37 protein-coding genes are annotated in these 42,542 nt (G+C 62.7%); 19 read left to right on the top strand and 18 right to left on the bottom strand.

The window, feature by feature from the left end; all coding sequences use genetic code 11:
- The first annotated feature begins 7 nt into the window (after positions 1-7).
- Positions 8-133, top strand: coding sequence for a hypothetical protein (locus tag ACG74X_RS19885; RefSeq protein WP_411237071.1), 126 nt, complete (start codon positions 8-10; stop codon positions 131-133).
- 72 nt (positions 134-205) lie between these two features.
- On the opposite strand, the gene ACG74X_RS19880 is transcribed toward ACG74X_RS19885, so the two are convergent.
- From ACG74X_RS19880 to ACG74X_RS19860, 5 genes are all read right to left on the bottom strand, one after another.
- Positions 206-1,633: a mannose-1-phosphate guanylyltransferase/mannose-6-phosphate isomerase gene (locus tag ACG74X_RS19880; protein WP_411237069.1), complete on the bottom strand. Its 1,428-nt coding sequence runs from the start codon at positions 1,631-1,633 to the stop codon at positions 206-208.
- A 17-nt stretch (positions 1,634-1,650) separates the two neighbouring features.
- Positions 1,651-2,481: a hypothetical protein gene (locus tag ACG74X_RS19875; protein WP_411237068.1), complete on the bottom strand. Its 831-nt coding sequence runs from the start codon at positions 2,479-2,481 to the stop codon at positions 1,651-1,653.
- Positions 2,478-4,925 (bottom strand): glycosyltransferase, encoded by a 2,448-nt coding sequence (locus tag ACG74X_RS19870; RefSeq protein ID WP_411237067.1) that lies wholly within the window; start codon positions 4,923-4,925, stop codon positions 2,478-2,480. The genes ACG74X_RS19875 and ACG74X_RS19870 overlap by 4 nt, the downstream gene beginning before the upstream one ends.
- Positions 4,909-6,000 (bottom strand): GDP-mannose 4,6-dehydratase, encoded by a 1,092-nt coding sequence (gmd, locus tag ACG74X_RS19865; RefSeq protein WP_411237066.1) that lies wholly within the window; start codon positions 5,998-6,000, stop codon positions 4,909-4,911. Before gmd ends, ACG74X_RS19870 begins: the two co-directional genes overlap by 17 nt.
- Before the next feature lie 387 nt (positions 6,001-6,387).
- Positions 6,388-7,197 carry a hypothetical protein gene (locus ACG74X_RS19860; protein ID WP_411237065.1) on the bottom strand — a complete coding sequence of 270 codons (810 nt, stop codon included), beginning with the start codon at positions 7,195-7,197 and terminating at the stop codon, positions 6,388-6,390.
- A gap of 213 nt (positions 7,198-7,410) precedes the next feature.
- On the opposite strand from ACG74X_RS19860, the gene ACG74X_RS19855 reads away from it, so the two are divergent.
- The 4 genes from ACG74X_RS19855 to kdsA all read left to right on the top strand — a co-directional run bounded on the left by ACG74X_RS19855 (position 7,411) and on the right by kdsA (position 10,939).
- Entirely contained in the window at positions 7,411-8,277 is an 867-nt protein-coding gene (locus ACG74X_RS19855; protein WP_411237064.1) for a glycosyltransferase family 2 protein, read from the top strand.
- 114 nt (positions 8,278-8,391) lie between these two features.
- Positions 8,392-9,342: an SIS domain-containing protein gene (locus ACG74X_RS19850; protein ID WP_411237070.1), complete on the top strand. Its 951-nt coding sequence runs from the start codon at positions 8,392-8,394 to the stop codon at positions 9,340-9,342.
- A complete protein-coding gene (locus tag ACG74X_RS19845; protein ID WP_411237063.1) occupies positions 9,339-10,124 on the top strand; it encodes a 3-deoxy-manno-octulosonate cytidylyltransferase in 786 nt (261 codons plus the stop codon). Before ACG74X_RS19850 ends, ACG74X_RS19845 begins: the two co-directional genes overlap by 4 nt.
- Positions 10,121-10,939: a 3-deoxy-8-phosphooctulonate synthase gene (gene kdsA, locus ACG74X_RS19840; RefSeq protein ID WP_411237062.1), complete on the top strand. Its 819-nt coding sequence runs from the start codon at positions 10,121-10,123 to the stop codon at positions 10,937-10,939. The genes ACG74X_RS19845 and kdsA overlap by 4 nt, the downstream gene beginning before the upstream one ends.
- 42 nt (positions 10,940-10,981) lie before the next feature.
- Here the strand turns inward: kdsA and katG are convergent, their stop codons facing one another.
- Positions 10,982-13,159 (bottom strand): catalase/peroxidase HPI, encoded by a 2,178-nt coding sequence (gene katG / locus ACG74X_RS19835; protein WP_411237061.1) that lies wholly within the window; start codon positions 13,157-13,159, stop codon positions 10,982-10,984.
- Between the two features lie 105 nt (positions 13,160-13,264).
- On the opposite strand from katG, the gene ACG74X_RS19830 reads away from it, so the two are divergent.
- Positions 13,265-14,197, top strand: a complete 933-nt coding sequence (locus tag ACG74X_RS19830) for a hydrogen peroxide-inducible genes activator (RefSeq protein WP_411237060.1) — start codon at positions 13,265-13,267, stop codon at positions 14,195-14,197.
- Between the two features lie 84 nt (positions 14,198-14,281).
- Here the strand turns inward: ACG74X_RS19830 and ACG74X_RS19825 are convergent, their stop codons facing one another.
- The 3 genes from ACG74X_RS19825 to ACG74X_RS19815 form a co-directional block, all read right to left on the bottom strand.
- Positions 14,282-14,890, bottom strand: coding sequence for a nucleoside triphosphate hydrolase (locus ACG74X_RS19825; RefSeq protein WP_411237059.1), 609 nt, complete (start codon positions 14,888-14,890; stop codon positions 14,282-14,284).
- 107 nt (positions 14,891-14,997) lie between these two features.
- On the bottom strand, positions 14,998-15,894 hold the full coding sequence (locus ACG74X_RS19820; protein WP_411237058.1) for a SecDF P1 head subdomain-containing protein: 897 nt from the start codon (positions 15,892-15,894) through the stop codon (positions 14,998-15,000).
- Positions 15,895-16,431: 537 nt separating this feature from the next.
- Positions 16,432-16,884: a hypothetical protein gene (locus ACG74X_RS19815; RefSeq protein WP_411237057.1), complete on the bottom strand. Its 453-nt coding sequence runs from the start codon at positions 16,882-16,884 to the stop codon at positions 16,432-16,434.
- Positions 16,885-17,145: 261 nt separating this feature from the next.
- On the opposite strand from ACG74X_RS19815, the gene ACG74X_RS19810 reads away from it, so the two are divergent.
- On the top strand, positions 17,146-17,334 hold the full coding sequence (locus tag ACG74X_RS19810; protein ID WP_411237056.1) for a PLDc N-terminal domain-containing protein: 189 nt from the start codon (positions 17,146-17,148) through the stop codon (positions 17,332-17,334).
- 157 nt (positions 17,335-17,491) lie between these two features.
- Here ACG74X_RS19810 and ACG74X_RS19805 read toward each other — a convergent pair whose 3' ends face one another.
- The gene (locus ACG74X_RS19805) at positions 17,492-19,423 is read right to left on the bottom strand and encodes a fasciclin domain-containing protein (protein WP_411237055.1); all 1,932 of its coding nucleotides are present in this window, start codon (positions 19,421-19,423) and stop codon (positions 17,492-17,494) included.
- A 164-nt stretch (positions 19,424-19,587) separates the two neighbouring features.
- On the bottom strand, positions 19,588-19,725 hold the full coding sequence (locus ACG74X_RS19800) for a hypothetical protein (protein ID WP_411237054.1): 138 nt from the start codon (positions 19,723-19,725) through the stop codon (positions 19,588-19,590).
- Between ACG74X_RS19800 and ACG74X_RS19795 the strand changes: the two genes are divergently transcribed.
- The 3 genes from ACG74X_RS19795 (at position 19,724) to ACG74X_RS19785 (ending at position 24,142) form a co-directional block, all read left to right on the top strand.
- Positions 19,724-20,689: a hypothetical protein gene (locus ACG74X_RS19795; RefSeq protein WP_411237053.1), complete on the top strand. Its 966-nt coding sequence runs from the start codon at positions 19,724-19,726 to the stop codon at positions 20,687-20,689. The two genes, ACG74X_RS19800 and ACG74X_RS19795, sit on opposite strands and share 2 nt — an antisense overlap.
- Positions 20,690-20,873: 184 nt before the next feature.
- Positions 20,874-21,851 (top strand): hypothetical protein, encoded by a 978-nt coding sequence (locus ACG74X_RS19790; protein WP_411237052.1) that lies wholly within the window; start codon positions 20,874-20,876, stop codon positions 21,849-21,851.
- A complete protein-coding gene (locus tag ACG74X_RS19785) occupies positions 21,851-24,142 on the top strand; it encodes a glycosyltransferase family 4 protein (RefSeq protein WP_411237051.1) in 2,292 nt (763 codons plus the stop codon). Before ACG74X_RS19790 ends, ACG74X_RS19785 begins: the two co-directional genes overlap by 1 nt.
- Positions 24,143-24,168: 26 nt before the next feature.
- Here ACG74X_RS19785 and ACG74X_RS19780 read toward each other — a convergent pair whose 3' ends face one another.
- Entirely contained in the window at positions 24,169-24,927 is a 759-nt protein-coding gene (locus ACG74X_RS19780) for a glycosyltransferase family 25 protein (RefSeq protein WP_411237050.1), read from the bottom strand.
- Between the two features lie 176 nt (positions 24,928-25,103).
- Between ACG74X_RS19780 and ACG74X_RS19775 the strand changes: the two genes are divergently transcribed.
- Positions 25,104-25,994, top strand: a complete 891-nt coding sequence (locus ACG74X_RS19775; RefSeq protein WP_411237049.1) for a glycosyltransferase — start codon at positions 25,104-25,106, stop codon at positions 25,992-25,994.
- Between the two features lie 50 nt (positions 25,995-26,044).
- Here ACG74X_RS19775 and ACG74X_RS19770 read toward each other — a convergent pair whose 3' ends face one another.
- Entirely contained in the window at positions 26,045-26,698 is a 654-nt protein-coding gene (locus tag ACG74X_RS19770) for an ABC transporter ATP-binding protein (RefSeq protein WP_411237048.1), read from the bottom strand.
- Positions 26,695-27,915, bottom strand: coding sequence for a capsule biosynthesis protein (locus tag ACG74X_RS19765; RefSeq protein ID WP_411237047.1), 1,221 nt, complete (start codon positions 27,913-27,915; stop codon positions 26,695-26,697). Before ACG74X_RS19765 ends, ACG74X_RS19770 begins: the two co-directional genes overlap by 4 nt.
- Positions 27,916-27,959: 44 nt before the next feature.
- Here ACG74X_RS19765 and ACG74X_RS19760 point away from each other — a divergent pair, with 44 nt between their 5' ends.
- A complete protein-coding gene (locus ACG74X_RS19760) occupies positions 27,960-28,763 on the top strand; it encodes an ABC transporter permease (RefSeq protein ID WP_411237046.1) in 804 nt (267 codons plus the stop codon).
- A gap of 80 nt (positions 28,764-28,843) precedes the next feature.
- Here the strand turns inward: ACG74X_RS19760 and ACG74X_RS19755 are convergent, their stop codons facing one another.
- The 3 genes from ACG74X_RS19755 to ACG74X_RS19745 form a co-directional block, all read right to left on the bottom strand.
- Positions 28,844-31,183: a glycosyltransferase gene (locus ACG74X_RS19755; RefSeq protein WP_411237045.1), complete on the bottom strand. Its 2,340-nt coding sequence runs from the start codon at positions 31,181-31,183 to the stop codon at positions 28,844-28,846.
- A 187-nt stretch (positions 31,184-31,370) separates the two neighbouring features.
- Complete coding sequence (locus ACG74X_RS19750) at positions 31,371-32,399, bottom strand: ParB/RepB/Spo0J family partition protein (protein WP_411237044.1); 1,029 nt, start codon at positions 32,397-32,399, stop codon at positions 31,371-31,373.
- Between the two features lie 146 nt (positions 32,400-32,545).
- Positions 32,546-33,928, bottom strand: a complete 1,383-nt coding sequence (locus ACG74X_RS19745) for an AAA family ATPase (protein ID WP_411237043.1) — start codon at positions 33,926-33,928, stop codon at positions 32,546-32,548.
- Between the two features lie 457 nt (positions 33,929-34,385).
- Between ACG74X_RS19745 and ACG74X_RS19740 the strand changes: the two genes are divergently transcribed.
- The 6 genes from ACG74X_RS19740 (at position 34,386) to ACG74X_RS19715 (ending at position 39,690) form a co-directional block, all read left to right on the top strand.
- The gene (locus ACG74X_RS19740) at positions 34,386-35,384 is read left to right on the top strand and encodes a replication initiator protein A (protein ID WP_411237042.1); all 999 of its coding nucleotides are present in this window, start codon (positions 34,386-34,388) and stop codon (positions 35,382-35,384) included.
- Positions 35,384-35,947 carry a dTDP-4-dehydrorhamnose 3,5-epimerase gene (gene rfbC, locus ACG74X_RS19735; RefSeq protein WP_411237041.1) on the top strand — a complete coding sequence of 188 codons (564 nt, stop codon included), beginning with the start codon at positions 35,384-35,386 and terminating at the stop codon, positions 35,945-35,947. The genes ACG74X_RS19740 and rfbC overlap by 1 nt, the downstream gene beginning before the upstream one ends.
- Complete coding sequence (gene rfbB, locus ACG74X_RS19730) at positions 35,944-36,984, top strand: dTDP-glucose 4,6-dehydratase (RefSeq protein ID WP_411237040.1); 1,041 nt, start codon at positions 35,944-35,946, stop codon at positions 36,982-36,984. Before rfbC ends, rfbB begins: the two co-directional genes overlap by 4 nt.
- 181 nt (positions 36,985-37,165) lie before the next feature.
- On the top strand, positions 37,166-38,014 hold the full coding sequence (gene rfbD, locus ACG74X_RS19725) for a dTDP-4-dehydrorhamnose reductase (RefSeq protein ID WP_411237039.1): 849 nt from the start codon (positions 37,166-37,168) through the stop codon (positions 38,012-38,014).
- Entirely contained in the window at positions 38,001-38,897 is an 897-nt protein-coding gene (gene rfbA / locus ACG74X_RS19720) for a glucose-1-phosphate thymidylyltransferase RfbA (RefSeq protein WP_411237038.1), read from the top strand. Before rfbD ends, rfbA begins: the two co-directional genes overlap by 14 nt.
- Before the next feature lie 199 nt (positions 38,898-39,096).
- The gene (locus tag ACG74X_RS19715; RefSeq protein WP_411237037.1) at positions 39,097-39,690 is read left to right on the top strand and encodes a hypothetical protein; all 594 of its coding nucleotides are present in this window, start codon (positions 39,097-39,099) and stop codon (positions 39,688-39,690) included.
- A 116-nt stretch (positions 39,691-39,806) separates the two neighbouring features.
- On the opposite strand, the gene ACG74X_RS19710 is transcribed toward ACG74X_RS19715, so the two are convergent.
- Positions 39,807-40,886: a DUF2793 domain-containing protein gene (locus ACG74X_RS19710; RefSeq protein ID WP_411237036.1), complete on the bottom strand. Its 1,080-nt coding sequence runs from the start codon at positions 40,884-40,886 to the stop codon at positions 39,807-39,809.
- Positions 40,887-41,158: 272 nt separating this feature from the next.
- Between ACG74X_RS19710 and ACG74X_RS19705 the strand changes: the two genes are divergently transcribed.
- Complete coding sequence (locus tag ACG74X_RS19705) at positions 41,159-42,535, top strand: phosphomannomutase (protein WP_411237035.1); 1,377 nt, start codon at positions 41,159-41,161, stop codon at positions 42,533-42,535.
- Positions 42,536-42,542: the final 7 nt, after the last annotated feature.

Raw genomic sequence — 42,542 nt, 5'->3', positions numbered from 1 at the left:
TGGGTCGGTGATCCACCTGCGGCCCTCGGGCAACGCGCCGGAGTTCCGCTGTTACGCCGAGGCAGAGACTGTTTCACGCGCCGAGGCGTTGATGCGCGAGACATTACAAGCCGTGGCCCAGAGGCTGCGGTGATCGCCATTGGGGGCCAGCCCCCAAACCCCCGAGGTATTTTTGGCCCAAAGAAGCCAAGGGCCGTTCCGGGCCTCAGCTGCGCGAATAGATGTCTTCGTAGCGGATGATGTCGTCTTCGCCCAGATACGACCCGGTCTGTACCTCGATCAGAACCATCGGCACCTTGCCGGGGTTCTCCATCCGGTGCACCGCACCCAGCGGGATGTAGACAGACTGGTTCTCCGACACGAGCCGCACCTCGTCATCCACCGTGACTTTCGCGGTGCCGGCCACGACGATCCAATGTTCCGAGCGATGCACATGGCTTTGCAGCGACAGCGCCGCTCCGGGGTGGACATGGATGCGTTTGACCTGAAAGCGGTCCTTGAGGATCAGCGTCTCGAACCAGCCCCAGGGGCGGTAATCGACGGGCAGTTGCACCGCCTGTTTCGCATCGCGCGCCTTGAGCATATCGACCGCGCGGCGCACGCTCTGGCTGTCGGTCATATCCGCCACCAGCACCGCATCGCGCATCGCCACCGCGACCACGTTTTTCAAACCGATGCCCACCAGTTCGATCTCATCCGACTCCGAGCGCAGCAACGTGTTTTCACAGCCAATCGCGGTCGACAGACCGGCCAGAGCATTGCCATCGCCGTCCTGCGGGCTTTCCTGCCAGACGGCCTCCCAGCTTCCCAGATCGGACCAGCCGCCGCAGAACCGCACCACGCTGACATTGTCGGCCTGTTCCATCACCGCATAGTCGATGCTCTCGGACCGGACCTGCGACCAAAGGCCAGGATCAATGCGCAGAAAGCCCAGATCAGGCTCTGCCGCATCCATCGCTGCGCGTGTGTCTTTCAGGATATCCGGGGCATGGGCGTCAAAGGCCGCAATCAATGTATCGGCGCGGGTCAAAAACAGCCCCGCATTCCACAGGTAGCGGTCATCGGCAAAAAGCGTTTCCGCCCTGGCCAGATCCGGCTTTTCGATGAACCGCTCCAGCGCGTTGACGCCCGGATGCGTTTCCTGTCCGGCCTCCAGCCAGCCATAGCCGGTTTCCGCGCGGGTCGGCTGAATGCCGAAGGTCACGATCTGGCCTTGATTGGCGGCGGGGGCACCGGTCATCACCGCATCGCGAAACGCGTCCGGATCGGGGATCGCATGATCGGCGGGCACCAGAAGCATCAGCGCTTGCGCGTCGGTCTGCGCCAGATGCAACGCGGCCGCAGCGGCGGCAGGCGCGGTGTTGCGCCCTTCGGGTTCGATCAAAATGCCCGCGGGGCGGATGCCGCAATGGTCCAACTGCTCGGCCACGATAAAGCGGAACCCGTCGCCGGTGACGGCAAGCGGGGCGGCATAGCCATCGCCCGTCACCCGTTTTGCGGCTTCCTGAAACAGGCTCTCTTCGCCCAGGAACTGCGCGAACTGCTTTGGGTAGCTTTTGCGCGACAAGGGCCAGAGCCGGGTGCCGGACCCGCCGCATAAAAGCACCGGTGTGATGAGGGGAAGATCGGTCATAAACGCACTCTTATGGGTCAGACCGCCCGCAGCTTGCGCCCCCGGGCAGCGTATTCAGAAGAACCGAGGATCATCCGCTCGACCGCTGCAACCGATGGGGTGGTCTGCAATGCAAGCATATTCGCCTCAGACGCGTCCCGACCCAAAAGGCGGCGGAACACCTCGTTTACCTCCTGCCGGGTCAGTCTCAGTTTGTCCAGATAGTCAAACAACCGGGCGTCGTAATGGCGAAATTGCGTCACATCGCGGGGGGCGTGGACCCCGGCACCGGGCCGGGGCTGGACGCGCCGATGCGCCACCTCTTCGCCGTCAACCTGCGCAATGGTGGCGCGCAGGCGCTCCGGATCGGGCTGTGTCGGCGTGAAAGTGGTCAGCGCATAGCTCAGCGCGGTGACCGGATCGCGGATAAGATCCTCATAGGGAATGACCGTCTGGGTCCGCGCAAAGCCAGAGGCCACCCATTTGTCCTGAAAGGCCCTGTAGGCGGTGAATTGGGCGCTGGCGAAACCGGCAAAACTGTCAGGATCGTCAATGCCGCCTTCGCGCAGGTAAAGCTCAAAATTCGACACCACCGACGGCGCAAAGGCGCGGGTCTGGATCAGGTAGCGGTGCTGCGGGGTTTGCGGCAGCGTGCCATCAAAGTCGTGGTTCTTGGAATAGCGAATGTCGCCCGCCCGTTTGCAGGGGGCCCGGCCACAGCACTCGGCTTGCCCGTAAAAGCTGCAATAGGTGAATTCCGCGCCGAAATAGAGCCGCAGCAGCCGCGCCAGAAGATGATGCCCGGACCGGGGCCAACTGACCCCGATCACGTAAGAGGGGCGTTTGCGAAAGGGCAGGATATGTTTCATGCGGCCTGTTGCTTGTGCTGGCGCAGCACCGTTTCGATGCGGGTTGCATAGCGTTTGCCAATGGTTTCGGCCGATAGCCCCCGCATCACATGGGTTTGTGCCGTCTTGGCCTTGCGATGGCGCAGCGGGGCATCGGCCTGCATCTGGCGCAACAGGGTGACAGCGGCATGATGATCGGGGGTGCCCCACAGCCCGCCCTCGGGGGTGAACATATACGCATCCGGCTTTGGAGCGGTCAGCGTGGCGGGCACCAGCCAGGCGGTTGTGTCATCGCAATAGGCCAGATTGCCGGAATAGCCTGTGGCCAGCACCGGCACCCCCAGTGCCATTGCTTCGACCATGCCAAACCCCCAGCCTTCGGCGCGGTGCAACGACAGATAGGCATCCGCCCCCGCCATTATCTCAAGCAGCGCCGGGCGATCCATGGTTTCGTCAAGGATTTTGAACCGCGGGTCGCCTTTGGTCAGGGCCTCGATCTGGGCCCAGATCCGGTGCTGAGCCGGGTCTTGCACGCGGCTGCGGTTCTGGGTCTTGATCAGCAGCTGCGCCTCTCCCTGCACAAACGCCTCGCGGAACGCATGGATCAGTGCCAGAGGGTTCTTGCGCTGCACAAACGAAAAGCTGTCAAAGCTTGCCATACATAAAAACGCATCCGCCTGAAACCCGCTGCGCGCAACAAACGCGGCGCGGGCCCCGAGCGGATCGGTGTGTGGCACCACGTCATTGGGCAGCCCCATCACCCGGATCGGCCCGTCAAACCGATCCGCATAAATCGCCTTGCCATGTTCCGAGGCGGCCCAGACCTCGTCGATCATCTGCAGCGCCAGGGCATGACACGAGGCAGGGCGGGTCAGTTCCCAGAACATGTAGGCGGCCATGTAGGACCGGTCGGTGATATCCGGCGCATAGGCGGTCAGCAGCGGGATGCTTTCGGCATTCAGATGCAGAAGCGTAAACCGGGCCGGGCGCGCATCGGCAAAAGCCACATGCGGCACCTCTGTGTCCGGTGCCGGATTGTCGAGATCGAAATTCACCACCTGCAGCTCCAGCCCGGTGGTGTCCAACGCCGCAATCGAGGCCCGCATCGCCTGGCCCAGACCGCTGGTTTTGGTCACCGGGCCAATGATCTGCACATCCACCGGGCGCACGCCATGATAGGCCGGGGCAGGCAGGCCCGCCGCATGCAGGCGGTGGCCCTCGGCGGTGCGGCTGGTGAAATGGCGGGTCTGCATATCGTATCCCCGTCCCCGCAGGCAGGCGGCATAGTCTTTTGCAGAAATCCGCCGGTCCTGGTGATCGAGCTGTTTCACATAGGCCCCAAGCGGGGTCTGACGGTCTGCATCCTGTTGCAACAGCAGTTCCAGACTGGCCCGGGGCAGATATCTGAGCGTGTCGGGCCGCTCTGCGGCCCGCACCATCGCGGCCAGTGTGATATGCCGCCGATCATCTGGGTCGCTGCAGGAAAGCCGTGCCAGGGCCGGTGTCTCTTCTGTCCAGCGCAGCAGATAGCGCGACATGGCAAAGCGTCCGCCCTCGGGTTGCTCGGCAAGACGGGCGACATAGGTGTCGGGCACCAGACAATCCTCTGCGCTGATCGCTCGCGCCTGATGCACCGCCCACCAATACAGCACACTGTCCACCCAATCGGGATTGTTCAGATCCATCGCCTGCCGCAAATGCGGCACGCCGTGCAGCGCGGCCCATGTCGCGCGGCTCAGATGGGTGCGCTGGCCGGGAACAACCACAGGCGCATTCAGCCATTGGATCGCCCGTTTCGACAAGGGCGGTTTCAGACCGGTCCGCATCGGCGCATAGCTTGTCAGCATCCAGTGCAGAAAATGCGCCGCCTCTTCGGGGGCGGTCTCCCAGGGGAGCTGATCCTCCAGCCGGTAGCGCGGGCGCAGATAGGCCATATAGGCACAAAGCGGGTCGGGCAAAACGTCACCCGTCTCTGGATGCTGGTTTGCAAACAGCAGCGCCTGCCGTGATGTCAAAGCGGCCGGACCGGCCGGGGCCGGGACAGGCTTGGCCCGCAACGCAGCCACCCCCGGAGCAAGCGCATCCTGCTGAAGCGGCGGAGTTCGGGGGGCCGGGACAGGCCGCGCGACACCGGTGGGCCCGGTCACCCGGACATGCCCGATTTCAACCGGGCGGGGCCCGTCCATCCGGCAAACCCGCAGATGGCTGGCCCCTGCCGGCACGGCAAAGACAAATCCGCAGCGCCCGTCGGCAATCCCTGCCAGTTGCAGATCCGCCCGGAACTGGCTGGCCAGCGTGTCGGCGACACGCCCCCGTTGATCATAAAGCGCCACAGGCACCGGTCCGGCACCGGGTTTGGGCATGGCCCATCCCGCCAGCACACCGCCCTGAAGACCATCAAGATAGTCGCGCGTGCCGCGCAGGCGCCGAACCCCGCGCCGCAGGCGGTCAGGCCACCGCATCATAATCCGCGCGTGCCATCATTCCGGCCAGGCCGCGTACATCCACTTTCGGACGCCAGCCCAGCTGCGTGCGCGCCCGTGCCGCGTCTCCCACCAGCAGGTCAACTTCGGCAGGGCGGAAAAACGCCGGGTTCACCTCGACCACGGTGCGCCCCGAGCGGCGGTCGGTGGCCACCTCATCAACCCCGTCGCCTTGCCATTCAAGCCCCATATCCAGCGCCTCTGCGGCGAAATTCACAAAATCCCGGATCGGTGTGGTCACCCCTGTTGCCAGCACGTAATCGCCGGGCGTGTCCTGTTGCAGCATCCGCCACATGCCTTCGACGTAATCCCCGGCAAAGCCCCAGTCGCGCCGCGCACTCAGATTGCCCAGCTGAATGGGCGCATTGCCGCCCCGCGCAATCCGCGCCAGCCCACGGGTGATCTTGCGGGTGACAAACTCTTCGCCCCGCAATGGGCTTTCATGGTTGAACAGGATGCCGCAGGACGCATGCATCCCGAAGCTCTCGCGGTAATTGACGGTGATGTAATGCCCATAGGCCTTGGCCACCCCGTAAGGCGAGCGCGGGTAGAACCGCGTGTCCTCGGTCTGCGGCACCGCTTGCACCAGCCCGAACATCTCCGAGGTCGACGCCTGATAGAACCGCGTCTCGGGCGCCAGGCTGCGCAGCGTATCAAGAAGCCGCGCCACCCCCATGCCATTCACGTCACCGGCATAGATCGGCTGCTCCCAGGAGGCACCGACAAAGCTTTGGGCGGCAAGATTGTAAAACTCATCCACCCGCACATCGCGCAGCAGGCGGAAAATGTTGTTCATCTCGCTCAGGTCAAGATCGTGCAATATCACCCGATCCGCGATGCCAAGCGTCTCTAACCTTGCCTGTTCAGCCTGGGCATTGCGCCGGATGCCGCCATGCACCTCATAGCCCTTGTCCAAAAGCAACTGCGCCAGATAGGCCCCATCCTGCCCGGTGATCCCGGTGATAAAGGCGCGTTTGCGCGCCGGGGGCGGAACCGGGGCAACAGGCAGATTGGACAACACGGTTGCAGGGTCAGTTGCAGGAGCTGTGGGAATCATAAAAAGGCCTCACGCATAGGGTGCATTTGCCCTGTTATCCCCAGCAGGGAGTAAAAAATGTGTTAAGGTTAATGCGTGGGTAAGGAGAATTCCGGGTGTGTAAACCGAGAACTTGGTTTGTATGTCCAAATAGGACATCCATTTCAAAGGGTCGGGAAACCCGCAATGCAATGGCATCTGAGCTGCTGGGATGACGCGATCCCGGAACCGCCAAAGACCAAACAGCCAATGACCGTGCGAGTCGATCCCGACATCATCGACGCCTTCAAATTTCAGGGGCAAATTTCAGGGGCAAATCTCAGGGGCAAAAGACCACCTGGCTCGCAGGCATGCCGTGTTGCGATCCTATGTTGATGCACAAAAGAAACAGCAGCCGGCCCACAAAGCCTAACTTGGGAAGGGCGACTTGGGGCGGTCTGATTTCTCTACGGATACCACCTGCCATTGCAGCGTATCCTCTGTGAGCGCGACAGCCTCCACCGTGATGACCTGCCCCTTGTAGGTCACAACCGTCTGATCACCGGCTTCAAAGGTCCGAAGCGGGGTGCGGGTAAAGTTCAGACGCTGTTCGAATAGGGCCGCGTTCCGGCGCAGATCATCGCGTTGTAAGGCAGCGTCCTCGCAAAACACTGGCCGGTGCGGGGCATAGACATTAACGTCTTTCATGGCATAGGCGGTGAACACATCGAACGCGCCACCAAACCGGCGCGACTGAAGGGTTGCCTGTTTCCACGTGTCCAGACCTTTTTCAGTGACATAGAGGATGGCCACGGCTCCTGACATGGAATGCAGCTTTAGCCAATCCGCGTCATGGACCGATGCCAGCGATAGCCCCTGAATAGCGCGGTGGCGCGCAAGCGCCAGATTGTCATAACTCCAGGGCAGGCAGCCAAACGGCGAGACCGACAAATACACGATATCCGCATTCTCGGGCAGCGGCGGCAAGACTGCCGCGCCGGAAGCCAACTCAAGATCGTCTTCGAGGACCAGGCTGGGCCAGGCCGAGACGGCGTTCATAGCCTTGCGATGCGCAAGCGCACAGGCCAGTTGATGTGGCAGACCCTCTGTGCCTTCCGAAAATCGCACCTGTGTCAGGCCAATCGCCTTGCACAGAGCCTCAGAAGACGTTCGGCGCTGTTGCAAATGTGGCGGATTGATAATGATCGTTTCTGCAACTGCGTTTTTCAAATCGATCATATCAAGACCATTCATCTGGCGTTTGGTCATATTTGCAAGACGGGCAAGGGACTGTCTAGATCGTGGCCTCAGATCTATCCATAAAAACAGGCGCTTTACCTGACTTGCAGCAACACAGTCGGATGGCCCATGCGCATATGCCCGCCGCCTGCGCTTGCCCTGACACGGGCTTGCCCCTATTGAGGCCCCGCTGTTCACAAGTGCCTTTTTTAGATGACCCTGATTACCCTGACCTCTATTCCGCCGCGCTTTGGGCTGATCGGCCCAACGCTGGAAGCGCTTGTCGCCCAGGCGGGGGTGGACGCGGTCGAACTTTATCTGCCGTATCACTATCACCGGTTTCCCGATTGGGATGGCACGCTGCCGGATGTGCCCGCTGGTGTGAGCGTGCAGCGGGTTGAGCAAGATTACGGCCCCGCCACCAAGGTCTTGCCCGCAGTGCGGCGCTACCGGACCCAGAACCTGCGGTTGCTGTTTTGCGATGATGACCGGGATTACCGTCCCGGCTGGGCGCAGGGGCTTTTGGACGAGGCCACGCGCTATCCGGATCGCGCGGTGGCGCTGGCGGGTTGGGATATCGCGGGGCTGGCCAAACGGGCCGCCCATAACGCCCCCCGCCACGAACGCCGCTCGCGCATCTGGGATCTGACCTATCGCACCGAACGGTTGAAACAGATTCTCTCTGGTCAGGCCAAGGCCAGGCTGGCCCAGAAACCCCCCCGCCGGATCATTGCACAATCGGGATTTGCCGATGTGTTCGAAGGCTATGGCGGCGTTGTGGTGCGGCCGGACTTTTTTGATGAACAGGTGTTCGATATCCCGGCACAGGCGTTTCATGTCGATGATGTGTGGCTGTCCGGCGCGCTGGCCCGGCAGGGCATCGGCATCTGGCTTGCCGCCGATCAGCCCGAGCCAAAGACCACCGACGCCGACCGCGCCGCAGCGTTGTATCGTCACCGCGTGGCCGAAAAGGGCCGCTCCGAACTGGACGCTGCCGCCATCGCGCTGCTGCGCGACCGCTGGGGGCTGTGGGGCGGTGCCCAGGCGGTGATCCCGAACGGAGAGGCACGACAGGTGTGATCCGGGCGGACGCGGTTTCCAAACCGCGTGAAAGCGCCTTCGAAGGCGCTTGGCCCCGGTTGGACACCGGGCGCGCCACCCGCTATCACCGCGCAAACAACGCGGCAGGCCTGCATGACCGACACCCCCTCTGATATCGCCCGCACGGTGCTGACCACCGAAGCGACCGCCCTGGCGCAACTGGCCCAGACCCTGCCCGCCGATTTCGACGCGGTGGTCACGCGGCTTCTGACGCTGCCGGGCCGGGTGATTGTGTCGGGCATGGGCAAATCGGGTCATGTCGCCAACAAGATCGCCGCCACGCTGGCCTCGACCGGCACGCCGGCCCAGGCGGTGCATCCCGGAGAGGCAAGCCATGGCGATCTGGGCATGATCACCCGCAACGACGCGGTGATCCTGATCTCCAACTCCGGCGAGACGCGCGAACTGGCCGACATGATCGCCTATTGCACCCGGTTCGACATCCCGCTGATCGCGATCACCAAAAAACCGCACAGCACATTGGCCCGCGCCGCCGATCACCTGTTGCAACTGCCCGACGCACCCGAGGCCTGCGCCCTGCGTCTTGCGCCGACCACCTCGACCACGCTGACCATGGCGCTTGGCGATGCGCTGGCGGTGGCGCTGATGCAGCATCGCGGCTTTGACCGCGACAGCTTCAACGCCTTCCACCCCGGCGGCACTCTGGGCGCGCAGCTGTTGCGCGTCTCGGCGGTGATGCACCGCGACGATGCCTTGCCGATTGTGGCCCCCGATACACCCATGGGCGAGACGCTGGTGGTGATGAGCCAGAAAGGCTTTGGCGTCGCCGCTGTGGTGTCAGAGGGCACCCTGACAGGTGTCATCACCGATGGCGATTTGCGCCGCAACCTCGACGGGCTGACCGGGCGGACCGCCGCCGAGGTCGCCACCGCCAATCCCCGCTCCATCGCCCCCGACGCCCTGCTGAGCGAAGCGCTGGCCGAGATGAACGCCCACAAGATCGGCGCCCTGATGGTGACCGATCAGGGGCAGCTGGTGGGCCTGATCCATATCCATGACCTTTTACGCGCAGGTGTCGCATGAGTGCCGTTGTCTTTATCCCCGCCCGCTATGCCTCGACCCGCTATCCGGGCAAACCGCTGGTGGACCTGACCGGCGCGACGGGCCAGAAAAAGACCCTGATCCAGCGTGCGTGGGAGGCCGCCAAAGGCGTTTCCGGCATTGATAGGGTCTATATTCTGACCGACGATGCCCGGATTGCCGACGCATCGCGCGGCTTTGGCGCAGATGTGCTGATGACCAGCTCTGACGCCCGCAACGGGTCAGAGCGCTGTGCCGAAGGTCTTGCGCAGCTGGACAGTGACCCAGACGTGATCGTGAACCTGCAAGGCGACGCGCCGCTCACGCCGCACTGGTTTGTCGAAGCGCTGGTCGCGGCGATGACACCGGGCGTTCAGATGGCGACACCGGTGCTCAAATGCGACCGTGAAACGCTCACCAATTTCGTCACCGACCGCCGCGAAGGCCGGGTCGGCGGCACCACGGCCGTGATGCGCGCCGACAACACCGCGCTTTATTTCTCCAAGGAAGTGCTGCCCTATGTGGGCGATCTGCAAACCCCTCCGCAAGTCTGGCACCATGTCGGCGTCTACGCCTACACGCCTGCCGCCCTGCGCGCCTATGCCGGTTGGGACGAAGGCCCGCTGGAACGTGCCGAGGGTCTCGAACAACTGCGCTTTCTGGAAAACGGCACCCCGATCACCTGTGTCCCGGTCGAGGGCCGGGGGCGGGTGTTCTGGGAGCTTAACAACCCCGTCGATGTGGCCCGCATCGAAGAGGTTCTGCAACGGGAAAACATTACATGAAAACCGTCACCATCGGCGACATATCAGTCTCGAACACCGCCCCATTTGCCCTGATCGCCGGACCTTGCCAACTGGAATCCCTCGATCACGCCCGCATGATGGCCGAAAAGATCGCCACCGCCGCCGAGGCCACCGACACGCCGTGGATCTTCAAATCCAGCTATGACAAGGCCAACCGCTCGTCACTCTCCGGCAAGCGCGGTTTGGGTATGGAGGAGGGGCTGACGATCCTGTCCAAGATCGGCGCGGAATACGGCGTGCCGGTGTTGACGGACGTGCACGGCCCCGACCAATGCGCGCCCGTCGCGCAAGCCGTCGACGTGCTGCAAATCCCCGCGTTTCTGTCGCGCCAGACCGATCTTCTGCTGGCCGCCGGCGAAACCGGCGCGGCGCTCAACGTCAAGAAGGGCCAGTTCCTTGCCCCCTGGGAGATGGAAAACGTTGCCGCCAAGATCGCCAGCACCGGCAACACCCGCATCCTGCTGTGCGAACGCGGGGCCAGCTTTGGCTATAACATGCTGGTCTCGGACATGCGCTCCCTGCCGATCATGGCGCAGACCGGCTATCCGGTGGTGTTCGATGCCACCCATTCGGTGCAATTGCCGGGCGGGCAGGGCACGTCCTCGGGCGGACAGCGCGAATTTGTGCCCCCTCTGGCGCGGGCTGCCGTCGCTGTGGGCTGTGCGGCGGTGTTTATCGAAACCCATCAGGCCCCCGACACCGCCCCCTGCGATGGCCCCAACATGGTCCCGGTGGATCAGCTTGAAAGCCTGCTCACGGTGATGCGGCGGATTGATGGGGTGGTAAAGGCGTAGAAACGTCTCTGGGCCACCGAAAGCGACCCAGAGACAGAGCGTTTACGCGACCAGATCAAACCGGTCGGCATTCATGACCTTGCTCCAGGCGGCCACGAAATCACGGGCAAACTTTTCCGTGTTGTCGTCCTGGGCATAGACCTCGGCATAGGCGCGCAGGATGGAGTTGGAGCCAAACACCAGATCAGCGCTGGTTGCGGTCCATTTCACCTCGCCCGTCGCACGATCGCGGATTTCAAACACCCCGTCATCAACCGGGTGCCAGCTGTTGGCCATATCGGTCAGGTTGACGAAGAAGTCATTGGTCAACTGGCCCTCGCGGTCGGTGAACACACCGTGCCCGGTGCCGCCATAATTGGTGCCCAGCACCCGCATACCGCCCAGCAGAACCGTCATTTCCGCCGCTGTCAGACCCAAAAGCTGCGCCTTGTCCAGCATCAGTTCTTCCATCGACACCGCGTACTGCTCTTTCTGGAAGTTGCGGAAGCCATCGACAAGCGGCTCCAGCACGTCAAAGCTGGCGTGATCCGTCATCTCGTCGGTGGCATCGCCACGTCCCGGTGCAAACGGCACCTCGACGCTGTGACCCGCCGCTTTCAGAGACTGTTCCAGCCCAACATTGCCCGCCAGCACGATCACATCCGCAACAGAAGCCCCGGTTTCGGCGGCAATCGGCTCAAGGATACCCAGCACCTTGGCCAGACGCTCTGGCTCGTTTGCCACCCAGTCCTTTTGCGGGGCCAGACGGATGCGCGCGCCATTGGCACCGCCGCGCTTGTCAGAGCCGCGGAAGGTACGGGCACTGTCCCAGGCGGTGGCGATCATCTCGGCCGCCGTCAGGCCGCTATCGGCGATCTTGGCTTTGACCGCATCCACATCATAGGACGTGTTGCCTGCCGGGATCGGATCTTGCCAGATCAGATCCTCGGCGGGAACGTCCGGCCCGTAGTAATTGACCTTTGGGCCCATGTCGCGATGCGTCAGCTTGAACCAGGCGCGGGCGAATGTGTCGGCGAAATACGCAGGGTCCGCGCGGAATTTCTGGCAGATCTCGTTGTAGATCGGGTCAACCTTCATCGCCATGTCGGCATCTGTCATCATCGGCATGTCGCGCTTGGACGGATCAGAGGCGTTCACCGGCTTCTTGTCTTCCGGCATGTCGACAGGTTCCCACTGGTTCGCGCCGGCGGGGGATTTGGTCAGCTTCCATTCGTAATCGAACAGATAGTCGAAATAGCCCATGTCCCACTGGGTGGGGTACTGTGTCCACGCGCCCTCAAGGCCAGAGGTAAAGGCATTGGCCGCTTTGCCCTCCATGCCGGGGTTGTCCCAGCCAAAGCCCTGGGAATGGACCGGGCAGCCTTCGGGCGCATCGCCGATCTGGTCATGCGCGCCACCACCATGGGCCTTGCCCACCGTGTGCCCGCCACAGGTCAGGGCCGCGGTTTCCTCATCATTCATCGCCATCCGCGCAAAGGTCTCGCGCACATGCAGGGCTGTGCGGGCCGGGTCGGGCACACCGTTCACACCTTCGGGGTTCACATAGATCAGACCCATGTGAACAGCCGCCAGCGGGTTATACATCGTGCCCGGCTCGTCCAGATCGCCATAGCGGTTCTCGGATGGGGCAAGCCATTCGTCTTCTGCGCCCCAGTTCACATCCGTCTCGGGGCCCCAGATGTCTTCGCGGCCAAAGCCAAAGCCAAAGGTCTTAAAGCCCATGGATTCATACGCCATGTTGCCCGCAAGAATGATCAGATCCGCCCATGACAAAGCGTTGCCGTATTTCTTTTTCACCGGCCACAGCAGGCGGCGCGCCTTGTCGAGGCTGGCGTTGTCCGGCCAGGAATTGAGCGGTGCAAAGCGGATGTTGCCGGACCCGGCACCGCCGCGTCCGTCACCCATCCGGTACGACCCGGCCGAGTGCCAGGCCAGACGGATCATCAACCCGCCATAATGCCCCCAATCCGCAGGCCACCAGTCCTGACCATCGGTCATCAACGCTTTGACGTCGGCCTTGACCGCGTCGTAATCCAGAGCCTTGACCGCCTCGCGATGGGAATAATCCTCGTCCATCGGATTGGTGCGCGCCCCGTGCTGGTGCAGGATGTCCAGATTAAGCGCCTTGGGCCACCACTTTGTAACGCTGTTGCCGGTGCCGGTATTGCCACCATGCATGACCGGGCAGGCACCCGTTTTATCAAGATTATTGCCGTCCATGATCATCTCCCCTCAGAGTCTGTCATTCTATGTCTGGAATCGTTCTAAACGCTCAGACTGATAAACTCCAATTGGATGTTCTTACCAATCTGATAAGCTAAGCAAATGATAGGACTCACCCTCAAACAGCTTCGCTATTTCGACGCGCTGGCCCGGCACCAGCATTTTGGCCGCGCCGCCGAGGCCTGTGCCATTTCGCAACCGGCGCTGTCGCTGCAGATCAAAGAGCTTGAGACGTTGTTCGGCGCGATGCTGGTCGATCGCAGTGCGCGCAAGATGCGCCTGACCTCGCTTGGGGAAGACGTGGTGCGTAAGGCCCGCGAGGTGCTGGTCGGCGTGCAAGAGCTGGAAGACCTGATGCGCGCGGCCCAGGGCCCGCTGGCGGGGCGCTTTCGGCTTGGTGTCATCCCGACCGTGGCCCCCTATCTGCTGCCCCAGACCATCACCGCGCTGACCGCGCGGTTTCCCGAGGTCAATCTTGAGCTGCGTGAAACAGTGACCAGATCGCTGGTCGCGGATCTGCTGGATTCGCGGCTGGATGCCGCCATCGTGGCGCTGCCGATCTCTGAACCGGCCTTGCAGGAATTTGCCCTGTTTGAGGAAGATTTCATTCTGGTGCGCCCCGCGCAGGATGCCGATAAACCTGTGCCAGACCCCGAGGCGCTCAGGACGATGCGGCTTTTGCTGCTGGAAGAGGGGCATTGTTTCCGCGATCAGGCGCTGTCGTTTTGCGATATGTCCTCGGCTGGGTCGCTGGCCCAGTCCGCGACCCAGCCACGCCAGCTGATGGAAGGCAGTTCGCTGTCCACATTGGTGCAGATGGTGGGGGCCGGGATGGGCGTGACCCTGATCCCGGAAATGGCGCTGCCGCTGGAAACCCGCGCGGCCAATGTCTCGACCGCCCGCTTTCCGAATCCGCGCCCGACACGCACCATTGGCATGGTCTGGCGCAAGACCAATCCGCTGGCCGATCAGTTGATGCAGGTGGGGGCCATTATGCGCGGCGTCGGGATGCGCAGGGTCGGGCAGGGGCCGTGACCACCGGGGCGACTCTCCATATCACCCCGATATCGCCGCCTCTGACATTGTTGGCCCGATCTTTCGACCAAATATCCCGCCCGGTCAGGCCGTATGTGTCACCACCAGATCCGCAGGCAGGGCATGGGCCGCAACAAAGGCGGCATTGGGCAGGTCATTGCTCTGTGCCCGCGCCAGCGCCTCGGCTTCGGAAAACCCGTAAGAGACCCAGCGCTGCACCAGCCTGTCCCGCAGCACGTCCTGGGGAACGGACAGCTGAATGCTGAAATCCCATAGGTCTGACAGATCCCGCCAATGCGGCGCATCCAGCAACAGATAGTTGCCCTCGACCACAACGGTCTCAACCTCTGGCCCCACAACAGCGGCACCGCCCAGCACAAGATCACGGCTGCGATCGAACACCGGAATGACAATCTCGTCCTCGGTCCTCAGGCGCCGGATCAGATGCACAAAGCCCGCCGCATCAAACGTCTGGGGTGCCCCTTTGCGCGCCCGCAATCCCCGCTGTTCCAGCACCCGGTTATCAAGATGAAACCCGTCCATCGGCACCACGGCACAGGTGTCCTGCATCCCCGCCAAAGCCTCTGCCAATGTCGATTTCCCACTCGCCGGCCCCCCACACAACGCCACCAACCGACGCCGCCCGGAAAACGGAACATGCTGGATCTGAGAGAAAAGAGCGTCAGGGGTCATACATCCTCGGATAATGCGTTTTATGTTGAAATGGCAATGTTTGACCCTGTTGGCGGCAAATATCTAATTCAGATGCCCGAGATTGCTCTCGAAACTGAGCTGCTGGGCTAGTTAGGCAGATTCAACGGCGGGCTAATTTCCCTGAATTGGACCACTTCTAGTTCTACTGCAAAAGAGCCGGTATTAAGAATAGCTGCTAATCTATCAGCGTCGCTTTTATTGAACCTTCCTGCAATAAGCCCTTCGTCTGCAGGGATACGAACTTCGTTTCTAATCGTTGCAACGACTTCTTCGTCCAAGACAACTGCGGCTATTCCTCCAAGGTTGTTTTGCGTGTGGGAGGTTAGTTTTTGAGCTCCGTCTGCGCTTAAACGAAAGCTGATCGCTGGGTGACCATTCAAGTCAAAAGTGCTTTCAAAACCTATAAAATCGACGTTTTCTATTATGTTACTTTGCTCCACTATGAAGTAAGAATTTTGTTCACTTCTTGCCGGCAACAAGTCGTTCCCACGCCCTGCATCAGTTCCACGGTTTTCCGTACGTCCAATTACTGATCTTAAACTAATTTTCCCCTGAGTTTCAAAAAGACCGATCAATTCATTAGCCGGAGCTGTATTGAAACCAAGAAAGCGAATAACGCCGTCCCCCACGTCCAAAACATCAATCCGGCCATCTTGCAGTCCGAAAGCGGCTAGGCGCGATGCAAGCTCTAGAGAGGCTGTGTTTACCAAATGTGAAGAAATAGCCTCCGAACTCTCTTCGTCGAATGCTACAACGACACGATTACCCGAAACTTTGGCTTGCACAATCGCTTCAGGAACCTCTGAGAAGTTTGGAACGTCGGAAAGTGCATTGGAAACAGCCTCCAATGCTTGCTCTGCGCCAGATACTTCCGAAATCAAGACATGCAACTCACCATTAAGCCTCGGTTCGCGCGAGATAAACCCGACACTGCTCCGTTCTTTCACAAGTGCGCTACGTATAGTCGGCCACAGAATATCCATGTGGTCTGTTTTTGCACTAGCTATGTTTGGGCTCATGACGAAGTATACACCTCCCTCATTCGTGTCGGCACCGTCAGCGGATACCATCGATGACCAGATACAGCACAGGAAGACCCAGGCCGTTCGGAAAACTGCTTTTTTTACACTAGCCATTCTTAGTCCCTTCACGGGCGATAAATGCCCACGTTACATTTGTTGGTCTATGATTGGCTGACCGCTGCTTGATATTCAATATCGATTACGGCCGACGCCCGTTTCTATGTTTCAGCCATTTGGACAAAAACCCCTTATTGGAACCTACGTGTCAAAAACGGTGGATTCTGACCACCCTGCTCTCCTGAAATCGATAGCTTAGCCGTGTCGCAAACCCTGAGCGAAACCCCAGAGGTTTTGACATGTTTCTCCACATCTGGCTTGCCTCCGGAGGCATCGAAGTGCCCTTCCATGCAACGCGCCTTTCATGACGCGTAAGGAAGGGTAAGAATAGCTGCGGCGACGGCCATGCTGTCCTTGTGATCGCGAAACCAGGGGGTGGCTTCAGCCCTTTGGCAAGCCGGCCGACATCAGCGCGGCATTATGGGCGTCGCAATCCAGAATGGCGTAAAGGCTCGACATCACTCTCCAGTCAAGATGCCCGTGGCGACGGATGATCCAGTACACCGGATAGGGGGTGCGCGACAGCGGGCCTGTTTCTGACAGCAGGCGCGCCACATGGGTCGATCCGATGGTGTCGGAATCCAGAAACCGCGCCTCGATCACCGACCGGGCCAGATCGACCACAGCCCGGCTGTCATAATAGCGGCGCACCTCGTCAAAGACGCCACGCAGCTCGTCGGGTGTTTCCAGCAAACGGCGGCCGGATTTGGTCTCGATCAGATGCGGCAGGCCGTAACATGCGCGAAACGCGTCAAAAGACCCGGACAGCACCGCACGGCCGGTTTTGAACAACACCTCATCAACAATTTCTTCTGCGGCACAATCCTGAGACATGGCAGGGTCTCTACATCACCTCAAAAGACCAAATTATGGAGTTTTCGCGGCGAACGGCCCGGACGTTGCGTCAAGGGCCGGCTCTTTGGCCGCCCCAACCCTCGATACCCGCCCCAATATTGGCCCCGATACTGGCCCCGGTATTGGCCCAAACAGTCGCGCCGGTGCCAAAGCCTGCAGACACCGTCGGGAACAATACAGCGCGGTCAACGGTTATCCCGTCAGACAGACAGTGAAACAGACATGAAAGGCGGCACTCGAATGGAATATGGGCTTCTTGGAATTCTTGTCCTGATCGCGGATATCTACGCGTTGGTCAAAACCTGGCAAAGCGGTGTTTCGACCGGCGCAAAGCTGCTCTGGACCCTGCTGATCCTGCTGCTGCCGGTGCTGGGCTTTATCATCTGGCTTATCGCAGGCCCCAAGGGTGGCGGTCGCGTCAGCGCCTGACGCAGACCCGATACCGGATCTTCAAAAACATCAGGCCGGGGATCATCCCCGGCCTGTCGCTTTGGCCAAACCCCGGCCTGTCAGGGCGTGACGCCCAGGGTTTCGAAAGGCAAGGCGCGCAGTTTCACGCGCCCTGCCCTGTGATAGCGGTGCCCGATCACGCCACCGCAAACGGATCGTCAATGACGCCCACAAGCGGGAAGGTGAATGAGGTGTCGCCTGTCGGGTCGTTGGCATCGGCCGCCGCATCGGCGATCAGTGCCTGCGCCTGGGCCAGACCTCCCGGACGATCTTCATCATCATAGGCCGCCATCACCTCTTCGGCATCCTCGACATCGTTCAGACCGTTGATCAGCGCGAAGGACACGCCGATATCGCCCTTGTCCTCGATCGTGCGCACATCCTCGGGCGATCCGGTATCCGCCCGCGCGCCTTCGATCAGCGCCAGCATGAATTCAGGCCGCGACACCGTGCCCGCATCAAGAGTGCCGACCCAGAAATCACGCCCGGCCTGATCGGGCTCACGTTCGAGGAAGTTCTGATAGGCCATATCGACAAACTCCCCGGACGACAGATCCGCCGGCATCTTTTCCTGCGTTTCGGGCTGGTCAAAGAACTCTGCCGCAATCTCCGACAGGCTCATGCCGTTATTGAGCGATGTGCCCCAGAACAAAAGCCCGCCCGCATCCGGGGCCCGGTCGAAATAGGCCACGTAAAGCTCGGTCAGCACCTGCAGCTGATCGGCCTCTAGCTGTGTCGCGCCTTCCAGCACCGACAGATCCAGCGTGCCATCGTCCAGCTGCACAAACTCGATCCCGTTCAGCCTGTCCGTGCCTTCGGCAACATCGGTCTTGTCGGTGGCGGCAACACCCTGGGTCGAGAACTGGAATTCGAAATCGTCCAGATCGCCGTCGATAATGGCAGTGTCCTGACCGTCGCCGCCGACAATCACGTCGCTGCCGTCTTCGCCGGTGATGGTATCATCCCCGCCTGCCGCATCGACATAATCGTCATTGTCCCCCAGAACAAAGCTCTCGTCGGTGTCATCGCCGATCACAAAGGCCACCGGGTCTTCATCGCCATTGGACGGCAACAGATCCTGCGGGATCAACACACCGTCGATCACATGCACAAAACCGTTCGATGCCGCGATATCGGTGGTCACGATATTGGCGTTGGGCAGGTCGGGTTCATTGTCGACAAGCGCGGTCCCGTCAACACCCAGCTCTGCCTCCGAAAGCGTGGTGATACTGGTCGAGCCCAGCACCGCATCCGCATCCAGCGCACCAGGCGCCACATGATAAAGCAGGATATCCGAGAGCAACGGCACCGGATCATTGCCACCGCTCAAAAGCGTCACCGCCTGCACGATATAGTCGAACGCACCGGCTTCGTCGCTGCCCTGAAAGCCCAGCTCCTGGGCTGCTGCAACAAAGGCCGCATCAGTGGGTGCAAAGGCTGTCAGGCTGCTGTCGGGATCGTTCAGCGCCTCGGTCAGCCCCGCCGCCGTCAGCGCGTTCAAAAGCAGATCGAAATCGGTGGCATCATCGTCAAACGTGCCCCCGCTGGCGGCGACAATCTCGGCGATCGTGTCCCGGTCGTTGTCCGGAATGTCGATCGGCAGCAGCACCCGGTCGATGCCCTGAATGATGCCATTGTCGGCCATGATATCCGGGGACACGATTTTCGGATCAAGCAGATCCGGCTCGCCATCCACCAGCACACCCCCCGATGGCGCAATCTCGGCCCCGTCCAGCAATGTGCCTATCGCTTCTGAACCGGTGATCGTCGGTTCGGTCCGCCCGCCCGGTGCCACGTGATACTGCAAAATATCCGTAAGCAGCGGGATCGGATCACCATCGCCCAATTCGGACAGCGCGCCTGAGATAAAGTCAAAGACCGCATCCTCATCGCTCTGGTCACCCTCAAAGCCCAGATCCACCGCCAGCGCGGTGAACGCGGCATTGGTCGGGGCAAAGACGGTGATGTCCTCAGAGGTGCGGATCGTTTCGGTCAGCTCGGCGGTCTCCAGGGCCTTCGCAAGGAGACTGTACTCCTCTGTTCCGGCTGCAATGTCGACGATATTCATAAGCGCTCTCCTGTTGCTATGATAAAGGATACGCTTTGTGTATGGTCCCGGATGCGCGCCTCAAGCGGTTCTGTCGCTTACGTGATCAATGCGTCAGCGTTCGCGCAAAATCAGGGCCTTTTCAGCGGCTTTCCGCAATCACGCACCGGGCAAACCGGCGATAATCATCCAATGCGGCCCTCCCATGCCGCCCCGCATCCCGCAGGTCGCACACGGATCGCACATGGCCCCGAGGCCGGGCCGCGCACCCCCATATCCAGCGAAGTGCGCATATCCGGGCCTTCGGCTATCCTGCTCGCCATGACCGCGCGTTTCCTGTTGCATATCGGGGCCAACAAAACCGGCACCTCGTCGATCCAGCGCATGCTGGTGGACAATACCGCAGCCCTCGCGCGGGCCGGCTGGACCTACCCGGATGTCCACCTGATGCACTGCGCGCATCACGCGCTTGCCTATGCGCTGGCGGGCCACCCCACACGCGGGCTGCCAGACGGCTGGCGCGGCGCATGGGCACAGGCCACCGCCGACCCGTCACAGCGCGTCGTGATCTCATCAGAGCTTTTCTTTCGCAACGTCCCGCCCCGTGCTGCCGCCACGCTCTTTCCGCCGGGACAGACCCGCATCGTGCTCTACCTGCGCGACCACCTGTCCTATATGGCCAGCTGGTATGCCCAGGCGGTGCAGGAACGCAACCTCACCGCCAGTTTCGACGATTACATCCGCCTTTTCCCGCAGGCCTTCGACACGTTTCTCAAAAGCTGGGAAGCGGTCTACGGGGCCGAGGCCATCACCCTGCGCCCGTTCCGCCGCGACGCGTTTGCGGACGGCGACATCCGGGCTGATTTCCTCGCACAGATGGGCGGCATAGACGGCATCACCATGCCCAAAGCGGACAGCAACCTGACCATCTCAGGCAATCTGTTGTTCTTCAAACGCCTGCTTAATCACGTCATGAGCTATGAAGAGGCGCACAGCCATCCCATCCCCGACGAATTCGGCGCTTATGCAGAGCTGCGTGACACCTTTCGGGGCCGGTTTGAAACAGGCCCTGACACAGCCACGCTCGTCTCTCAAGTCTTCGCCCGGGACCGTGCGGACCTGATGGCGCGCGGCCTCGATCTTGGCCCGGTGCCCCCCCATGTCACCGGCCACCCCTGCCCCAATTACGACACGCTGCAATCCGATGTCGCCCTGATCGCACAGGTCGCCGAGGACACAAACAAAACCTTCCTGCCCTACGCCCGCCGCCTGCCGGTCTGGCCCTAAAGCTCTTTGGCCGGACGCAGCGCAGATGGCACAGATCCAGGCCCCATACCTCTGCCCATATCCCCGGTGATGCGGATAAGGCGATGAGGATAAAAAGCCTCACCTCTCAAAACATCGGTCACCGTAACCCTTCATTAACCTTGGTGAAGCCACAGTCACCACATTCAGACCGAAGGCCCGCACCATGTTGATCCACACCGCCACCCCCGGCACACTCCGCCAAAGCCTCAGAGGGCGTCTGCTGTCCCAAGCCCTGCGCCGCCACCTGCACCTGCGCGGGGATACGCTGGCCCCGTCCGTGCCGCGCGCCACCGGGGCACAGGCGGTTCAGGACACGCTCACCCTGGCCTCTCTGCCGCCCCGGCCATATGCGCCACAGACGCTCTCGCTGGGGCTTGGCCTGCCGCAGGCGCTGCGCCACGGGCCGGCGACACTGCTTCTCACACAATCGCTTTATGCCGAGTTAGAGACATTCGGCGGCGCGACCGCCTGGACCGCGGCGGGCACCCTGCCACTGGTCCTGCAAGGCTACAGCCGCGCAATCCTGACCGAGCGGGCCGATATTGCCGCCTCGGTCGGCTTTGCGCCCTGGATTCCGCTTGCCCTGGCCGACCGCTTTCCGGTCGAGGCGGCAAAACCGCCTCTGGTGCCTGGGGCCGTGCCGCGCATCCTGATCCTGGATCACGGTGCCCCGACCGGTCAGACCGACGTGCTGCGCCGCGCGCTGCAGGGGCTTCACGCCTCTGTGCGGATTGTCACCCCCGACAGCGATCACGCCAGCATGGGGGCTGGTCTGGTGGCCGATCTGCACCTGCATCTGGGCTTTGCCCCCAACCGTGCCATCACCGCGCTTTCGCCCTTCGACAGCCTGCTCTCGGGGGCGTATACGCTGGTTCTGGCGGCCGATGGTCAGGGCGCGGGGCAAGCACTGCGCGCGCTGTGTTCCGGACGGTCCTATGTCGACCTGGCCCCCACCCTGTCCGAACTGGCCTCCCGCGCCCGCACCATGCTGGACCGCCTGCAGGCGATCCGTCACAGCGGTGACCGGCAGAACCCCGAAATCGCCCGGTTCACCGCCGCCAATGCCGCGGTGCGCGCCGCCGATTACAAACGCTTCGATGCGGTGCTCGACACCCCCCCGCAGATGTCCGAGGCCGCCTGATGCGCCTGGCCTGGATCTGCCCGATCTCGTCGCGCACCGGCGTCGGGTCCTATGCCCAATCGGTGCTGCGCGCGCTGGTCCGCCGCAAGGGGCTTGAGGTCACCGTGCTGCATCCGCCCTGTCCGCCCCAGGACCGGCTTGAGATGCCCTGCCCCACCCTGCCGCTGTCCGACGCTCTGGTGTCCTCGGACCTGCCGGCGCTGTTTGATCTGATGCTCTATCATCTGGGCAACAATGACCGTCACCACGGCCTGATCCTGCGCGCGCTGATGGCGCATCCCGGCCCTGTGGTGCTGCATGATCATGTCTATCAGCACATGCTTGCGGGCCTGCATCACGATGGCACCGCCCCTGCCCCGGGCTTTGGGGCGCTGATCCACGCGGTCTCGGGCAGCTCGGGTTTTGACTACCTGGCCTCCAGCGGGGCGCTGCGCCCCTCGACGGCGGTGTCCTACATCCCGTGGGAAAGCAACTGGGCCGCACAGGTGCCCCTGTCCGACGTGCTGGCCCGGCTGGCCACCGGGGTGATCACCCATTCCGAATTTGCAGCCCACGCCATCGGCGACCTCTATCCCGGCTCCAGCACCACATTGTTCATGCCGCGCCCGGATATTCCCGTCGATCCGCCCGAACGCGCACCGGGTCCGAATGCCCGCCTGCGCCTTGCCGCCACCGGCCATATCGGCCCCACCAAAGGTCTGGATCTGCTGGTCGAGGCAGTGGCCCTGGCCCCCGATCTTGCCGACCGTTTGCATGTCACCATCGCCGGCCACGCGGGCGAGGCCAGTTACATGCAGGCCCTGGAAAGCCGCATCGCCGCCGCCGATATGCAAGACAGCTTTCGCATCCTGCCGGACCCGAATATCGCGGCCTTTCGCGCGGTGATGCAAGAGGCCGATCTGTTTCTCAATTTGCGCCGCCCGAACACCGAAGGGGCATCTTTGTCGCTGGCCGAACAGATGGCCAGCGGACGGCCTGTAATCGTGCAAAACTCCGGGTGTTTCGCCGAAATGCCCGCCAAATGCGGCTGGCATCTGCCCGCCGGTGCCACCCCGTCCGACCTTGCCGATACGCTGCGCGACATCCTGCGTGATCCTCGTGTGATCACAAAACGCGGGCAGGCCGCCGCACGTTATATGACCGGGCGCAGCGCGACCGAATATGCCGACAAGCTGGCCACCTTTCTCTGCGCCGGCCAGACCCGTCTTGCCCGCCGCGCCGATGTGATCCGCGCCCGTGTGATCACACCGGACCCCCAGGACAGCGAATGGCACAGCAGCTATTGCCAGGTGCGCGGCCTGATGTCCGGTATCCTGGCGGGCCGGGGCCTGCTGCCGCCTGATCTCTGGGCCTATCCAAACGAAGATATCGGGCGCTATGTGGCTCTGAACCTGCTGAATACGCCTGTGTCAGACCCGGCCAGCCTGTCTCGCGCGTTGCAGCAGGGCGGGCCATTGCAGGCGGTGTCCCGGCTTGGCCTGCTGCGTCAGCTGCTGGCCCGCGCCAGCGCCCAAAGCGGCGACACCCAGCAGCATATCTCGGATCTGGCGCTGCCGGTGACGGATATTGCGCTTTGGACGGTGCTTTTGTGCCTGCCAGCGGAAACCGCCCTGCCCATGGCGCTGCAGGCGCTGGGACAACGCCCCAATCCCGAGGCGCAGATCCAGCTGACCAAACTTGCGTTGCGCAACGGGGTCGGGGCAACGCTGCTTACCTATCTGGACGGGCGCGGGGATCCGCTGATGTCGCGCCCCGAAATGGCCGGTTTGTACCGGCTGCTGGGCGCGCCCGAGGACGCCGTGCTGACCCGCCTGCCGCCGCTGGCCCCGGACAGCGACCTGGTGCGCATCGCCGCATGTCCCGAAGATCAGGCGCTGCACCTGACCGGGTTTCACCCCCCCGAAGCCAGTGGCATCTGGACCGCCACCCCCAGGGCCACGATCCGCGCGCTGATTGCCCCGGACCATCCGGCAACATTGCTCACCGGCACGGCCTCGTTGCTTGACGCGGCCCTTGCCACCGCCGCACAGACCGTCACCGTCGAAACCACAGAAGAAACCACCGGCCGCAGCGCCCGCTGGAGCGACACCCGGGCGCAGGGCACCAATCCCAGTTTTGACTGGGCGCTTGACCTGCCCCGCTTCAGCGGCCCGCTGCGCATCGACCTGTCGCTGCCCGCCTGTCACACCCCCCGCGCGCTGGGGGCGTCTGAAGATCCGCGCGCGCTGGGTCTGATGCTGCGATCATTGCGGCTCGAAAGCGCCCCCGCCCGGCTGGAAGCGGCAGAATAGCGCCGCACCAGCCGCATGTTCCACATCTAGGCCAGCTTGCGCGCCAGCCGTTTGGTGATCCAGCGCCGCCAATAGGATTTATACAACAGCCGCCGCAAGCTCTTGCGCCGCCGATACTTGTGCTGCCGCCGCCCCGCTTCAAGGCTCGACACACAGGCCTCATGCCCGCGCTGGGTCACCACGCGCGGATCACAGGCATAGCTGTCAAACTGCAGGATCGCGTCCGGCCAGTCCGAGGGCTGCACCACCGGCCCGTTGCGAAACGCCAGATGCGCGGCCACTTCGCGCGACACCATATAGCCGGTCGCCAGAAACGGCGGCAGCGCCACGCGATAGGCGCGCACGCCACCGGGCAGGATCAGACGGTCGCGCACCTGCACATAGGTGTTCTTGTGATCAAACAGCAGCAATCCGCAAGGCGGGTCCACCAGCGCCGGCCCCAGATCGAAAAACGCCGCCCCCGGATCGGCGTCATCCTCCAGCACAATCGCCGACGGGGCATCGCTGGCGGCGATCCGCTCGTAAATGCCACGATGCGACAAGGCGCAGGCAAATTCGCCATCCGACATGGGCCGCCCCATACGCGCCTCGGCGCCGGTGCGATCCACACGCGGCTCATGGCTCTTGGGCAGGCCGTCGCGCCCATCCACGCCCCAGAACACCTCATAGGCCAGCCCCCGCGCCTCCAACGCCTCGGCCAGCGGTCCGAACCGCTGCGCGCCCTTGAGGCTGAGGATATAGATCGGAGGAAACTCCATCAGGCGTGGGCCTTTACGGTCAAACATGGCAACACCGGTCCCGTCAGGGTCCGCACGCGATCCTAAAGCGGATGGCCCAGTGCCTCAAGCACGAGCGGTGAAACCTTGCTCACCCGGTGCCGGCGTCAGCAGGCTGTCGCATATTGACACCAGAGACTCTTCTTCAGGTTGTGCTTTGCCCCGCACAGCCGCATAGTGCCCCCATGCATGCTCTGCCGCATATTCCGATTTTGATGGGAACCCGCAACGGGGCCGCCTATCTGCACCAGCAACTGGCCTCGTTTGCCGCGCAGGATCATCCCCATTGGTCGCTCTGGATCAGCGATGACGGCTCCACCGACGCCACCCGCGAGGTGATCCGTGACTTTGCCGATACCAGCCCGAATCCCGTGCTGCTGCTGCGTGGTCCGCAACAGGGTCTGACGGCCAATTACCTGCACCTGCTGTGCCACCCGGATCTGCCCCCCGGCCCTGTGGCCTTTGCCGATCAGGATGACCTGTGGCTGCCCACCCATCTGACACGCGGGCTGAGTGCTGTGTCACATGATCCGCCGGATGCGGCACAGGCCTATGTCCCGCATCGCCTGCTGCAACGGGGCAATGCGGGCCCCCAGGCCCTGCCCTGGCGGGCGCGCCACGCCCCGTCGTTTCGCAACGCGCTGGTCGAGAACCTTTTGGTGGGAAGCGGGCTGATCCTGAACCCCGCTGCAGTCTCTGCGATACGCGCCATCGGACCTGTCGATGTGCCGTTCTGGGACTGGTGGCTTTACCTGCTGTTCACCGGGTCCGGCGCGCAAATCCTGCAAGACCGCAGCCCCGGCGTGATCTACCGCGCGCATGACGGCAATATGCTCGGCCCCCGCCACGGCCTGCGCGCCAATCTGCGGCGCCTGAAACAGCTGCGCAACGGCACGTATCACACATGGTTTGCCGCAAATCTGGCCGCGTTAGAGCCGCATATGTCCTGCCTGACCCCAGAGGCAAGCAATCTGCTGCAGGCTGTGCTGGCAATGCCGGCAAAACATCGCCTGCGCCATCTCAGCCCGCACCGCCACTTGCCCCGGGATCGGCTCGCGCTGTGGGTGGCGGCTTAAGACACTGAAGCGCGGAACACGGCACGGCAACGGCGCGCCTTGATCCAAAGTCATGCCCCCACGCGCAGCCCTTTGTCGTAAACCGCAATCGCCTCTTCAAGATCCTCGAACATGCGCAACCGCCCCTCCTGCAGCACCGCGCCAGCGGTACAAACGGCCCGCAACTGCGCCGGTGCGTGGCTGACCACAATCGCGCCCGCCTGCCCCAGACGGGCTTTCAAAAGCGCGGCCGTTTCGCGGCGAAACGCGGCATCTCCCACCGCGGTGACCTCGTCGACCAGATACATATCAAACGGAATACCCATCGAGATCGCAAAGCCCAGCCGTGCCCGCATACCGCTTGAATAGCGCCGCACCGGCTGTCGCATCGCATCCTCAAGCCCCGACACCGCCCGCACAAATTCCAGCAACCCGCTGCTGTCCACGCCGTAAACCCGCGCCACAAAGCGGGTGTTCTGTGCGCCGGTCAGATCGGGGTGAAACGCCCCGGCAAAGCCCACCGGCCAGGACACCGTCCCGCCACGCTCGACCCGGCCCGCATCGGGGCGCAGCGTGCCTGCCAGCATTGCCAGCAAAGACGATTTGCCCGCCCCGTTGCACCCCAGCAACGCGGTCGCCTGCCCGCCGGGAAACACCGCCGAAATGCCCTGGGCCACCGCTGGGCCACCGGAAAACCGCTTCCAGACATCCCGCAGCACAATCATCCGCGCCGGTCCAGCGCAGCATAGGCCGACAGCACCGCCAGCCCCCACAAAAGCACCGCAAACCCGGCAATCAGAGCCAGCAACCGCCCGCGGCGGGGATACTCTGCCGTGTCCGGCAGGGTCGGGGTCTGCCAAGCTGCCAGATACCGGCTCTGGCGGCGCGCCTCGGCCTGGGCCAGTTCATAGGCACTGCGCGCCGCACCATAGGCGCGCATCGCAAAATCCCGATCCGCCATCAGCGCCTCATAGGCCCCCACCACATCGGCAAGGGCGGCCCCGTCGCCCTCAAGCCCCAGCTTGGCCCGTTCGGCCGCGATCCGGTCTTCAATCACCGCCACCCGGCGTGCCCCCTGATCCAGCCGGGGGTCGCCGTTCCGGGTTTCCCCGCGCAACAGATCCAGCGCAATCAGCGCCTCGGCCAACTGGCCCTGCAATGTGCCCAGCAGCCCGGCCCGGGCCTGAAGATCCACCGACGGGTCCACCAGCTGATGACGGTTGCGGAACTGTGTCACCTGCCGCCGCGCCGCTTTCAGGCGCGCCTCAGCCGCCGTCAGCTCGGCCTGTGTATCCCGGATCGCATCGGCCCGCGCCACATCGCTCATTTCATTGATCAACGCCGTCGCGCGCGCCACGATCGCCTCGGCCAGCGCCTGCGCCGCGCGCGCATCAAAGGCCGTCACCCGCAATTCGATCAACCCGGCCAGACTGTCATACGACACCGTCACACGGCGCGGCCAATAGTGATAAAGATCTTCCGGAGATCCTGTCTCGGAAAAGGCAAAAACAGGGTCTGTTCCGCTGCGAAACAGCGCCGTTCCGGGGGATGACCAAAGCGCCGACAGGCCAAGATCGCGCTCAAGCTCGGCCACCAGACGGCGCGAGCCCAGATATTCGTAAAGAATATCCGTATCGCGCGAACTGGCCCCTGACAGACCGGCCAATCCGCCCAGCATCTCGACCGCCGCACCGGTATCTTCGCGGCGCACGGCAAAACCGGCCTCAGAGGCATATTGATCCGCCGCCCGGGCCCACAGATACCACGCGCTCAGCACCACGGGCAGACCCACGCAGATCACAAAAGACAGCGCCACCGCGATATGCCGCCTGCGCCAGCGCGCCCGCGCAGGCAGCACCACCGCCGCATTTGGCAACACCGATGGCGCGGTGCCGTGAAACGGGGCGGTTGGATGGGAGGGGATTGAATTAACGAGAGTCATCAAGTACCTTTTCTCTCATAGCGTGTTTTCAGGCAGTCTTTCTCGTGACCGACCCCCTTACAGGCCCGCGCCGCCACACCGCGCGCCCAACCCTGTGGCGCGCGGTATGTGCGTTGATCCTGCGCGAAATGGCGACCACCCATGGGCGGGTGCCCGGCGGCTATCTTTGGGCCGTGATAGAGCCGCTTTTGGGCATTGCCCTTTTGTCGGCAATCTTTGCCGTCACCTTTCAGGCCCCGGCGCTTGGCACCAGCTTTCCGCTGTTCTACGCGTCCGGGCTTTTGCCGTTTCTGGCCTTCTCGGACATCACCAACAAACTTGCCCAGGCGATGAATTTCTCGCGGCCGCTGTTCGCCTATCCGGCCGTTGGCGTCGGGGATGCGCTGTTGGCGCGCTTTCTTCTGGCCACCGGCACACAGATCGCCGTTGCCAGCCTTTTGCTTTCGGGCATCGTGTTTCTCAGCGAAACCCGCGCCACGCCCGACATCGCCCTTTTGGCTCAGGCCGCAGGGGTGCTGGCGGTGCTGAGCCTGGGCATCGGCATGCTGAACTGTCTTCTGATCGGCCTCATGCCGCTGTGGCAACGGCTCTGGGCCATTATCATGCGCCCCATGTTCCTGATCTCGGGGGTGTTCTTTACCTTCGAGGCCATCCCCCTGCCCTGGCGGGATCTGGTGTGGTGGCACCCGTTGATCCATATCGTGGGCCTTGTGCGACGCGGGCTGTACCCCGGATATGACGCAACCTATGTCAACATCTCCTATGTGCTGGCACTCGGTCTGGGCCTTGCGTTGCTGGCGGCGATTGGTCTGCTGCGCTGGCACCGGGACATTCTCAGCGATCTTTAGAAAATAGGTCCGAAACGGACCCAATGTTTCGCGCGCGAAACAATAGGACCGATCCGGACCTAATATGACACCCGCGCCCATCACACGCCCACCCGCGCCCGTAACGGCGGTTTTGAGGCCCCAAACCCCGGTCTGAGCACAGGTGGCTGCCAGTCCGGCAAGGCCCTGAGCACGGCCAACAGGGCCTTCAGGTCGCCAGACCCATCCGTTCGCAGCGCAACCGCATGCCCGTTGCCCCGCGCCCGCAGCGCATCGCCCTGCCCGCCCAGATCAAAACCAACGGTCGGCAGCCCCGTCGCCAGCGCTTCGTGGGTGACATAGGAAAACGTCTCGGGCCAGATCGACGGGATCAGCCAGATCCCGATCTGATGCCGCGCTACCAGATGTGGCAGATCCTCAAGCTGATACCCGCCCACACAGGTCACACTGCGCGGCAGGGCACAGTCCGGTGCCACCTCTCCCAGCACAACCAGACGTGCCTCTCCGGTTCTGGCAAAGATCCGGGCCAGTTCGGCCACTATGGCAGCGCCTTTTTGTGTATTGAGATGACCGGGCACTCCGATCACCGGGCGTCTGGACAAGGCCGGTGTCAAACACGGCACCGGTCCCAGCGGGGCATGCGGACGCAGCTGGATCTTATGCGCCAGATCCGGATGCGCCGCCGCCACAATCCGCTGCGACGCCTCAGAAAACACGGTCAACACCCCGGCCCGGTCCAGGGCCACCCGCCAAAGGGCCTGCCACTCCAGATCCGGTTCGCTGCGCATCGTATAATCGCGGTTGAGCGGAAAATAGTCATGAAACAGCATTTCAAGCCCATGCCCCCCGGCACACAGGGTCAGCAGGCGAAACGGGATGTCCTCGGGCCAAGGATCGCCCACCGCACAGCAGTAGATCACATCCCGCGGGCCGGCCTCCTGCAGCAGATCAAGCACATCGGCAAAAGCCTCTGTCGCCGCACGGGTGGCACCGGCCGGAGAGTGCAGTTCGATCTGCCAGCGCAAAGGCCCACCGACCCGCACCACCACAGCCACCTCGTAGCTGGCCAGCCGCTGCGTCAGCCAGCGCGCCGTGCCGCCGCCCAGGGAATGGGACAGGTAGACCGGCACCGGCCGGTCCCCCAGCCGCGCTCTGGCCCAGGCCAGCCCGGCGCGCAGCCGGTCCCGCACCAGCGGATCATCCGCCAGGATTTGAGCCACTTCGCCATCAAAGCGCGGCCAGCGTCTGGACAGGATCGGCGCGGATTTCGCCCGCAGCGCCTGTCGTTGCCGGGGCCCGAAACTCGCCGCTCCAACATGGCCCACAAACAGCCCGGTCTGACAGACATGCCGCCCACCCAAAGCGCGGGTGCGCTGGCACCAGTCCACCTCTTCGCCATAGCCGCGGCCAAAGCTTTCATCAAAGCGCGGCACCTCGGCCAGCCAGTGCGGGCTAAGCGCCATGCAAAACCCGGTGCCGGTGGGCAAAGAAGGAAAATCATCGCCCCAGGCGAGGGGCGACAGCGCGGCGTCAATGGCATCGGCTTCGGTGTTTCGCAGCGCAACACCCCGGCAGGCATGTGGGGCCCCCATCAATTCGCCATCATTGGACAAGGGTGTGACGCTGGCGATGGTGCCATCGGTCAAAAACGGCGCAACCAGACGCGACGCCCAGTTCCGGGGCAGGGTGATATCAGAGTTCAGCAGCACCACCGGACAGGTGACGGCTCCAAGATGCGCCAAACCGGCATTCACCGCCCCCGCAAAACCACGCGGGCGCGGATGCGACAGTAGCGTCGCCTGTGGATATTGCGCCTGCCAGTCAGCCAGCATCTGCGCCACAGCCGGATCGGTCGAGCCGTCATCTATGATCACCAACCGCCATGGCAGGTCTGTCATGGTGGCAATCCGGTCCAGACAACGCGCGACATGGTCCGCAGCATTGTGCACCGGCAGGATCAAGGCCAGCTCGGTTGTGATCACCGGGCCGGATGCCGGTGCGACAGGGCCGGGCCGCATCACCGGTGCAGGTGGCTCGGCCGCAAGGCCCAGCCGCAAACGGGCCAGAGACCGCATGCGCGGATCCCGCATCTTTGACAGCAAGGGCAAAAGCGTTATTCCACGCCGTATCAGACCCGGCCACAGCCGAAGATGGGCCAGCGCCAGCCGCCACCGGGCCAGGGGTGGCAGGGCATGCAGCCTGGTCATATCGGTTCGCAGCGCAACCCGCAGACCGGAACGCCGATCATAGGGCAGGGACGGGCGCGCCCCCTCAGCGCGCGCCCCCCCATGTTCCAGCGCGCCCTCTGCATCAAGCTGCACGCGGCCATGCGCCAGGATCACCGTCCTTTTGGGATCGCCATTGTCCTGAACGGCCCCCAGCGGAACGCATAAATGATGGGTCGCATAACGCCGGTACAGGCGCAAAAAACGGCGAAACATGGCAAATCTCTTTTAGATCAGATCGCCGATCACCATGCCTTAAAGAGGGTTAACGCGGGCTTAATCCTGATCAACGGATATGTGCGGCACCGAAAACACAGCGGAGCCAAGACCCGTTTCTCTGCTTTGAATTAGGGCCGATCCGGACCCATTGTTTCGCACGCGAAACATTAGGGCCGAAGCGGACCTATTTTTCCACGCTGTCAGAGGCGGCTTTCAAAAGCTGGATCAGATCCGATTCGCAGCGTTTCGGCCAGGATGCGCCAAGGATCGACACTGTTCCATCGCGATGCCGGCGCAGGGTGAACGCGCCAATGGTTTCGTCGCGAAACAGGGGGTGCGATGCAGAGGTTTCAGACTCTGTTTGGCCTTTTAGAGACTGGATTTTCTGTTTAAGCGCCTCGGCCAGGATCGCGGTTTCACCCTCGGCGCTGTCATGATCCGATGCCGCCAGCCGTGCCTGAAGCTCTGCTGCAAATTCCGGGGTGTCGGTCAAAGCCTGCGCAAGGCGCAACCCCAGCCGTTCGCTGAGCGCATGGGGAAAGCGCAAATGCCCGTCCAGCGCGCGCACCACCGGAAGGAAGCTGCCGATCTTGGAACGCTTGGCGCGAGAGGCGGATCGGAACAGCATTTGCAGCGCGGTGCGTTCCAGCCCGAAAACGCCCTCTTCCACCGCTTTAGAGACGATGCGGGCCCGTTCAAAATAACTCAGATCGACGCGGATCTCGTTTTCTTCGACCATGGCGAGATAGGCGTCTGACGCCTCTTCGGGTTTGCGCAAAAGCGCCAGAACAGTGGGATCGGACACGCGGTTCTGCTCGGCCAACAGCGCAAGCGCCTTGCACCGCCGCCAGCCCGAAATCAGCCCATAGCGGTTATTGCCCAGCTGCACGACTTCGATCGGGGTTTGTTGCCCGCGATCACGCAAACTGGCCATGAGGCTGCGCATTTCGGTTTCTTCGACCACCACGCGGTCGCGCACAAGGTGGTCGATCTCGATCTGATCCAGCGGCAGATCCACCACCATGCGCCCCTCATCGCGGGCGCGCGCCATGGTGTCGGTCAGTTCATTGAGCGCGGCTGAGGCCGAGGCATCGCGCGCCACATCGGCGATGGGGGCCGGGCCGGGGCCTGCGAACATGGATTTGGTCTCGGGCGCTGTGGGCGTGTCGAGAAATGCCGGGTTGGGCGGTGTCAGGCGCTTACGTTTGGCCATGGGGACCCTCCTTTTTTCCAGATGGGAGGCTTGGCGCGTTTGGTAAAGGTTCGGTGAGTGGGGCGCGCGGTGGATTGGGGCGCTGCCCCAAACCCCGGAGTTTACGGGCAAGATGAAGCAGGGGACGTTTCGCTGCGACCATGAGGCTACTCCGCTGCGTGTCGGGCGGTTTGCACATCGCGGTGCCAGGAGCCGATGAGAAGCTGCTTGAAGGCGGCATAGGTGGCGTCGAAGGTTTCGCGGCCGCGCACGTAAGTTTCGCGGTTGAAATCGCGGTAATCGGCCTCATAGATGCCTTGCACCTGTTCGCCCGCCTGACCAATCAGCGCGGTGAAGCCCTGCCGGTGGGGCGAGAGGGTGGGGCCGAGATAGGCCTGCATGAGGGCGGCAAGTTCTGCCTGTTGCGCGGGATCGAAACGGGTGACAACGGCGCGCACGGCGTCCCATTGGAAGGCGAGCCCTTCGCGCCCCAAAGCGCGGGCGGCCATGTTCTCGGCCTCCTCGATGGAGCCGAAGGTGGAATGCAGCATGTCGAAGAAGCGGCCTGTGCTGTCGAATTCGAGGAAGGACGCGCCGAGGGGGACGAGGAGGATGTCGGCAGCAGCCAGCCCGTTGATGGTGAGGTAGCCAAGGGCAGGGGGCGTATCGAGGAAGATCACGTCATACTCGCCCAGGATGCCGTCCTGATCGAGGCTGTCAGTGAGGGCATCCCAGAGCTTCCAACCGCGGGCGGCCATGCGCCAGACGGGGATCTGGAACTCGGCCCAGTAGAGGTTCAGCTGCGCGCCGATCAGGTCGATATTGGGCCAGTGGGTTTTCTGGATCAGGCTTTGCGCATCGGTCTTGAGCGCGTCGGACAGCGTGTCGTCAAGCGGGGTGGGGGCCTCGCCGCGATCCAGTCGGCGCTGGTTGTCCGATTGCAGGTGGCGCGCGTAGTGGCGGGCGAGCAGGGGGAAGACGGTCTGCCATTCGTCTGCCACCTTGCCGCCGAAGATCGAGGTCATGCTGCCTTGGCTGTCCAGGTCGATCACCAGCACCTTGTAACCGTCGAGTGCTGCTGACATGGCGAGATGCGCCGCTGTCGAGGTCTTGCCGACGCCGCCTTTGAAATTGGCGACTGCCACCAGCTTGGCGGGCTGACCGGCGGGGCGGTAGGGGAGGTATTCCTTGGTCTTCGATCCTTCCGCAGCGAAATGGGCGCGGAGTTTGAGCACCTCGTCGAAGGTGAACCACTTGGCGCCGCCTGCCGTCTCAGAGCGGCCTTGCGGCAGGTCGGGGTTCTGTTTCAGCACGCGGCGGAAATGGCCGGTGGCGACGGGGATTAGGTAGCGGGTGATTTCCCAGGTGGAAAAGAGGCGCAAACTGCGCGCGCCGTTCTCTTCGAGACCCCGGCTGGCAAGATCCGTGCGCCCGGCTTCGCAGGCCTTGGCGATGCGGGCGAAATCCTGCGTTGTCGTGGGCGCACCCAAAGTGTTGAGCGCGTCATCGGGATTGATGTTAAAATACGGAGGAAGGGTGTCTGGGGTCATGTGCTGCTCTGATCGCCTGAAATGCGCCTCTTGATGTGCGCTGTTTCCGCCAGACTATCAGAAAAACGCGCACATGGAAGGAAAACCACAACACACTTGCCTTTTCTCAGCAAATTCAATGATTTGTTATCTTTGTGCAGGTCTCTGGATTGTAGCGCTGTCCCAAAGCAAGCTTCGTTAAATATGGTTAGTTATACGTTAGAGGTCCAATCCATTTCTCGTAACCTGTTCTGAGAAAAGAAAAAAAGCGCGCCTGATTTTATCCAAGCGACTCTGAACCCCCGAAAGGGTGACTCTGATCCTCCGCAGCTGCGACTCTGATCCTACGCTGCGCGCCCCGAGAATCGTGGACGCCGCTTGTGGATAACTTTAGGGTCAGTGTCACTGAAACCCCGATGAGCCGAGTCGGCACCAGATCGACCGCAGGGGGCGAGCAGAGCAGGAACAGGCGGACCTTATGGCCGGGACAGGTGGGCTTTTGCCCGACAGGCACCCCACGGGTGATTTCTTTGTGTGTGACCTCTTTGGGGCATCGCCCAAGGACGATCTGGCGAGCATGGAGCATCCGATCTTCTCATTGAGCACCCGGCCCGATACGCGGGTGCTGTCTTATGCCCATAACGGGGTGGAGGTGCAGGTCACGCCCTCGGTCAAGGGCCGCGCGACGATCCATGACAAGGACATCCTGATCTATTGCATCAGCCAGCTGGTCGCGGCGATGAACAAGGGGCGGGCTGTCAGCCGGACGCTGACCTTGAAGGCGCATGATCTTCTGGTGGCGACGAACCGCGATACCGGGGGCGACAGCTACACCCGCCTGCGCGAAGGGTTCGAGCGGCTGGCGGGGACGCGGATCACCACCAATATCGACACCGGCGGGGTGGAGGCGACGCGGGGGTTCGGCCTGATCGAAAGCTGGGAGATCCTGCGCCGGTCCAAGGGCGGGCGGATGATCAGCGTGACCGTGACGCTCTCGGACTGGCTCTATCGCGCGGTCTGCGCGCGCTCGGTGCTGACGCTATCACGCGATTACTTCCGCCTGCGCAAACCGCTGGAGCGGCGGGTCTATGAGCTCGCGCGCAAGCATTGCGGGCGGCAGGCGGAATGGGCGATTGGCATTCCCACGCTGCACCTCAAGGCAGGAAGCGCCGCGCCGGTGCGGGTGTTCCGGGCCGCCATTCGCAAGATGATCGCCGAGGACCATCTGCCCGACTATGCGCTGAGCGAACGTGAGGGTGATATCCTCGTGGTCACGCGGCGGGCCAAACCGCGCCCTATGGATGCCCCGATCCTACGGCAAGAGACGCTTGAGGCGGCGAAAGCCTTGAAGCCCGGGGCAGATGTTTACGGGCTGCAGGCGCGCTGGCTGGCCTGGTGGGACGAAACCGGGCGCGCGCGGCTGGGCAACCCGGACCGGGCGTTTCTGGCCTGGGTGAAGACGCAAAAGGATGGCTGATGCTGGAGGTTGAGACAACCGCGCTTGCGGGGCTGCTGATCCTGACGCCGCGCCGTTTCGGCGATGCGCGCGGGTTCTTTGCGGAAACCTGGAACAAGGCGCGTTTGGCCGAGCTGGCGGGGATCACGCCCGAGTTCGTGCAGGACAACCATTCGCTCTCGGCGGATGTGAACACCATTCGCGGGCTGCATTACCAGGTCCCGCCGCACGGCCAGGGCAAGCTGGTGCGCTGCGGGCGTGGGGCGCTGTGGGATGTGGCGGTGGATATCCGTCGCGGATCGCCGACCTATGGTCGGTGGGTGGGCGTTGATCTGACGGCCGAGAACGGGCGGCAATTGTGGGTGCCTGAAGGCTTTGCGCATGGGTTTGTCACCCGCGCGCCGGGCACCGAGATCGTCTATAAATGCACCGGCTATTACGCGCCCGAGGCCGAAGGCGCGGTGCGCTGGGATTCGGTGGGGATCGACTGGGGTTTGACCGGGGAGCCGGTCCTGTCGGGCAAGGATGCAGACGCCCCGGCCTTGGCCGAGATCGACAGCCCGTTTGAGTGGAGTGCGCCATGAAACTACTGGTGACAGGCGGCGCGGGGTTCATCGGCTCTGCGGTGGTGCGGCAGGCTGTGGCGCAGGGGCACGCGGTGGTGAACCTCGATGCGCTAACCTATGCGGCTTGCCTCGACAATGTGGCGTCTGTGGCCGATGCGCCGGGCTATACCTTTATTAAAGGCGATATCCGAGATTCCGCTTTGTTGGAGACTGTGTTTGCCGAACACGCCCCCGACGCGGTGATGCATCTGGCCGCTGAGTCCCATGTGGACCGCTCCATCGACGGCCCCGGTGCCTTTATCGAAACCAATGTGATCGGAACCTACACGCTCTTGCAGGCCGCGCGCGGCTATTGGGAAGGGCAGGGCAGGCCCGAGGCGTTCCGCTTTCACCATATCTCCACCGATGAGGTGTTCGGGTCTTTGGGGGCGACAGGCCAGTTCACCGAAGACACGCCCTATGACCCGCGCTCGCCCTATTCGGCGTCCAAGGCGGCGTCGGATCATCTGGTGATGGCGTGGTGGCACACTTATGGCTTGCCGGTGGTGCTGAGCAATTGTTCGAACAATTACGGCCCCTATCACTTCCCCGAAAAGCTGGTGCCCGTCGTGATCCTGAACGCTTTGGTCGGTAATCCCATCCCGGTCTATGGCAAGGGCGAGAACGTGCGCGATTGGCTCTATGTCGAGGACCACGCCGATGCGCTTTTGACCGTGGTGTCGAAAGGGCAGGTGGGGCGGTCCTACAATATCGGCGGCGAGAACGAGGCGCGGAATATCGATCTGATCGCCATGATCTGTGCTTTGATGGACGAGATGGTGCCAGAGGGCGCGCCGCATGATCGGTTGATTGCCTTTGTCACCGACCGCCCCGGCCATGACCTGCGCTACGCGATTGATCCCAGGCGCATGCGGGGGGAGCTGGGCTGGCGGCCTTCGGTGACGCTGGAAGAGGGGCTGCGGCGCACGGTGCGGTGGTATCTGGACAATCGGGAGTGGTGGCAGGCCTTGCAGGACCGCGATGGCGTTGGGCAGCGGTTGGGGGTTGGGCCATGAGCGCAATGCGCAAAGGATCGCGCCCGGACCCGAGGGCGGGCTTGCCACTTTCCCTGACGCGGTTTCGATGCGCAAACGGTTCCGCCAGTTGGAACGGGGGGGCAATCGCGCCCGCCCTGGGGGGCGGGGCCGGGCGCGATCCGGCCTGCGGTCGGGGGATGCCTGATGATGGGGGTGCCCCATGATCCTCGTCTTCGGCAAAACCGGGCAAGTCGCGACCGAGTTGCAGCGGCAGGCGGATGTCACCGCCCTGGGCCGCGATCAGGCCGACCTCAGCGACCCGCAAGCCTGTGCGGCGATCATCGCGGACCTCAAACCCTCCGTCGTCATCAATGCCGCCGCTTACACCGCCGTCGACAAGGCCGAGGAAGAGGAAGCGCACGCCCAGACCATCAACGCAGCCTCCCCCGGCGCGATGGCGGGGGCCTGCACGCATCTCGACATCCCGTTCCTGCACGTCTCAACCGACTATGTGTTCGATGGCTCGGGCACGCGCGCATGGCAAGAAACAGACCCTGTGCAACCGCAAAACGCCTATGGCCGGACCAAGCTGGCGGGCGAACAGGCGATCCGCAGCACAGGGGCGCGCCACATCATTCTGCGCACCGCCTGGGTGTTCTCGGCCCATGGCGCGAATTTCGTGAAGACCATGCTGCGCCTCAGTGAAACCCGCGACGCGCTGAATGTGGTGAATGACCAGATCGGCGGTCCGACCCCTGCCGCCGATATCGCTGCCACGCTGCTGACATTGGCAGATGCCATGCAGAATGGAGCCAATGGGGGCACCTATCACTACGCAGGCGCGCCGCACACCAGTTGGGCCGGGTTTGCGCAAGCGATCTTTGCTAAAGCGGGACGCGATGTGACCGTCACCGGCATCCCCTCTGCTGACTACCCAACCCCTGCGCAACGCCCGCTCAATTCTCGGCTTGATTGCGCCAAACTGGCGTCGGATTTCGGGATTATGCCTGCCGACTGGCAACGTGGCCTTTCATCGGTGATCAAGGAGTTAACCAGTGACACAAAGTGACAGTGCTGCGCGGTCTGCGCGCAAGGGAATCATCCTCGCAGGCGGCTCCGGCACGCGGCTTTACCCGATCACCATGGGCCTGTCGAAGCAGCTATTGCCGCTCTACGACAAGCCGATGATCTACTATCCGCTCTCGGTGCTGATGCTGGCGGGCATCCGCGAGATCGCGATCATCACCACGCCGCAGGACGCCGACCAGTTCCAGCGCCTGCTGGACAACGGCGCGCAATGGGGTCTGGCGTTCACCTATATCGAACAGCCCTCGCCCGATGGTCTCGCGCAGGCCTATCTGCTGGCCGAGGAGTTCCTTGACGGAAGCCCGAGCGCGATGGTGCTGGGCGACAACATCTTCTTCGGCCACGGCTTGCCGCAAGTGCTGGCCAGCGCGGATGCGACGACCACAAGCGGCACCGTCTTCGGCTATCGCGTCGCCGATCCCGAACGCTACGGCGTGGTGGATTTCGCCCCTGACGGCACGGTGAAAACGATCATCGAAAAGCCCGAGGTCGCCCCGTCGCCCTACGCGGTGACGGGCCTCTACTTCCTCGACGGCACAGCCCCCGCGCGCGCCGCCAAGGTGAAACCCTCCGCGCGCGGCGAGTTGGAGATCACCTCGCTTCTGGAAAGCTACCTCGCCGATGGGCAGTTGAGCGTCGAACTGATGGGCCGCGGCTATGCCTGGCTTGACACCGGCACGCACGGGTCTTTGCTGGACGCCGGAAACTTTGTGCGCACGCTCAGCGACCGCCAAGGCCAACAGATCGGCAGCCCCGACGAGATTGCGTTCGAACAAGGCTGGCTGAGCGCCGAGGACCTGCGCCACCGCGCCGAGATGTTCGGCAAGAACGGCTACGGCGCGTATCTTCTTGGGTTGCTCGAATAAGGCGCAAGCATCCCTCTCCCTACCACCCTCCGTCCTGAGGCGATTCTGCTAAGAAGAGGTTGATGGGTGTCGCAAACCTCCAAAAGCTACCACCCAGAGTTTTGTCCCTAGCTTGCTAGCAATCCAAGGGGTTTTGTCCCTCGCATCAAAAGAAACGTAGATTTAGTATGTGGGCAGCCGAACAACTCAAGAAGTAGATATGGCACGTCCCGAAGAAGACGACTCAGAAGCACTCTATGCGATGGCAGAAATCGTCTACAATAACCCCGAAATGAATCTTACCAGCGTGATCCGCATTGTGATGCAGAGCATGGCGCGCTTTCACTCAGAAGCCGCCGTCATCAAGCGGCTCAGAAGAAAATTTGTTCAGCACCAAGACTTTCTGATAGATCGCGTTCGTGCAGACAAAGCGCGTCCTGTCGTATACTTGCCACCTAAGCGGACATCTCAGAGTGTTGATCTGGCCGCTCTTGGCCTGATAGGCGGTGCGGCCTCGGCTGCTTCTGCGTTGTTGACCACATCGTCGGTTGAGCAAATTTTGGACCAACATTTATCTCAGCAAAGCGCTGTGGAGAAGCTTATGGCAGATGCTGATATGCTAACTGGGGTTGTTCCCAGCTTATACAACGAGATGGATGCGGCTCACAGTGCTATGCTGATTGCGCAGAAAGAAGTCGACATATTGACGGGAAACTATCCCGAATTGGATACTGTCTATGGTGCGATGCAGGCTGCACGGTTAGAGTTCGACAATATGCAGGCGATGCTCGGTTCTTTCTATCACCTGCGTTAGTTTTAATAGGCAATAAAGTGCAATCTGGGGGCAGGTAGCCCCCTTTTTTCCTTTGGTGAGCAAGTTTTTAAATAGTGGGATGCCTCATATAATCCCACCCTCACACCCTCACACCCTCACACCCACCGCCCAATCGCACAGAGCCGCAGGTTCAGCCCCACCCCAATCGACACGATCGCCGTCGCCTTGAGCCCGGTCGACAGCACCCCGTGCGGCGCAAAAGTGGGCCACGCGCCTGTATTGCCGCTCTCCCCCGTCAGAATGGGCGGCATGCCGGGCGCAAAGGGTGCTGGAAAGGTCCACGCCAGATGGTCTGACTGAAACAGCGCACCTGCCGGGTTGGTGATGCCGCCTGTCGGAATATCGCCCGACGTGCAGATCTGCGTGCCATCGGCGAAACGCACATAGTCTCCATCCCCGTTCGATCCGCGTTCGATCACCCCACCTGTGGGCACTCCGTTCCCGTCCTGTGTCACGGTGTTCAGGATGGTGCCTTTCAGATACCCGTCCTCCGCCCGCACCAGCGCGTTGGAATTGCTGTCCTCGGGTCCAGAGCTGACCGCAGCCCCACTGGCCGCCCCCGTTGCCGAATCAAAGGACAGTGCGGTGGTCCAGCTGGTCCCGTCGCTCACCTTGATTGAAAACGCGGTGTCGCCCGCCAGACCCATCTCGGCATGCCCGGTCCAATCCGACTGGAACATGAGGCTCGCGGTGTCCGCATCCGCCGCCTTGTTGATCTTGAGCTGATGCCCCGCGCCTTCATGGGTCAGCGTGGTTTCAGGGGCCGCAACGCTCAGGCGGCTGACGGTATCAACGGGTGTCCCCAGACCCAGACGGTCCGGAATCACCCCGCCGCCGCTATGCGCCTGCCAGAACCCGCCTTGCCAGATCACTTCGGTGCCTTCATCGACAACCCAGGCCCGCCAACCCGGATTGGGTGACAGGAACAGCCATCCGCCATCTGCGTTCAGGGCAATTGCAAAATCCTGCCCGGCCCAGTCGCCGGTTGCCCCTGACGCCACGATATAGCGTGTGCCATTCGCCGGATCGGCGGGGGGATCGGTCAACGCCCGGCTGTCCACCGACAGTTGCACCAGCGCATCCAGCATCCGCAGCGCTTCGTTGTGGGTGACATGTTTCTGCGCCTGCGCCGGTTGGATATAGGGCAGCGACAAGAGAGTGGAGTGGTGTGACATTGCAAAGACCCTTTCAGCGATCCGCGTTGGGGTCGGACGCTAGGGGTGATTTGGTAAACGGGGCGTTAACCCGGCGCGCGTTGCATGTGGGATATGCGCGTATTTTGACACTACGGTGCCAAAAGAAAGACACCAGGTGAAGCGCACCTGCCCATCTTCTTCTTTTTCAAAATATGCCAAATCCGCATTGGACACAGGCACGGCTTTGCATGTTGCACCGCACCACAGGCCAAGGGCATACCGTGCCTGAAAGACATCGGAAAGGACATTCCATGCCCCCCAAATTCGGCACCAGCGGCCTGCGCGGCCTTGTGACAGAGCTGACCGACGACCTGGTCGCCGACTACACACGCGCGTTCCTGACCGCCTGTCCGCATGGCGGCGCGGTGCATGTGGGGCAGGATTTGCGCGCCTCCTCGCCCGGTATCGCGGCGGCGGTGATCGACGCGGTGCGCGGTATGGGCCTTCAGGCGGTGGATCATGGCGCGCTGCCAACACCCGCGCTGGCGCTGGCCTCGATGGGGGCAGGGCAGGCGGCGGTGATGGTCACGGGCAGCCATATCCCGGCGGATCGCAACGGGTTGAAGTTTTATCTGCCGGACGGAGAGATCGCCAAATCGCATGAAGCGGCGATTGGCGCCGCCCTCGGATCTGTCTCTGATACGGCCCAACAGGGCGCATATAGCCGCGAAGAGGGCGCGCTGCCCGCCTATGTCGCGCGCTATGTCGAAGCCTTCGGCACCGACGCGCTCACGGGTCTGCGCATTGGCGTTTATGAACATTCCTCGGTCGCGCGCGATGCGATGGCAGAGGCGCTGTCGCAGATGGGCGCCGATGTTGTGCGGCTGGCCCGGGCCGACAGCTTCATTCCGGTCGATACCGAAGCGGTGGATGCCGACACGCGCGACATGCTGAAACGCTGGTGCGCAGAGCACCAGCTTGACGCGCTCGTCTCGACCGATGGCGATGCGGACCGCCCGATGGTGGTGGATGCGCAGGGCAGGCTGGTGCCGGGCGATGTGCTGGGGCCGCTCACGGCGCAATGGCTGGGGGCGGACGGGGTCTGCACGCCGGTATCGTCGAACACGCTGGTGGACCAGTTGGGCTTTGCACAGGTGATCCGCACCAAAATCGGCTCTCCTTTCGTGATCGCCGCGATGGAGGCGGCAAAGGGCAAGGTGGTGGGCTATGAGGCCAATGGCGGTTTCCTGTTGGGCTTTGACGCGCAGGGGCCAGCGGGTGTAATCACACAACTGATGACCCGCGATTGTTTGTTGCCCATCGCGGCTCCATTGGCGATGGCAAATGCGAAAGATGTGAGTTTGGCCACGTTAGTCTCTGATTTGCCCAAACGCTTTACTGCCGCAGACCGCATTGCAGGCATCCCGACCGAGGCGTCCAAAGCGTTCATTGCAGAGTTGACCAACGACACCGCCGCGCGCGCCGCGTTTTTTGCACATCGCGCAGCAGAAACCGGGGTTGATCTGACCGATGGTCTGCGCGTGTCCTTTGCCGATGGGTCGGTGATCCACCTGCGGCCCTCGGGCAACGCGCCGGAGTTCCGCTGTTACGCCGAGGCAGAGACTGTTTCACGCGCCGAGGCGTTGATGCGCGAGACATTACAAGCCGTGGCCCAGAGGCTGCGGTGATCGCCAT

The organism is Marivita sp. S0852, assembly GCF_046591575.1.
In the GTDB taxonomy this organism is placed as follows: domain Bacteria; phylum Pseudomonadota; class Alphaproteobacteria; order Rhodobacterales; family Rhodobacteraceae; genus Marivita.
This window is presented reverse-complemented; position numbering and strand designations above follow the sequence as displayed.

What these genes read in the sequence shown, in the direction of transcription:
- gmd (WP_411237066.1), bottom strand. Translation starts at nt 6,000, where the DNA reads ATGATTCCCACAGCTCCTGCAACTGACCCTGCAACCGTGTTGTCCAAT.
- ACG74X_RS19800 (WP_411237054.1), bottom strand. Translation starts at nt 19,725, where the DNA reads ATGGCGAGCAGGATAGCCGAAGGCCCGGATATGCGCACTTCGCTGGAT.
- ACG74X_RS19785 (WP_411237051.1), top strand. Translation starts at nt 21,851, where the DNA reads ATGCGCCTGGCCTGGATCTGCCCGATCTCGTCGCGCACCGGCGTCGGG.
- ACG74X_RS19870 (WP_411237067.1), bottom strand. Translation starts at nt 4,925, where the DNA reads ATGATGCGGTGGCCTGACCGCCTGCGGCGCGGGGTTCGGCGCCTGCGC.
- ACG74X_RS19765 (WP_411237047.1), bottom strand. Translation starts at nt 27,915, where the DNA reads ATGACTCTCGTTAATTCAATCCCCTCCCATCCAACCGCCCCGTTTCAC.
- ACG74X_RS19790 (WP_411237052.1), top strand. Translation starts at nt 20,874, where the DNA reads ATGTTGATCCACACCGCCACCCCCGGCACACTCCGCCAAAGCCTCAGA.
- ACG74X_RS19795 (WP_411237053.1), top strand. Translation starts at nt 19,724, where the DNA reads ATGACCGCGCGTTTCCTGTTGCATATCGGGGCCAACAAAACCGGCACC.
- ACG74X_RS19710 (WP_411237036.1), bottom strand. Translation starts at nt 40,886, where the DNA reads ATGTCACACCACTCCACTCTCTTGTCGCTGCCCTATATCCAACCGGCG.
- ACG74X_RS19850 (WP_411237070.1), top strand. Translation starts at nt 8,392, where the DNA reads ATGACCGACACCCCCTCTGATATCGCCCGCACGGTGCTGACCACCGAA.
- ACG74X_RS19815 (WP_411237057.1), bottom strand. Translation starts at nt 16,884, where the DNA reads ATGTCTCAGGATTGTGCCGCAGAAGAAATTGTTGATGAGGTGTTGTTC.
- ACG74X_RS19775 (WP_411237049.1), top strand. Translation starts at nt 25,104, where the DNA reads ATGCATGCTCTGCCGCATATTCCGATTTTGATGGGAACCCGCAACGGG.
- ACG74X_RS19825 (WP_411237059.1), bottom strand. Translation starts at nt 14,890, where the DNA reads ATGACCCCTGACGCTCTTTTCTCTCAGATCCAGCATGTTCCGTTTTCC.
- kdsA (WP_411237062.1), top strand. Translation starts at nt 10,121, where the DNA reads ATGAAAACCGTCACCATCGGCGACATATCAGTCTCGAACACCGCCCCA.
- ACG74X_RS19705 (WP_411237035.1), top strand. Translation starts at nt 41,159, where the DNA reads ATGCCCCCCAAATTCGGCACCAGCGGCCTGCGCGGCCTTGTGACAGAG.
- ACG74X_RS19715 (WP_411237037.1), top strand. Translation starts at nt 39,097, where the DNA reads ATGGCACGTCCCGAAGAAGACGACTCAGAAGCACTCTATGCGATGGCA.
- ACG74X_RS19780 (WP_411237050.1), bottom strand. Translation starts at nt 24,927, where the DNA reads ATGTTTGACCGTAAAGGCCCACGCCTGATGGAGTTTCCTCCGATCTAT.
- rfbD (WP_411237039.1), top strand. Translation starts at nt 37,166, where the DNA reads ATGATCCTCGTCTTCGGCAAAACCGGGCAAGTCGCGACCGAGTTGCAG.
- ACG74X_RS19830 (WP_411237060.1), top strand. Translation starts at nt 13,265, where the DNA reads ATGATAGGACTCACCCTCAAACAGCTTCGCTATTTCGACGCGCTGGCC.
- ACG74X_RS19750 (WP_411237044.1), bottom strand. Translation starts at nt 32,399, where the DNA reads ATGGCCAAACGTAAGCGCCTGACACCGCCCAACCCGGCATTTCTCGAC.
- ACG74X_RS19845 (WP_411237063.1), top strand. Translation starts at nt 9,339, where the DNA reads ATGAGTGCCGTTGTCTTTATCCCCGCCCGCTATGCCTCGACCCGCTAT.
- ACG74X_RS19820 (WP_411237058.1), bottom strand. Translation starts at nt 15,894, where the DNA reads ATGGATATTCTGTGGCCGACTATACGTAGCGCACTTGTGAAAGAACGG.
- ACG74X_RS19740 (WP_411237042.1), top strand. Translation starts at nt 34,386, where the DNA reads ATGGCCGGGACAGGTGGGCTTTTGCCCGACAGGCACCCCACGGGTGAT.
- ACG74X_RS19875 (WP_411237068.1), bottom strand. Translation starts at nt 2,481, where the DNA reads ATGAAACATATCCTGCCCTTTCGCAAACGCCCCTCTTACGTGATCGGG.
- ACG74X_RS19745 (WP_411237043.1), bottom strand. Translation starts at nt 33,928, where the DNA reads ATGACCCCAGACACCCTTCCTCCGTATTTTAACATCAATCCCGATGAC.
- rfbC (WP_411237041.1), top strand. Translation starts at nt 35,384, where the DNA reads ATGCTGGAGGTTGAGACAACCGCGCTTGCGGGGCTGCTGATCCTGACG.
- ACG74X_RS19860 (WP_411237065.1), bottom strand. Translation starts at nt 7,197, where the DNA reads ATGATCGATTTGAAAAACGCAGTTGCAGAAACGATCATTATCAATCCG.
- ACG74X_RS19855 (WP_411237064.1), top strand. Translation starts at nt 7,411, where the DNA reads ATGACCCTGATTACCCTGACCTCTATTCCGCCGCGCTTTGGGCTGATC.
- rfbB (WP_411237040.1), top strand. Translation starts at nt 35,944, where the DNA reads ATGAAACTACTGGTGACAGGCGGCGCGGGGTTCATCGGCTCTGCGGTG.
- ACG74X_RS19810 (WP_411237056.1), top strand. Translation starts at nt 17,146, where the DNA reads ATGGAATATGGGCTTCTTGGAATTCTTGTCCTGATCGCGGATATCTAC.
- ACG74X_RS19880 (WP_411237069.1), bottom strand. Translation starts at nt 1,633, where the DNA reads ATGACCGATCTTCCCCTCATCACACCGGTGCTTTTATGCGGCGGGTCC.
- ACG74X_RS19755 (WP_411237045.1), bottom strand. Translation starts at nt 31,183, where the DNA reads ATGTTTCGCCGTTTTTTGCGCCTGTACCGGCGTTATGCGACCCATCAT.
- ACG74X_RS19805 (WP_411237055.1), bottom strand. Translation starts at nt 19,423, where the DNA reads ATGAATATCGTCGACATTGCAGCCGGAACAGAGGAGTACAGTCTCCTT.
- ACG74X_RS19770 (WP_411237048.1), bottom strand. Translation starts at nt 26,698, where the DNA reads ATGATTGTGCTGCGGGATGTCTGGAAGCGGTTTTCCGGTGGCCCAGCG.
- katG (WP_411237061.1), bottom strand. Translation starts at nt 13,159, where the DNA reads ATGGACGGCAATAATCTTGATAAAACGGGTGCCTGCCCGGTCATGCAT.